At 62.7% G+C, this 57671-nt stretch carries 54 protein-coding genes and 3 pseudogenes (1 of these 57 running past the window's edge); 34 read left to right on the top strand and 23 right to left on the bottom strand.

Annotated elements, in window-relative coordinates; all coding sequences use genetic code 11:
• The 8 genes from A5636_RS06685 to A5636_RS06650 all read left to right on the top strand — a co-directional run.
• Positions 1-107 carry the 3' end of an enoyl-CoA hydratase/isomerase family protein gene (locus A5636_RS06685; protein WP_065157912.1) on the top strand. The gene continues 700 nt to the left of window position 1, outside the view, so 107 of the gene's 807 nt are visible here — the last part of the coding sequence; the start codon falls outside the window, past its left edge; it ends in the stop codon at positions 105-107.
• A gap of 16 nt (positions 108-123) precedes the next feature.
• Positions 124-1371, top strand: a complete 1248-nt coding sequence (locus A5636_RS06680) for an acyl-CoA dehydrogenase family protein (protein ID WP_065157911.1) — start codon at positions 124-126, stop codon at positions 1369-1371.
• Positions 1368-2180, top strand: a complete 813-nt coding sequence (locus A5636_RS06675) for an enoyl-CoA hydratase/isomerase family protein (RefSeq protein ID WP_065157910.1) — start codon at positions 1368-1370, stop codon at positions 2178-2180. Before A5636_RS06680 ends, A5636_RS06675 begins: the two co-directional genes overlap by 4 nt.
• A complete protein-coding gene (locus tag A5636_RS06670; RefSeq protein WP_065157909.1) occupies positions 2177-2977 on the top strand; it encodes an enoyl-CoA hydratase/isomerase family protein in 801 nt (266 codons plus the stop codon). The genes A5636_RS06675 and A5636_RS06670 overlap by 4 nt, the downstream gene beginning before the upstream one ends.
• Positions 2974-4425, top strand: coding sequence for a class I adenylate-forming enzyme family protein (locus A5636_RS06665; protein WP_065157908.1), 1452 nt, complete (start codon positions 2974-2976; stop codon positions 4423-4425). The genes A5636_RS06670 and A5636_RS06665 overlap by 4 nt, the downstream gene beginning before the upstream one ends.
• Positions 4422-4916, top strand: a complete 495-nt coding sequence (locus A5636_RS06660) for an SDR family oxidoreductase (protein WP_081287638.1) — start codon at positions 4422-4424, stop codon at positions 4914-4916. Before A5636_RS06665 ends, A5636_RS06660 begins: the two co-directional genes overlap by 4 nt.
• Complete coding sequence (locus A5636_RS06655; RefSeq protein WP_065157907.1) at positions 4913-5671, top strand: SDR family NAD(P)-dependent oxidoreductase; 759 nt, start codon at positions 4913-4915, stop codon at positions 5669-5671. Before A5636_RS06660 ends, A5636_RS06655 begins: the two co-directional genes overlap by 4 nt.
• A 117-nt stretch (positions 5672-5788) precedes the next feature.
• Entirely contained in the window at positions 5789-6922 is a 1134-nt protein-coding gene (locus A5636_RS06650; protein WP_065157953.1) for an amidohydrolase family protein, read from the top strand.
• 119 nt (positions 6923-7041) lie between these two features.
• On the opposite strand, the gene A5636_RS06645 is transcribed toward A5636_RS06650, so the two are convergent.
• The 4 genes from A5636_RS06645 to A5636_RS06630 are packed head-to-tail and all read right to left on the bottom strand — an operon-like array spanning position 7042 to position 11964.
• Positions 7042-8595, bottom strand: a complete 1554-nt coding sequence (locus A5636_RS06645; RefSeq protein WP_065157906.1) for a class I adenylate-forming enzyme family protein — start codon at positions 8593-8595, stop codon at positions 7042-7044.
• Positions 8596-8601: 6 nt separating this feature from the next.
• Entirely contained in the window at positions 8602-9801 is a 1200-nt protein-coding gene (locus A5636_RS06640) for an acyl-CoA dehydrogenase family protein (protein ID WP_065157905.1), read from the bottom strand.
• Entirely contained in the window at positions 9798-10763 is a 966-nt protein-coding gene (locus tag A5636_RS06635; protein ID WP_065157904.1) for an acyl-CoA dehydrogenase family protein, read from the bottom strand. Before A5636_RS06635 ends, A5636_RS06640 begins: the two co-directional genes overlap by 4 nt.
• A 7-nt stretch (positions 10764-10770) precedes the next feature.
• Positions 10771-11964 carry an amidohydrolase family protein gene (locus A5636_RS06630; protein WP_065157903.1) on the bottom strand — a complete coding sequence of 398 codons (1194 nt, stop codon included), beginning with the start codon at positions 11962-11964 and terminating at the stop codon, positions 10771-10773.
• Positions 11965-12074: 110 nt separating this feature from the next.
• Here A5636_RS06630 and A5636_RS06625 point away from each other — a divergent pair, with 110 nt between their 5' ends.
• Complete coding sequence (locus A5636_RS06625; RefSeq protein ID WP_155763668.1) at positions 12075-13175, top strand: acyl-CoA dehydrogenase family protein; 1101 nt, start codon at positions 12075-12077, stop codon at positions 13173-13175.
• A 10-nt stretch (positions 13176-13185) separates the two neighbouring features.
• Positions 13186-14085: a TIGR03619 family F420-dependent LLM class oxidoreductase gene (locus A5636_RS06620; protein ID WP_065157901.1), complete on the top strand. Its 900-nt coding sequence runs from the start codon at positions 13186-13188 to the stop codon at positions 14083-14085.
• On the opposite strand, the gene A5636_RS06615 is transcribed toward A5636_RS06620, so the two are convergent.
• Complete coding sequence (locus A5636_RS06615) at positions 14075-14512, bottom strand: nuclear transport factor 2 family protein (RefSeq protein WP_065157900.1); 438 nt, start codon at positions 14510-14512, stop codon at positions 14075-14077. The two genes, A5636_RS06620 and A5636_RS06615, sit on opposite strands and share 11 nt — an antisense overlap.
• A gap of 73 nt (positions 14513-14585) precedes the next feature.
• On the opposite strand from A5636_RS06615, the gene A5636_RS06610 reads away from it, so the two are divergent.
• The 3 genes from A5636_RS06610 to A5636_RS06600 all read left to right on the top strand — a co-directional run bounded on the left by A5636_RS06610 (position 14586) and on the right by A5636_RS06600 (position 16971).
• The gene (locus A5636_RS06610) at positions 14586-15230 is read left to right on the top strand and encodes a cysteine hydrolase (protein WP_065157899.1); all 645 of its coding nucleotides are present in this window, start codon (positions 14586-14588) and stop codon (positions 15228-15230) included.
• Between the two features lie 80 nt (positions 15231-15310).
• Positions 15311-16504, top strand: coding sequence for an amidohydrolase family protein (locus A5636_RS06605; RefSeq protein ID WP_065157898.1), 1194 nt, complete (start codon positions 15311-15313; stop codon positions 16502-16504).
• A complete protein-coding gene (locus A5636_RS06600; protein ID WP_065157897.1) occupies positions 16501-16971 on the top strand; it encodes a MaoC family dehydratase in 471 nt (156 codons plus the stop codon). The genes A5636_RS06605 and A5636_RS06600 overlap by 4 nt, the downstream gene beginning before the upstream one ends.
• Before the next feature lie 2 nt (positions 16972-16973).
• Here the strand turns inward: A5636_RS06600 and A5636_RS06595 are convergent, their stop codons facing one another.
• Positions 16974-19337: a CaiB/BaiF CoA transferase family protein gene (locus A5636_RS06595; protein ID WP_065157896.1), complete on the bottom strand. Its 2364-nt coding sequence runs from the start codon at positions 19335-19337 to the stop codon at positions 16974-16976.
• Positions 19334-20791 (bottom strand): aldehyde dehydrogenase family protein, encoded by a 1458-nt coding sequence (locus tag A5636_RS06590; RefSeq protein ID WP_065157895.1) that lies wholly within the window; start codon positions 20789-20791, stop codon positions 19334-19336. Before A5636_RS06590 ends, A5636_RS06595 begins: the two co-directional genes overlap by 4 nt.
• Positions 20792-21068: 277 nt before the next feature.
• On the opposite strand from A5636_RS06590, the gene A5636_RS06585 reads away from it, so the two are divergent.
• Genes A5636_RS06585 through A5636_RS06550 form a run of 8 tightly spaced genes read left to right on the top strand, consistent with a single transcriptional unit; the run spans position 21069 to position 27822 of the window.
• Positions 21069-22241 carry a cytochrome P450 gene (locus A5636_RS06585; RefSeq protein ID WP_065157952.1) on the top strand — a complete coding sequence of 391 codons (1173 nt, stop codon included), beginning with the start codon at positions 21069-21071 and terminating at the stop codon, positions 22239-22241.
• A complete protein-coding gene (locus A5636_RS06580) occupies positions 22241-23422 on the top strand; it encodes an acyl-CoA dehydrogenase family protein (protein WP_065157894.1) in 1182 nt (393 codons plus the stop codon). The genes A5636_RS06585 and A5636_RS06580 overlap by 1 nt, the downstream gene beginning before the upstream one ends.
• A 17-nt stretch (positions 23423-23439) precedes the next feature.
• On the top strand, positions 23440-24015 hold the full coding sequence (locus A5636_RS06575) for an FAS1-like dehydratase domain-containing protein (protein ID WP_065157893.1): 576 nt from the start codon (positions 23440-23442) through the stop codon (positions 24013-24015).
• Entirely contained in the window at positions 24015-24428 is a 414-nt protein-coding gene (locus A5636_RS06570; protein WP_065157892.1) for a Zn-ribbon domain-containing OB-fold protein, read from the top strand. The genes A5636_RS06575 and A5636_RS06570 overlap by 1 nt, the downstream gene beginning before the upstream one ends.
• Before the next feature lie 18 nt (positions 24429-24446).
• Positions 24447-25559: an acyl-CoA dehydrogenase family protein gene (locus A5636_RS06565; RefSeq protein ID WP_065157891.1), complete on the top strand. Its 1113-nt coding sequence runs from the start codon at positions 24447-24449 to the stop codon at positions 25557-25559.
• Positions 25556-26008: a MaoC family dehydratase gene (locus tag A5636_RS06560; RefSeq protein WP_065157890.1), complete on the top strand. Its 453-nt coding sequence runs from the start codon at positions 25556-25558 to the stop codon at positions 26006-26008. Before A5636_RS06565 ends, A5636_RS06560 begins: the two co-directional genes overlap by 4 nt.
• Entirely contained in the window at positions 26005-27174 is a 1170-nt protein-coding gene (locus A5636_RS06555; protein ID WP_065157889.1) for a lipid-transfer protein, read from the top strand. Before A5636_RS06560 ends, A5636_RS06555 begins: the two co-directional genes overlap by 4 nt.
• A gap of 45 nt (positions 27175-27219) precedes the next feature.
• A complete protein-coding gene (locus tag A5636_RS06550) occupies positions 27220-27822 on the top strand; it encodes a TetR/AcrR family transcriptional regulator (RefSeq protein ID WP_065157888.1) in 603 nt (200 codons plus the stop codon).
• A gap of 11 nt (positions 27823-27833) precedes the next feature.
• Here A5636_RS06550 and A5636_RS06545 read toward each other — a convergent pair whose 3' ends face one another.
• The 3 genes from A5636_RS06545 to A5636_RS06535 form a co-directional block, all read right to left on the bottom strand.
• A complete protein-coding gene (locus A5636_RS06545; protein ID WP_253900520.1) occupies positions 27834-29054 on the bottom strand; it encodes a cytochrome P450 in 1221 nt (406 codons plus the stop codon).
• Positions 29051-30271, bottom strand: a complete 1221-nt coding sequence (locus tag A5636_RS06540; RefSeq protein WP_172827170.1) for a CaiB/BaiF CoA transferase family protein — start codon at positions 30269-30271, stop codon at positions 29051-29053. The genes A5636_RS06545 and A5636_RS06540 overlap by 4 nt, the downstream gene beginning before the upstream one ends.
• A gap of 74 nt (positions 30272-30345) precedes the next feature.
• The gene (locus A5636_RS06535; protein ID WP_065157949.1) at positions 30346-30876 is read right to left on the bottom strand and encodes a nuclear transport factor 2 family protein; all 531 of its coding nucleotides are present in this window, start codon (positions 30874-30876) and stop codon (positions 30346-30348) included.
• A 126-nt stretch (positions 30877-31002) separates the two neighbouring features.
• On the opposite strand from A5636_RS06535, the gene A5636_RS06530 reads away from it, so the two are divergent.
• The 4 genes from A5636_RS06530 to A5636_RS06515 all read left to right on the top strand — a co-directional run bounded on the left by A5636_RS06530 (position 31003) and on the right by A5636_RS06515 (position 35539).
• Complete coding sequence (locus A5636_RS06530; RefSeq protein WP_065157887.1) at positions 31003-32616, top strand: class I adenylate-forming enzyme family protein; 1614 nt, start codon at positions 31003-31005, stop codon at positions 32614-32616.
• A gap of 84 nt (positions 32617-32700) precedes the next feature.
• Positions 32701-33477 (top strand): SDR family oxidoreductase, encoded by a 777-nt coding sequence (locus tag A5636_RS06525; protein WP_065157886.1) that lies wholly within the window; start codon positions 32701-32703, stop codon positions 33475-33477.
• A 101-nt stretch (positions 33478-33578) separates the two neighbouring features.
• Positions 33579-34613, top strand: a complete 1035-nt coding sequence (locus A5636_RS06520) for an NAD(P)H-dependent amine dehydrogenase family protein (protein ID WP_081287641.1) — start codon at positions 33579-33581, stop codon at positions 34611-34613.
• Between the two features lie 104 nt (positions 34614-34717).
• Complete coding sequence (locus tag A5636_RS06515) at positions 34718-35539, top strand: mycofactocin-coupled SDR family oxidoreductase (RefSeq protein ID WP_065157884.1); 822 nt, start codon at positions 34718-34720, stop codon at positions 35537-35539.
• On the opposite strand, the gene A5636_RS06510 is transcribed toward A5636_RS06515, so the two are convergent.
• The gene (locus A5636_RS06510; protein ID WP_253900518.1) at positions 35536-36603 is read right to left on the bottom strand and encodes a dihydrodipicolinate reductase; all 1068 of its coding nucleotides are present in this window, start codon (positions 36601-36603) and stop codon (positions 35536-35538) included. The two genes, A5636_RS06515 and A5636_RS06510, sit on opposite strands and share 4 nt — an antisense overlap.
• A 74-nt stretch (positions 36604-36677) precedes the next feature.
• The gene (locus A5636_RS06505; protein WP_253900517.1) at positions 36678-37100 is read right to left on the bottom strand and encodes a hypothetical protein; all 423 of its coding nucleotides are present in this window, start codon (positions 37098-37100) and stop codon (positions 36678-36680) included.
• Between the two features lie 240 nt (positions 37101-37340).
• Between A5636_RS06505 and A5636_RS06500 the strand changes: the two are divergent.
• Positions 37341-37658, top strand: a pseudogene (locus tag A5636_RS06500) (dihydrodipicolinate reductase); the annotation flags it as partial.
• On the opposite strand, the gene A5636_RS06495 reads toward A5636_RS06500, so the two are convergent.
• Together A5636_RS06495 and A5636_RS06490 are read right to left on the bottom strand one after the other, a co-directional pair.
• Positions 37655-38701 carry an NAD(P)H-dependent amine dehydrogenase family protein gene (locus A5636_RS06495; RefSeq protein ID WP_065157883.1) on the bottom strand — a complete coding sequence of 349 codons (1047 nt, stop codon included), beginning with the start codon at positions 38699-38701 and terminating at the stop codon, positions 37655-37657. The pseudogene A5636_RS06500 and the gene A5636_RS06495 sit on opposite strands and share 4 nt — an antisense overlap.
• Before the next feature lie 12 nt (positions 38702-38713).
• A pseudogene (locus tag A5636_RS06490) lies at positions 38714-39951 on the bottom strand (cytochrome P450).
• 126 nt (positions 39952-40077) lie between these two features.
• Between A5636_RS06490 and A5636_RS06485 the strand changes: the two are divergent.
• The gene (locus A5636_RS06485; RefSeq protein WP_065157882.1) at positions 40078-41181 is read left to right on the top strand and encodes an NAD(P)H-dependent amine dehydrogenase family protein; all 1104 of its coding nucleotides are present in this window, start codon (positions 40078-40080) and stop codon (positions 41179-41181) included.
• On the opposite strand, the gene A5636_RS06480 is transcribed toward A5636_RS06485, so the two are convergent.
• Complete coding sequence (locus A5636_RS06480; protein ID WP_065157881.1) at positions 41143-42297, bottom strand: ABC transporter substrate-binding protein; 1155 nt, start codon at positions 42295-42297, stop codon at positions 41143-41145. The two genes, A5636_RS06485 and A5636_RS06480, sit on opposite strands and share 39 nt — an antisense overlap.
• A gap of 235 nt (positions 42298-42532) precedes the next feature.
• Here A5636_RS06480 and A5636_RS06475 point away from each other — a divergent pair, with 235 nt between their 5' ends.
• From A5636_RS06475 to A5636_RS06465, 3 genes are all read left to right on the top strand, one after another.
• Entirely contained in the window at positions 42533-43165 is a 633-nt protein-coding gene (locus A5636_RS06475; protein WP_065157880.1) for a TetR/AcrR family transcriptional regulator, read from the top strand.
• Between the two features lie 119 nt (positions 43166-43284).
• A complete protein-coding gene (locus A5636_RS06470) occupies positions 43285-44073 on the top strand; it encodes an SDR family oxidoreductase (protein ID WP_065157879.1) in 789 nt (262 codons plus the stop codon).
• Between the two features lie 22 nt (positions 44074-44095).
• Positions 44096-45256, top strand: a complete 1161-nt coding sequence (locus tag A5636_RS06465; RefSeq protein WP_065157878.1) for an NDMA-dependent alcohol dehydrogenase — start codon at positions 44096-44098, stop codon at positions 45254-45256.
• 721 nt (positions 45257-45977) lie between these two features.
• Here A5636_RS06465 and A5636_RS06460 read toward each other — a convergent pair.
• Positions 45978-46346 (bottom strand): hypothetical protein, encoded by a 369-nt coding sequence (locus A5636_RS06460; protein WP_065157877.1) that lies wholly within the window; start codon positions 46344-46346, stop codon positions 45978-45980.
• 19 nt (positions 46347-46365) lie between these two features.
• The gene (locus tag A5636_RS06455) at positions 46366-46776 is read right to left on the bottom strand and encodes a hypothetical protein (protein WP_155763667.1); all 411 of its coding nucleotides are present in this window, start codon (positions 46774-46776) and stop codon (positions 46366-46368) included.
• Between the two features lie 218 nt (positions 46777-46994).
• Here A5636_RS06455 and A5636_RS06445 point away from each other — a divergent pair.
• Positions 46995-48158, top strand: a pseudogene (locus A5636_RS06445) (IS3 family transposase).
• 49 nt (positions 48159-48207) lie between these two features.
• Here the strand turns inward: A5636_RS06445 and A5636_RS06440 are convergent.
• The 4 genes from A5636_RS06440 to A5636_RS06425 form a co-directional block, all read right to left on the bottom strand.
• Complete coding sequence (locus A5636_RS06440) at positions 48208-48576, bottom strand: hypothetical protein (RefSeq protein ID WP_065157875.1); 369 nt, start codon at positions 48574-48576, stop codon at positions 48208-48210.
• Between the two features lie 18 nt (positions 48577-48594).
• Positions 48595-48996: a hypothetical protein gene (locus tag A5636_RS06435; protein WP_155763666.1), complete on the bottom strand. Its 402-nt coding sequence runs from the start codon at positions 48994-48996 to the stop codon at positions 48595-48597.
• Between the two features lie 14 nt (positions 48997-49010).
• Positions 49011-50276, bottom strand: a complete 1266-nt coding sequence (locus A5636_RS06430) for an amidase domain-containing protein (protein WP_065157873.1) — start codon at positions 50274-50276, stop codon at positions 49011-49013.
• Between the two features lie 113 nt (positions 50277-50389).
• Positions 50390-50707 (bottom strand): YbaB/EbfC family nucleoid-associated protein, encoded by a 318-nt coding sequence (locus A5636_RS06425; RefSeq protein WP_065157872.1) that lies wholly within the window; start codon positions 50705-50707, stop codon positions 50390-50392.
• A 701-nt stretch (positions 50708-51408) separates the two neighbouring features.
• Between A5636_RS06425 and A5636_RS06415 the strand changes: the two genes are divergently transcribed.
• From A5636_RS06415 to A5636_RS06405, 3 genes are read left to right on the top strand one after another with little or no spacing between them, the layout of a single operon-like run.
• A complete protein-coding gene (locus tag A5636_RS06415; RefSeq protein WP_065157870.1) occupies positions 51409-52056 on the top strand; it encodes an N-6 DNA methylase in 648 nt (215 codons plus the stop codon).
• Positions 52049-53731, top strand: coding sequence for an Eco57I restriction-modification methylase domain-containing protein (locus A5636_RS06410; RefSeq protein WP_065157869.1), 1683 nt, complete (start codon positions 52049-52051; stop codon positions 53729-53731). The genes A5636_RS06415 and A5636_RS06410 overlap by 8 nt, the downstream gene beginning before the upstream one ends.
• A complete protein-coding gene (locus A5636_RS06405; RefSeq protein WP_065157868.1) occupies positions 53724-56264 on the top strand; it encodes a DEAD/DEAH box helicase family protein in 2541 nt (846 codons plus the stop codon). The genes A5636_RS06410 and A5636_RS06405 overlap by 8 nt, the downstream gene beginning before the upstream one ends.
• A 5-nt stretch (positions 56265-56269) precedes the next feature.
• Here A5636_RS06405 and A5636_RS06400 read toward each other — a convergent pair whose 3' ends face one another.
• Positions 56270-56860: a hypothetical protein gene (locus A5636_RS06400; RefSeq protein WP_065157867.1), complete on the bottom strand. Its 591-nt coding sequence runs from the start codon at positions 56858-56860 to the stop codon at positions 56270-56272.
• A 51-nt stretch (positions 56861-56911) separates the two neighbouring features.
• Entirely contained in the window at positions 56912-57196 is a 285-nt protein-coding gene (locus A5636_RS06395) for a hypothetical protein (protein ID WP_155763665.1), read from the bottom strand.
• Between the last annotated feature and the right edge of the window lie 475 nt (positions 57197-57671).

Here is a 57671-nt window from a genome sequence, read left to right as displayed (position 1 = left end):
TCCAGAACGAAGCCATGGCGCTGGAGTTATCAAGCCGCAGCGACGATTTCAAGGAGGGCCTGGCGGCCTTCCGTGACAAACGGGACGCAAAGTTCCAGGGCCGCTGAAAACAATGACGCGCTCATGACTCGCTTGCCGATCACCCCTGACACCTCCGCGGCCGATGCCGTCGACGCGGTGCGGCAATGGATTGTCGAGGAGGTCCCGGCGGCGTGGCGCTCGGCCGCCGCCGAAGGACCCGCGGCCCTGCGGGCCGTCCGAAGCGCGGCCGATTACCGTGATTGGTATCCGACATTCGCCGATTCGGGACTGGTCGCACCGACTTGGCTTCCGGAGCACGGTGGCCTCGGCGTTGGCAACGACATTGCACGTGCGATGGAGAGGGTCCTCGCTTCGCTCCGCCTCACCCGGTTGAATCCGTTGGGTCTCAATAACGCGGCGGCGGCATTGTTCAGTCACGGCACCGATGAACAACGGCTGCGCTTCCTTCCGCCCATAGTCCGCAACGAAGAGAAGTGGTGCCAGCTTTTCAGCGAACCCGGCGCGGGCTCCGATCTTGCGTCGTTGGCGACCCGCGCCGTACGCGACGGTGATCAATGGCTGATCTCCGGGCAGAAGGTGTGGACCACATGGGCCGACGAGGCGGACTTCGCGATCCTGCTGGCGCGCACCGATCCGAACCAGCCCAAACACCAGGGCATCACGTACTTCCTGCTCGACATGCACCAACCGGGTGTCGACGTGCGACCGTTGCGCCAGGTCACCGGCGACGCGGAGTTCAACGAAGTCTTCCTCGACAGCGCACGGGTGCCCGACGAGCATCGGGTCGGGGAGATCAACGACGGCTGGCGGGTCAGCACGTCGACCCTGTCCAGTGAGCGGCAGATGGTTTCCGGATCGGGATCGGGCGGTATGGGCCGTCTCGGCGGTTCCGGAGCTCAGCGCTTGATCACCTTGGCCCACGAAACCGGGCGTTGGGACGACCCCGTGGTGCGAAGCAAAATCATGCGGCTGTGGGCACAGGAGCAGATCCGCGGCTGGACCAATGCGCGAGTGCGCGCGGCACTTTCAGCCGATGAGTCGCCCGGTGCGGCGTCCTCCATCGGAAAGGTGCATCAAGCCACGCTCAATCAACAGATCCAAGATTTGATGGTCGATTTGCTGGGCACTGCTGCGGTCGCCTGGCCGGCGGTCGGCGATCCTGACGCGTTGCCCCGAGAGGTGCACGGCATGTTGCGCAGCCTGGCCAACGCCACCGAGGGCGGCACGACCGACATCAACAAAAACATCCTCGGCGAACGCGTGCTCGGTCTGGCAAAGGAGCCAGATCCGTGGAAGGGTAAGCCCTGGAAGGAAATTCCACGCTCGTGACCAGCTACGAGCGGTTGACCGTCGAGAAATCCGACGGCGTCGGCTGGCTGATCCTGAACCGGCCGGACGCCGGGAACGCGTTCGATGCGCTGATGCTCGACGAACTCGAGGCCGCGTGGGCTGAGTTGGATGCCGACCGCGACGTGCATGTGATCGTCAATGCCGCTAACGGCAAAGCGTTCTGCTCCGGTATGGACGTCGTGCAGGTGGCTCGCGACAAGGAGGCCATGCGGCGACACTCGCGCCGCACTAGGGACGCCGAACTGAAGATTTCGTCGTGGCACTGCGAGGTATGGAAACCGGTGATCGCAGCGGTCAATGGGGTGTGTGCGGGCGGGGGTCTGCACTTGGTTGCCGATGCCGACATCGTCATCGCCGCCGAGGAGGCTTCGTTCGTCGACCCGCATGTCTCGGTGGGGCAAGCGGTCGCATACGAGGCAATCACCCTGCTGCGTAAGTCGCCGATGGAGGCGATCACCCGAATGACGTTGAGCGGTAAGGGCGAGCGTATTTTGGCGCAACGGGCATACGAATTGGGCATCGTCTCCGATGTCGTGCCAACCGATCAGCTTCGAGCGACGGCCGGCAGGCTGGCTGCCGCTGTCGCAACCAACTCCCCCACCGCTATGCGCGCCACCAAGAAGGCGTTATGGCACTCCCTGGAAGTTGGGTTGTCCGCAGCCAAACACGCTGCCGGCGAGGAAATCTGGCGGCTTCGCAGTCACCCCGACCATGCCGAGGGCGTACGTGCCTGGCGCGACAAGAGACCCGCGCGGTGGCAGCCGCTCGACCCCGCGGAGGTGCCATGAGCTATCGAAGGTTGATCGTCGAGCGGCACGGCCCGGTCGGGTGGATCATCAACAACCGGCCCGACCGACTGAACGCGTACGACGCGACGATGCGCGCGGAGTTCCCAAGAGCGTGGGCGGAATTGGACGCCGACCCCGGTGTGCGGGTCATCGTGCACACCGGCAATGGACGGGCGTTTCAGGTCGGCGCCGACGTCGAGGACCTCGACGGCGAGGCGGTGCAGCAGTTCCAGGAGTCGATGCGCACGCTGGACCTCAAGTTGACGGGCTGGCATTGCAATGTGGGAAAGCCCATCATTACGGCCGTCAACGGCGTGTGCGCGGGTGGCGGACTGCACTGGGTCGCCGACGCCGATATCGTCATAGCGTCGTGCGACGCTACCTTCGTCGACCCGCACGTCTCCATCGGGCAGGTCAGCGCTTTGGAGACAATTGCACTGATGCGCAAGATGCCCGCCGAGGCGGTGTTGAGGATGGCGCTCGTCGGCAGCCACGAACGTCTGACTGCCCAACGCGCGTACGAACTCGGGATGATCAGCCAAATCGTCGATCCACCCGACAAGTTGCGCCGTGTCGCGCAGGAACTCGCGGAGAAGATCGCGCTGAACTCACCCGCCGCAATGCGGGCGACCAAGCGCGCGTTGTGGGGTGCGCTCGAATACGGCTTGACGGATGCGTGCCGGGCGGGCGCCAAGCACTTGACGTCGATGTGGGGCCATCCAGACCAGGACGAGGGACCGCGAGCGTTCGCCGACAAACGCCCGCCCGTCTGGCAATCGCTGGAGCCGGACGCATGAGTCTCGGCGAGCTGCTGGCCGACCTGCCCGACACGGCCGTGCACACGTTGACCGTCGATGTCTCGCGCGACAGCCTGATCGCGAGCGCTGACCGCCTGGCCGCGATACTCGCCGAAGCCGGTTTGGTGTCCGGACAAGTCGTCGCGGCGATGCTGCCCAACAATCCCGGGACGGTGGCAGCGTTGTTCGGGACGTGGCGTGCAGGCGGGGTTTACACTCCGCTCAACCCCCGGGCCGCCGACGGGGAGTTGGCCACCCAGCTCGCCACCTTGCGGCCAGTCGCCGTAATCACCACACGTGATCTGGCCCAACGATTCTCGGATTTGAAGTTGCCCGTGGTTGCCGGCTCCCAGTTGGTCTGGTCACTCTCGCCATCGTCCGTACGGCCGTCCGATCCGCGGCAATACGACCCGGATGTGGCTCTGCTGCAATTCACGTCGGGAACTACCGGCCCGCCGAAGCCGGTGCCGCTCCGTCATGCAACCGTGCTCGACCTGATCGACCGGCTGTTGGTCAAGCTCCGCGGCACGAAACCGGCGGCGGTCCGAGCTAACCGGACACCAATGCCGAACCTCGTTCCGCTCTCACTGTCCTTGTGGGCCGGTATCTACCAGGTGCTGTTCGCCTTTCGGGCCGGGTCGGGGGTCGTGCTGATGGAAAAATTCTCGACTGCCGAGTTCGCCGCACTGGTCAAACGGCACCGGTTGCGCTCTACCGTTTTGCCCCCCGCTGCGTTGACAATGGTCCTGCATGACGAGGCGGTCACCGACCTGTCGCCACTGAAGATCGTGCGATCGATCACCGCTCCCCTCTCCCCCGTGCAGGCCGGTCGGTTCCGGGACAAGTTCGGCGTGATCGTGCTCAATTCCTACGGCCAAACCGAACTCGGCGGCGAAGTCGTCGGATGGTCGGCCGCTGACGCGAGGGAATTCGGCGAGACCAAGCTCGGCTCGGTTGGACGTCCGCTGCCCGGCATCGATGTCACGATCGCCGACGACGAGGTGCTGGTGCGCACGCCGACGACCGCGGCCCGCAAGATCGATCCGGCATTTCTCGACAGACTCACTGATGACGGCTGGTTCCACACCGGTGACCTCGGGTGGTTCGACGAGGACGGATTCCTCTGGCTGGACGGGCGGGTGTCGGACATGATCAACCGTGGTGGGCTGAAGGTCTTTCCGGGCACCGTGGAGGACGTGCTACTGGCCGCCGAGGGGGTACGTGAAGCGGCGGTGGTGGGGATTGCCGATGAGCGCCTGGGCGAGGTGCCCTGGGCGTTCGTCGCGTGTCACGGCCACGAACTTTCCGAAGACGACTTGATCGCCTGGTGCCGTGAGCGCCTGACGCCGTACCGCGTACCCGTACGTGTCGTGTTCGTCGAGCATTTACCACGCAACGATGTCGGAAAGGTCGTCAGACGCGAACTCGCCGCTTTGGCCGACGCGTGACCGCGGTCGTCCTTGGCCCCGCCGAGATCCTCTCGAGGGCGTTGGTCGACGGGGTTGGTGACGTGATCGTCGTTGACACCAACACGACTGCTGACGAGACGATGTGGCAAACCCTTATCGCGCTCCAAGGGGCGCACACGAGCATGGTTGCGGATGGCGGGCGAATCGTCGTGATACTGCCGACCATCGGAATGTCGGGCGCACCGAGGCTGGTGAACTACACCGCCGCGATCGAAGGCGTCCGGTCGATGGCGAAATCAGCTGCGCGGCAATGGGGATCGGAGGGCATCGCGGTCAACATCGTCGCCGCGCCCGTGACCCTCTTCCGCTCGGACGTCGACGAGTCGCACCTGCCTTCTTCCGCCGTGCCTGGTGGCGGCATGCTGATTCACTCCGTTGTGGAGACGGCCAAGTTTCTGCTGCGCCGTGACATCGACCATCTCACTGGGCAGACAATCATTGTTGACGGCGGATCAGTGATGTTGCCGTGAAGCTCGAAGGACGCACGGTTTTGGTGACTGGTTCGGGCGGCGGTGTCGGGCGCGGCATAGCGGTGGCCCTGGCCGCTCAGGGGGCGCACACGATCGTCGCAACCCGCTCCGACACTGGACAGTCGGTCGCCGACGAGATCACGTCGCGTGGGCATCGCGCCGCGTGGACCCGTTGTGACGTCACTGATCAAGCGGCGGTCGCGGACACGGTGGCCCTCGCGCTCAGGCTCACCGGCCGTCTCGATGCCGTCGTGCACAACGCGACGAGCAACTCCTCGAGCAAGCCGCACCAACTGGCCGATGTGGATCGCGCACTCTGGCAGGACCACTTCTCCGTCTCCCTGGGCGGCGCCCAACACTGTGCCACCGCCGCGTTTCAGGCGCTCAAGCAACGCGGTGGCACGTTCGTGGTGATGACGTCGCCGGCTGGTATGGAGGGCAGCGCGACACTGCCCTTGTACGCGACGATGAAGGGCGCGCTTCGCGGCTTCGCCAAGAGCTTGGCCCGCGAATGGGCTCCGCACGGCATAACGGTGAACGTCGTTTCACCACTCGCGTATTCGCCTGCCATGACCACCGCAATCGAAGCGGATCCCGCGATGGAGGAGAGATTGGCTCGCAGGGTTCCGCTGGGACGCATCGGCGACCCGGAGCATGACATCGGGCCGGCCGTAGCATTTCTGATCGGTCCCGATGCCCGCTACATCACCGGGCAGACCCTGGGAGTCGATGGTGGCCATTTCATGAATCTCTAAGGTCGGCGGGAAGCCGGATACAGCCGTTTGCTATCTTGAGAATCAACATTCTCGAAGCAGGTGGAGGCGCTGGTGACCGGTGAAAAAGCATTCGAGGTATGGGATGCCGACAACCACATGTACGAGACCATCGATGCCTACACCCGGTACCTGCCGGAGAAATACTCCGAGGCGCTCAAATACGTCGACGTGAACGGCCGCACGAAGCTGCAGATCCTGGGCACTGTTACCGAGTGCATCCCCAACCCGACCTACGAGGTGATCCCGACGCCGGGTGCATGGGCCGACTACTACCGCGGTATCAATCCCGAGGGCAAGTCCCTGCGTGAACTTGCCAATCCGATCCGCTGCCCCGACGCATTCCGGCAGCCGGACTTGCGGCTGGAGCTGATGGACTCCCAAGGCGTCGACGGCGCGGTGATGTTCCCTACCACGGCAGGCATGCTCGAAGAACGGACCAAGTCCGACACCGAGCTGACCCATGCGGTGACGCATGCTTTCAACCGCTGGCTGCTCGACGACTGGACCTTCAACTATCAGAACCGCATCTTCGCGGTACCCGCGATCTCGCTCAATGATCCGGCCGCAGGGGTCAGGGAACTCGAGTGGTGCCTGGCAAACGGCGCCAGAACCGTGCTGATCCGGCCAGCCCCGGTACCGCGGGAAGACGGCACTTCTCGCTCACCCGCGCTGCCCGAGTTCGACGACTTCTGGCGACTCGTCGAGTCGTCGGGTATTTCGGTGCAGATGCACAATTCGGACTCCGGCTACGACCGTTACGTCGACGACTGGGAAGGCGGCGACGAGTTCCAGGGGTTCCAGCTCACCAAGCTTCGCGGGTTCATCTACGAAGAAAGTCGCCATATCTTCGACACGCTGGCGGCATTCATCGCTCATGGCGTGTTCGAACGCTTCCCGGGCCTACGCATCGGTGTGGTCGAGAACGGCGGCTCATGGGCTGAGCGACTGATGGAGGTGTTCGATCGGGTCTATCGCAAGAAACCGAAGGACTTCGACGAGCACCCCTGTGACGTATTCCGCAGGCACGTGTGGGTCAACCCGTTCCATGAGGAGGACATGTCGCACCTCATCGACATCCTGGGTGCCGACCGGGTGATGTTCGGTTCGGACTTTCCGCATCCGGAGGGACTCGCCGAGCCGGCGAAATTCGTCATGGAACTCCAGAACCTCCCCGCGGAGACCACCGCACAGGTCATGGGCGGCAACTTGAAGCAGCTCATCGGCATCTAGCCGATAGCAGCGCCTGCCGGCGGCGCGCCCCTGCTCGGCACGCTGCTGCGCACCCGCACCGGCGGGCCGTCGCTCCGTGAGATCGCTTCGGCCCAGCGACGACAGCCGGGTATAGCGGATCAGCCGCCGAACCGGGCACGCAATTCGTTCTTCAGTACCTTTCCAGTGAGATTGCGCGGTAGCGCCTCCACCAATTCGAGTCGCTCCGGCGATTTGTGCCGACTCAAGCCTCGAGCCTGACAGTGGCCCGCCAGCCCGGCGAGCGTGACATCAGCTCCGGGTTGAGAAACCACGACAGCGCAAACCCGTTCGCCCGTAAGCGGATCCGGAACCCCGATGACCGCGACGTCAGCGACTGCGGGATGCGTGGCCAGCACGTCCTCGATTTCCAGTGCCGAGATGTTCTCGGCGTTGCGAATGATTGCATCCTTGATGCGTCCGGTGATTGTGACGTTGCCCTCGCCGTCGATGCGCCCCCGGTCTCCAGTGCGGAACCAACGATCGGCGTCGAATGCATCGGCGTCGAGCGAACCGTCGACATATCCCAGGAAGCACTGCGGTCCCTTGAGTCGGAGTTCACCCTCTTCGCCGACACCGACCTCACGCCCGCCGTCGTCGACTACCCGCACCGACACTCCCGCGACCGGGCGTCCCACAGTGCGGTCGAGGAGATCCGGCGCGGCCTCCGGTCGCTGCGACGTCGCAACCGGAAACTCGGTCAGCCCCCAGGAATTGGCGACGCCGTTCACCGAAAAGGTCTCCCGTACCTGCCGTCCCAGCTCAGCGGTGATCGGGGCCCCGCCACCCACGCAACCACGCAGATCGGGATAGAGCGGTTGAGTTCCGTGTGCGCGCTGCGCGGCCATGAACGCAACAAGGAACGGCGTCGCGGTGCCCAGCAACGTCGGCCGGTGCAAGGCGATCGCTTGCGGTGAGGTGGCGGGATCGAATGAGTCGAACAGCACCAAACGCATACCGGTGCGCAAGCTAGCCGCCAGCATGGCCGCACCGCCGATATGCGATACCGGAAAGGCGATCGGGTTGACATCCCTGCTTGATGCCCCCACGATGCCGACCACCCCCGCGGAGCCCGCGATCACCGAACGGTCGCAATGCCGAGCACCTTTCGGCGCCGCAGTGGTACCCGACGAGTAGTAGATCCAGCGCGGGTCCTCCGCGGAAGCCGGCGGCTCCGCCAGCACGTCCGGATCGCCGACGGGCAGGCGGAGCGCGCCGGTGATCGGCGCGTCGTGATCGATCACCAGGACGGACATGGACCGTTGCGCCGCCAGTTCGCGGGCAAGCCCGGTGTGGTCGAAACCTCGCCAATGGCCGGGTACCACTAGTACCTCGGTCGCCAGTTGCTCGGTAGCGAAGCGAAGTTCGCGTTCGCGCCAAATCGGCAGAATCGGATTCTGCACGGCGCCCAATCGCGTGAGCGCCACCATCACCACCATCGTTTCCAAGGTGGTCGGCAATTGCCACGACACGACGGTGCCCTCGCCCACCCCGGCACTGGACAGCGCCGCTGCCGTCCGCAATGCCTCGTCGCGAAGCTGTGCGCAGGTGAGGCTACGGCCGAAGTCGTCGGCGAGTACCACGCGGTGCGGATGTTCCTGCGCCACCGCGTCGACGAGACCCCAGTACGTCTGGTCGGCCACTGGTGTCCTCACCCGTCCTCACCGGCTCGGCAACAGAAGCCGACGTTTGGCGAGAATGTTACGCATGATCTCTGAGCTTCCGCCGGAGACCGTGTAGGCGCGCGACCACAGCCAGCATTCTCGCAGACGTTGTTTGGCCTGCTCGACACTCGGATCGGCGGTCACCGTGCACACCGTCGCAGCGAGTTCGGCGCCGTATGCCGAAACCCGGTGGTATGTCTCGCCGAAACTCAGTTTGGCGATCGAGCCGTCGCCCGGTCGCTCGTCCCCAGCGACGAGGCGTTCGACATGATCGTCGATGAAGGACTTCGCCACCTCGACTTCGACGCCCAACTCCGCGACTGCCTGCCGGATGTCATCATGTTCGAGCGCTCCGGTGCCGTCGAGGATGCCGTTGCGCGCCACCAACACCAGATCGTCGATCAGCAGCTCAAGCAAGACGACGTTGCCGCCGATCCCGAAACGTTCGAAATCCAGGCCCGCCATGATGATCGACCATCCCTGGCCGGCTTCGCCGATCAGGTTTCTTGCGGGCACCGTTACGCCGTCGAGAAAAATTTCGTTCACCTCGATCGCCTCGTTGATCGTCCGGATCGGACGAACCTCGACGCCGGCCGTCGACAACGGCACCGCGAAAACCGAAAGTCCGTGGTGGCGCGAGGAAGTCGGGTCGGTGCGGATGAGCGCCAGCCCCATGTCGGCCCAGTGCCCGTCGGTGATCCAGGTCTTCTGACCGTCGATCACCCATGATCCGTCGCGTTGCTGTGCAGCCCTGCTCCGGACGGCGGCGATGTCGCTGCCGGCGTCAGGCTCGCTGAATAACTGACACCACACGTGCTCGCTGCGACGCATCGGCGGCAGCAGTGCGGCCTTCTGGTCGGCCGATCCGAAGTGCAGCAGCACGTGGGCCGCTAGGTTGACCTGATCGACGGGCCGCGGGGCGCGGGCGCGCAGGATCTCCTCGCTGAGTATGCGGTCGTGCAGAGGATGATGATCGGCGCGTCCGCCGTGCTCGACGGGCCAGTCTGCACCGACGAAACCCGCATCGAACAACGTGGCGAACCATTTGCGCAAATGCGCTTCCTGCTCGGCGTTTTCCGGCGCCCGCCGTCCTTCCCGCGCGGCGAAGGGAGGTGCGTGTTCGGCGATGTGCGCTCGGACGCGATGCCTGAACTCGGTCAACTGCGCGTCGCTTGGTCGGGTTGCTACCGCGCTCACCAGCCCGACCTCTCCGCAACGAGACTACGGCTGGAGCGAGCCGTGCCGAGTAGATAGCCGTTCGTGAACACTCGGCGCAGTTCGTGATGCAACGGGTACTCCCAGGTGAATCCGATGCCGCCCGACAACTGCATGCACTCGTCCACGGCAGCCGTTGCCTTCGCGGCGACAAACGCGTGCGCCGCGGCGGACAAGGCGATCACGTGGTCCGAGATATCACCCGCCGCCAGTGCGCGGGCAGCTTTCACAATGACCGCGCGCGCCTTTGCCTCGAAGACCAGCAAGTCCACCAGCCGATGTTGCACCGCTTGAAAACTCGCGATCGGCACACCGAAGGCGATCCGCTCCTTCAGGTAACCGACCAGCCGCTCGAACGTGCTCGAAAAGGCGCCCAGCGAATCCGCGCTGAGCAAGACTCTCGCCACGGCCAGCAGCTGATCCGCTCGTTGCGGGCTACCGATCAACAAGCTGTCCGCCCCACCGACCTCGATGCGCCATGCGGCGCGGTCGACATCCAACAGCTCGCCATCACGGCTTCGCGGGATTGCTTCGGCCAATTCGAACAGATGAATTCCGTTGTGCCCCAGTGTGACCAGAATGTCAATCGCCTCTCCACGCGCAACCCGGACGGTGTCGCCGGACTGTGCGCAGCCCGCCATCGCGGTTCCGTCGAGCATCGCGGGCAACCATCGGTCGCGCACCTCGCCAGGTGCCGAAGCCAACGCGGCAGCGGATAGCACACACCCAAACCAGGTCGACGAGTTCTGCGCGCGGCCGAGTTCCTCGGCGATGACCGTCGTCTCCACAGGACGCCACCCGCTGCCACCGAGATTCTCCTCGACGAGCAGCCCCGTCCAGTCCATGGTCGCTAGTTCTTTGACCGAGTCTTGAGCGCCGCGGCCGGTCAGGAAATCGCGCGCCGCTGCGCGCAGCAGATCGAGATCGAGGTCATCATCCGCCATACAGCGTCTAGCTCCGCCCGATAAGATGCTCAGCGTTGTCACGCATGATCCGCTTCTTGGTGGCATCGTCGAGCGGGTCGAGCAACTTGACAAAATCAGCAGGCTCGGCGAGTCCTTCCGCATGCGGGTAGTCGGAGCCCATCACCAGACAGTCGTCATAGCCCAGGCTGGCGACGATGGCGGGCGTATCGTCCTCGGGATACGGCACCACCCGGACGTGCTGTCGGAAGATGGCAGACGGCTTTTCGGTCAGTTTCCCGCCGATCCATGGACCATTTCGACCCATGCCCCGGCTCTTGTCCATGTGTTTGGTGAAGAAGGGCACCCACTCTGCACCGTGTTCGGCGACAAGCACGTTCAACCCGGGAAAGCGGCCGAATAGGTTGTCGAATATCAGCGCTGAGAGGGTGTCCTCGATCGGGCGTTGGCCGTAGATGTTCATCCACTGCCAGGCCGACATGTGCCACGAGGCAGGATCTGCGCAGTGCCCCCAGGCAGGTGAGATCGCATCGAAGTACCAGAACGGCATGATGTGGAACACCAGGACGCAGCCCGCTTCCTGCAGCCGGGCGTAGATCGGGTCAAAGTGGGGGTCGCCGGGAGATCTGCCGTATGCCGGGCCCGTCGGCAGCATGACAAACTTCGCACCCTGCGCGATCAACGCATCGGTTTCGCTGACGGCCGAGTCGAGGTCGCGAAGCGAAAGCAGCCCGGTCGCGTATATGCGGTCCTGGTAGTTGAACCCCCATTCCTCGTCGAACCATCGATTGAAGGACCGGAGATTTGCGTATAGCGCTGCGGTGTCATCGACGTAGTGCTCGGCCGCCAGGGCCATGCCGCTCGGATAGATGACCATCCGCTCGACGTTCTGCTTTTCCATCACCGCGAGCCGTGCTGAACGCTCGATGTACTCGGGTTGCATGGGCTGCGGCTCGTAGGACTCCTCTGGGTTGCCGGATCCCATCTGTCTGAGCATCTCTTTCAGCGATCCGGGACGGTATGCGACGTCCAGACCCAGTCCCCCTTCACTGTTGAAGGTTGCGACACGATGGCCGGCGAGGATTACCTCGACCCCGTCCGCTCCGCGAACGGTGGTGATCGCGCGATTCTGGAACTCTCTGGGCAGGTATCGAGTAAACGCGTCACGCGTCTCATAGCAATGCGTGTCGCAGTCGATGATCCCGTAGTCGAGTTTCGTCACCGCGCGGCTCCTCCATGCGAGAATGGTGATTCTCCTATTTCAGAAAAGATACTATCCTTTCCCGGCAATGCCTATCCCGGGTCGGGGCCGGCCAGACAAACACCGAAGGAATCAGGATGAGTGAAGCCGACGAACTCCGACACACGGTGCGGCAGTTCCTGGCGGCCGCTTCGCCGTCCGGACAGGTACGCGATCTCATGTCCACCGTGGAGGGATATGACGCATTGGTGTGGCATCAGATGGCCCACGACCTGGGGTTGCACGGCATTGCCGTTCCTGAGGAATTCGGCGGTGCGGGTGCCAGCTTCGCCGAACTCGCGATCGTGTTCGAGGAGATGGGCGCCGCCCTGTTATGTGCACCGTTCTTCTCCACCGTCGCACTCGCCACGCAAGCGATCCTCTGTAGCGGCGACACCGTCGCGATGGGCGACTACCTACCGCGTTTTGTCGACGGATCCATGACCGCGACGGTGATCCTCAACAGCAGTCTCGAGGCGTGGGACCCGCAAGCCGTCACACTGACGGCACGAGCCGACGGCAACGGTCATCGGATTCACGGCGATGCAAATCTCGTCCTCGACGGCCATACCGCCGATGTCGTTCTCGTCGCGGCGAATACGAGCGCAGGCACATCACTGTTCGCGGTCGCCGCGGACGCCGACGGGCTGACGCGTGAACCGCTGGCCACGCTCGACCGCACGCGGAAGGTCGCATGCCTGAGGTTCCACGACGCCCCCGCCCGGTTGATCGGAACCGATGGAGACGCTGACGCGGGCCTGGCCCGCACGTGCGACCTCGCAATCGCCGCGCTGGCCGCCGAGCAGGTTGGCGGCGCCCAACGTTGCCTCGATATGGCCGTGGGATACGCCAAGGAGCGAGTGCAGTTCGGGCGCACCATCGGCAGCTTTCAGGCTGTCAAGCACCGGTGCGCGGACATGCTGGTGCTCGTCGAGGGTGCCCGCTCTGCGGCCATCCACGCTGCGGAATCGGCTGACGGAAGCGACCTGCCGATCGCTGCGTCGGTAGCAAAGATGGCCTGCTCGGAAGCCTTTCTGCAAGTCGCTTTGGACAACATGAGAATCCACGGCGGAATCGGGTTCACCTGGGAACACGACGCACACCTCTACGTTCGGCGCGCCAAGGCGACCGAGCTGATCTTCGGCAGCCCCGACCACCATGCCCAACGCTTGGCAGCCTTGGCCGCACCATGAAAGGACGAATGTGACCATCTCTTACTCCCTCGAACTGCCCACCCAGCGGGTGGACGCCGTGACTGAATTCGTCACCGCCGACGCGATTTCCGAAGTCGCCCGCGTCGGTGAAACGAGCGGCTTCTCCGCCGTGCACGTCACCGATCACCCCGCCCCCGACGCGAAATGGCTCGACCACGGCGGTCACCACGCCCTGGACCCGTTCGTCGCGTTGTCGTTCGCGGCAGCCGCCACCACGGAGGTAAAGCTGCTCACCAACGTTTACATCGCCGCCTACCGCAATCCTTTCCTGGGCGCGAAGTCGATCCAGAGTCTTGACGTCCTTTCCGGCGGCCGGCTGATACTCGGCACCGCCGCGGGTTATCTCAAACCCGAATTCAGAGCGCTAGGAATAGATTTCGACAATCGTGGGGCGTTGCTCGACGAGGCGCTGGACGTCCTGGGCAAGGTGCTCACCGGCGCTGATGTCGCGTACGAGGGCACCTCGTTCGCAGCTCGAGGGGTGCGACTGTATCCGGTACCTCAAACCCCGCCACCGATTTGGGTCGGTGGCAACAGCAAGCCTGCCGCCCGCCGTGCGGTTGCACGAGCGCAGGGGTGGGCGCCGTTCAACACATTCGGCTACGCAACCGCGTCACGTACCGCAGAAATCTCGACGCTTGAGGAATTAGCGTCGGCCATCGCCTGGACAAAGAAATACGCGGCCGAGATCGGGCGTACCGAACCGCTGGATATCTGTTTCTCGGCCGGCAACCTACTCGACGACACCAGGTCGACCGACGAACGGCATGCCACGATCGCCCAGTTGGAAGCGATGGGCGTGACTTGGCTGACCATCGCCCCCCAGGGAGCCAACCGGGCCGAGTTCATCGACAACGCGCGCGCATTCGCCGAGAAGTTCATCTCATGAGGCTCTCGGCTGCAAAGGCGTCCACGCTGATACGCCGATGCGCGAACAGCCACCGCCCATCCAGCGGGACAAGGACGTCGCGATAGCGTCCCCAATGGTCCAGGCCGATGTCGGTGTGGACGGCGAAATAACTACTGACCTCAACACGGTCCCTGGCAAGGCAACCAAACCGAACGCTTGAAACATGATGGCGCACACGAGTTGGCAGCGGTCGCGCCGGGTCATGATTCTCAGATATAGCAGCACCGAGCCCCGCCTCGATCGCCGCGGGACCGGTGAGCGGTTGCGCTGCGCCGGTGAACTCGAGGACGCCGTCCGGTGTGAAGCAGACGGCGACACCGCGCAGATCGAACCGGTCGGTCGCGGCGGTGTAGTCGGCGAGCGTCTGGCGTACCGACTCACGGATCCCGAGCTCCCACACCTCCATCTACCCTCCCTATCTCCCCTCCCAAGAAATCTGACTGGAAGTCGCATTCTCGCACACGATAACGTGTGTTCTCATGCCACAACCCACGCTGTTGGATTTGTTGACCCCCGCCACCACCGCCCTGGTCACCCAGGAATGCCAGGGAGGTGTGATCGGGCCTCAGGCCGGTCTGCCCCTATTGGCAGAGGAAGCCAGGCGGGAAGCGATCCCGAACATCGCCAAGCTGCTCCTCGCGGCTCGCGCGGCCGGCGTTTCGGTCGTGCACTGCGTCATGCAAAAGCGCCCAGACAACCGCGGGTCCAATACGAATGCCAGGCTGTTCATGGCGGGGAAGTCGTTCGCAGCCGAACTGACTCCGGGCAGCCCGGGCGCTTCGGTACTGCCTGAGTTCGGCCCGGATCCAAGCGATCTGGTCCTTACCCGTACGCACGGTGTCGGGCCCATGACGGGTACCGACCTCGACCCGGTGCTACGCAACCTCGGAATCAAGACCATTGTGGGAGTGGGTGTCTCGGTCAACATCGCGATTCAGAACTTTGTGATGGACGCGGTCAATCGCAGCTATCAGTTCGTACTTCCGCGCGATGCGGTATGCGGTTACCCACGCGAATACGCGGAATCGATCATCGACAACACGTTGGCCCTGCTGAGCACGGTGACCACTACCGAGGCGGTCGTGACAGCGTGGAACGAGCTCTCCGGACCTGGCCCCGGATAGATGTTGCCGGACGTTGGTGATAACGTCATTTTCACTCAGCGTAAACGTTCATATCCGCTGCTTTGGAGGGGATCAGTCACATGTCTATCCGGTCCTTGCCCTATCCGGTCTTCGACATCGACAACCACATGTACGAGACGACGGACGCGCTCACCAAGTACCTGCCCAGAGAGCACCGCGGTAAGGTCGGCTACGTCGAGGTCAACGGACGGCCAAAGCTGGTCGTCAAGGACCACATCAGCCACATGATTCCCAACCCGACATTCGCGCGGGTGGCCAGGCCGGGCAGCGCCGAGGACTACTTTTTGGGCAACAATCCAGAGGGCCTGAATTTCCGTGAGTTCATCGGCGACGCAATGGATGTCATCCCGGCCTACCAGTCTCCGGCTCCCAGGTTGGAGCTGATGGATGAACTCGGCATCGATCAGTGCGTCATGTACCCGACCCTCGCCAGCCTCATCGAGGAGCGCACCACCGACGACGTCATTCTGACCCACGCAATCATCCATGCACTCAACGAGTGGATGCACGAACACTGGACGTTCAACTACCACGACCGCATCTTCGCGACGCCCGTCGTTTGCCTCCCACTTGTCGACGAGGCCATCAAGGAGCTGCACTGGTGCCTCGAACGAGGAATGAAAACGTTCTTGGTTCGCCCAGCCCCGGTGCCCAGCCGCTTCGGCGGCTCGCGCTCGATGGGGCTGCCCGAGTTCGACCCGTTCTGGGAAGAAGTTGTCAAGGCCGACATTCCGGTGACGATGCACGCGTCGGACAGCGGGTACCAGAAGCACCTCATGGAATGGGAGGGCGGCGACGAGTACCTCTCGTTCAAACCCAGCGCACTGCGCGAGGTGGTCATGGGGCACCGCGCGATCGAGGACACCTTAGCCGCAATGATCTGTCATGGCGCGCTGTCTCGATTCCCCGACCTGAGAATCTTTTGCGTCGAGAATGGCAGCGGTTGGGTGCGCAATCTTCTCGAACAGCTCAACACCGCGTACAAGATCATGCCCAAGGAGTTCGACGAGCATCCTGTCGAGGTGTTCAAACGCAACATCTACATCCACCCGTTCCTCGAGGACGACGTCAAGGGGATCGTCGACATCATGGGTGAGGATCACGTGATGTTCGGCTCCGACTTTCCCCACCCTGAAGGCATCGGCGACCCGTTGAGCTTTGTCGACCGGCTTGACGGCATCTCCGATGCCGCGAAGGCGAAGATTATGGGCGGCAACGCCATTGAGCAGTTGAGGCTCAAGGTCTCGGTATGACCCAGGCCTCCCCCACGGTCTACGAGGGCATCTCCGGTTTCGAATCGCACGTCGGGCAACACCTCGGCTACAGCGGGTGGCACGAGGTCACACAGAAGGAAATCGATTTGTTCGCCGAGGCGACCGGTGACCATCAATGGATTCATGTCGACGCGCAGCGTGCGGCCAACGGCCCGTACGGTAGGACGATCGCGCACGGATATTTAACGCTGTCACTGGTTCCCATTCTCGTACAACAGATTTACCGGGTAACGGGACTGTCGATGCAAGTCAATTATGGTTCTGACAAGCTTCGCTTCCCTGCCCCGGTACCGGTCGACTCGCGCATCCGCGCCGGCGCCGAGCTCATCAAGGTGGACCGCAACGACACGGGCGGCCGGGCCACCGTGCGAGTCACCGTCGAAGTTGAGGGGTCCGACCGGCCGGCATGCGTAGTCGACACCATCGCGGCCATGGTCGATGCCTGAACCTAAGCGTTCAGCAGCCGTTCGCCGATAACCTCATCGCTACGCAGCTTCGTCAGCTCGTCATCGGAAAGACCGAGAGCGCCCAGCACCTCGTCATTGTGTTGACCGAGCGTCGGCGATGGTGCACGGTGATGCCGCCGGGGTCCCGGCGTGATCCGAAATGGCCAGCCCGGGAACCGATGTCGACCAGAGAGTGGATGCTCGAGTTCCTGGTAAAAGCCGCGCACCCGGAGCTGGTCGACGTCGTACATGCGGTCCGGAGTGAGTATCCGCTCCGCCGGTACTCCGCCCCGGCGCAGACAGTCGGCGGCCTCGTCTGATGTCCGGGCCGCAGTCCACCGGCTGAGCACTTCGTCGAACGCGTCGTGGTTGTGCAGCCGCGCCTCCGGTGAGGCCAACCGCGGATCTTCGTTCAGTTCAGGACGACCGACCACGTCGACGACGGCGGCCCAGTCGGCATCATCACGCACCGAAACGGCGACCCACTCGTCATCGCCACTGGCCGGATAGACACCCTGTGCGTAACAGCGGTGTCGATTCCCTTCTCGTTGGCGCAACTGGTGGGTCAGTGAGTATTCGATGACGGGCTCGGCCGTCACCGCCGCGCCGACCTCGATCTGCGCGACCTCGATCAGTTGACCTTCACCGGTTCTGCGTTTGTGTTCGAGCGCGGCCAGCAGTGCGACCGTGGCGTGTACACCCACGATCGGATCGGCGGGCCCTTGCAGGTTGCACGGTGGACCGTCGGGGTACCCGGTGGCCGCTGACATTCCGGATATCTGCTCAAAGTTCAGTGCCCACCCGACGTAATCGCGCCATGGGCCTTCGAGGCCGAGGCCCGGCATGCGGACCATGATGACGTCCGGATTCACCTTCACCAGCGCGGCATAGTCGAGGCCGAACTGCTCGACCACGCGCGGCGAGAAGTTCTCCACCACGACGTCTGCCTCGGCGGCAAGCTTCAGGGCCAGTTCCCGGCCGGCTTTGGTGCTGAGATTCAAGGTGATATCGCGCTTGTTGAGGTTGGTTCCCTGCCACATCGGCCCTATTTCGTACCAGTCATCGGTGCTGCGCAGCAGCGAGCCCGAATATCGATGGGCGTCCGGACGTTGGATCGACTCGACCTTCACCACATCGGCGCCGAATGCGCCCAGATAGCAGGTGAGGTAGGCCCCTGACCAGAATGTGCTCAGGTCGAAAACCTTGAGATCGGCGAATGGCATTGTCACATCGTCGACTTTGGATGCCGCTGGTTTCGTCCGGCGATCGTGCGATGAGGCGGCCGCTCTATCGCCCAGCCGCGGCGCCGGTTTCGGTGGTTGAGCCGGCGTGCGGTCCAACCGGAACGGTGCGCCCGGTCGGAGGAAGCGTTGGCCTTCCGATCCGCTTTCGACGAAGAATCCGCGCTCGCGGTACTGGGGACAGTCCAGAATGGATGCTCCGTCGTTGACCGGCGCCGCCGGGATTCGCATTGCCTGGCTCAACTCGACCAGATCGGCCACGGTCATCGAATCAAGCCACGGCTGCGCCTTCGCGAAGAACTCGTCGCGTTCGGGACCGCCCAGCATGATGGCTATTTGGTGATCGCCGAATTCCGGCAGTCCTATCATCGCGCAGACGTCCAGCCAGTGCTGTCCCGTCAAACAGTTGATCCCGATCCAGCCGTCGGCGGCGCGCACTATGCCGAGCATCGGACCCGCCTTCGAATTGGACGGAAGACCAAGACTTTTCAAGCGTTCAGCCATCAACATCGGATACGCCAGAGTGGACAGGAGCGACTCGAACGCCGAGACATCGACCTCGATCACCCGCTCCAGACCCGCATCCGCGACCCGCAGGGCCGTCAGCGCCGCAAGCGTGGCGTAGCTACCCGCGATGTACTCAGGGATGCGTACACCGGCCTGTACCGGCGTTCGGCCGAGTTCGCGAGTGTTGATCCAGCCCGACGCGGCCTGCAGGGTCAGCGATGTCGACTGGCGAGTCCGCCGCGGCCCCTCCTGACCGTAGTCGGAGATCCGGACGACCACGAGATTCGGATTGAGGCGTTGGAGAGCGTCACGGTCGAGTCCCCAGTTGAACCTATCGGCGGATCCGGCCGGCAGATCCTCGACGACCACGTCTGCTTGAGCAATCAACTCGGTGAGGGCATCGGGATGCGCTTCGAGATCGATTGTCACGCCGTGCTTTCCAGCGTTCAAATACTCGAACAGTCCGCTCGACGGGCCCCACCTTCGCAGCGGATCCCCCGCCGGCGACTCGACCTTGTATACGTCGGCGCCCAGATCGACGAGCAATTTCGTGCAATACGGCGCCGAGATTTCGGTTCCCACCTCGAGCACCCGCAGTCCCGACAGGGACCCGGTCACGCGGGCACTCCGATCGCCTTGGGTTCCATGTATGCGCGCAGCCCGATCACGCCGCCTTCGCGCCCAATCCCGCTCTGCTTGAACCCGCCGAAGGGTGCGTCGCCAGGTATCGTTCCGTTGATCGAGACCTGACCGGTCCTGATCCGTCGCGCAAGTCCGATCGCGCGCTCGATGTCGGTGCCCCAGACCGCACCACCGAGCCCGTAAGCCGAATCGTTTGCGATGCCGACCGCTTCGTCGTCGCCGCGGTATCGCAGCACCGTCAATACCGGTCCGAACACCTCCTCCTGCGCGATAAACGACTCCGCGGTGGCATCCGTCAACACCGTGGGCTCGAAATAGAAACCGCGGTCGAGCCCGGCCGGCCGCCTGCCGCCGGCGACAATCTTGGCCCCGTCGCTTTCCGCGCGCCTGACGAAACCCTCGACCCTGTCCAGATGTTGGCGACTGATCAGCGGACCCATGCCGGTGGCATCGTCGGTCGGGTCTCCCACGGTGACGTTGCGAGCCAGCTCGGCCAGCCGATCGACGACATCGTCGTGCAACTTGTCTGGGACCACCAGACGACTGTTCAAGATGCACGCCTGACCTGCGTGCATCGTGCACCCTTCGAAGAGCAGCCGCTCGAACAATTCGTCGGTCAAGTTGACATCGTCAAGCAGGATGGTCGCCGATTTGCCGCCGCACTCAAGCAGGATCCGTTTCATTGAGGTTGCGGCCCCGGCCATTACATCGCGACCGACCGCCGAACTTCCGGTGAAGGTCACCATGTCGACGCGGGGATCGACGGTCAAGATCCTGCTGGCCTCCACACTGCTCGGAGTGACAACGTTGACCACGCCGGGTGGAATGTCCGTCTGTTCGTCGATCAGCCGCGCCAGTGCGAGGCCTGCCAGCGGTGTCAACGGCGAGGGCTTGAGGACAAGCGTGTTGCCCGCGGCCAGCGCGGCACCCAGCTTCATCACATTCAACGTGTGCGGGAAGTTCCACGGCGTCATCGCCGCGACCACCCCGAGCGGTTCGTAGCGCAACAGGGTGGTGCCCGCCGCGCCCCACGCGTCCATCGGCGCCTCAGCCGGCTCGAGCGCAAGTTCCGCGGCACGGCCGACCATGAATGCGGGGCCCTCCACATGTATCAGCCGCTCGTTTGCTGTGCAGCCCCACTCGGCCTGCGCCAGCGCATAGATCTCGTCGCCCCGGGCGAGCAGCGCGTCGCTGAGCTGTTGGAGGCAGCGAGACCGCTCGGCTGGATCCGCCACGGCCCAGGGCCCGGAATCGAAGGCGGCCCGCGCCCCACTGATGGCCTGCTTGACCTGCGCCACCCCGGCATCGGGCGCCGAGGCAAGCACTAATTCTGTCGCCGGGTTGACGACGTCATATCGCCCGGTGTCTGGTTCGACCCAATTTCCGTCGATATAGACGCCATACTCGCCGATCAGGCTCGATTCGGCCATCACATCACTGGACCTTCCGGTTGATCGCCGAACTGTGCGGTGTCGTCTGAGCTCGATGCGACAGGTCCGACAATTCCTAAAATATGTACACCCGACGGTGCGCCAACGTCAATGTTCTCGGCCTTCAACGGGGATAATAACGATTGACACCGGCAACGCTTGTGCTGTAGACACAGCACTATCGGACATATCTGAAATAACTGTCTGATACCCCGTCTGTCGAGGAAGGCCCGCAGTGCCCATTGACTCCACCTCCAGACCGACGTCCACATTGCCGCTGCACTCTCCGGACTACTACGCCGGCAATCCGTACCCGGGCTATCGGGAATTGCGCAACAGCACACCGGTGGTGTGGAACGACGTCACGAACTTCTGGGCCCTGACGAAGTACGAAGACATCCGCTACGTTTCCGGCCATCCTCTGAAGTTCTCGTCGACCAAGGGCATCACGATCCCGGATCCGGCTACCCCCAGTCCGGTACAAGAGGGCAACCTGATCTTCACCGATCCGCCCCGGCACCGGCAGCTGCGCAAGCTGATCAACTCTGGCTTTACCCGGCGACGGGTCAGTTTGCTAGAACCCAAGGTGCGGGAGATCGTCAAGGGCATTCTCGACGACGTCGACCCCTCACAGGAGTATGAGTTCGCGGAGCAGATCGCCGCGCCGCTGCCGACCCGGATGATTGCGGAGATGCTCGGCGCACCACCCGAGGACTGGGAGCGGTTCCGCACCTGGTCGGACGCGGCGGTGGGTACCGCCGACCCCGATATCGAGATGGACAACATGGTGGCACTCGGCGAGTTGTACGAGTACTTCACCAAACTGATTGATGCGCGACGCTCTGGCGAGGTCACCGGGCAGGACGACCTGCTGTCCATTTTGGCCGCGGCCGAGGTGGACGGCGAACGCCTCACCGATGCGGACCTACTCAACTTCGCCTTCCTGCTGCTGGTTGCGGGCAACGAGACAACTCGCAACCTCATCGCGCTGGGCACACTGGCGCTGGTCGACCATCCCGATCAGTTCGCTCTACTTCGATCGAAGCCCGAGCTTCTGCCGCTGGCGGTCGAAGAGATGCTGCGGTTCACCAGCCCGGTGACCCACATGGCACGCGAAGCCACCGAGGACGTCGAGATCCGCGGCCAACAGATCAAGGCGGGTGAAACGGTGGTCATGCTCTACGGCGCTGCCAACCGCGACGAGGAAATCTTCGGCCCAACCAGCGAAGAGTTCGATATCACCCGGAACCCCAACCCCCACATAGCATTCGGCGCTGGCGAACACGCGTGCCTCGGCGCGCAACTGGCACGGCTGGAGGCAAGGGTGATGTTCGAGGTACTGCTGGGCGCCTATCCGAGCATCGAACTGACCGGCGATGTGACGCGGCTGCGCGCCACGATGGTGCCGGGCGTCAAGCGCATGCCGGTACGGATGGGAGTCGGCGTCTGATGGATTTCGACTTCACCCCCGAACAGGAACAGCTCCGAAAGGACTTTCGTCAGCGGCTGGAAGCCGTGATGACCCCCGAACGGCGCAAGGCGGTAGCAGGGCTGATGGAGGGCGGCGCGGCGGTGGCCGACTGCCGGCGTGCGCTCGGCGAGGCCGGCCTGCTCGGTGTCGCGTGGCCGGTCGAGTATGGCGGCAGCGGCCTCACTCCCCTCGAGCAGTACATCTTTGGCGAGGAAGCACGCCGAGTCCATGCACCACTACCGATGATCACGCTGAACACGGTCGGCCCCACGCTCATTCAGTACGGGACCGAGGAGCAGAAGCAAAAGTTCCTTCCCGCGATCCTGCAAGGCAAGGTCGACTTCGCGATCGGCTACTCCGAGCCCGGCGCCGGTAGTGATCTCGCATCACTACGGACCAGTGCGGTGCGCGACGGCGACGAGTTCGTGATCAACGGCGCCAAGATGTTCACCAGCGGTGCGGAATTCGCCGACTACATCTGGCTGGCCGCCCGGACTGATCCGGAAGTCAAGAAGCACAAGGGCATCACGGTATTCATCGTGCCCACCGACGCACCGGGCTTCTCTTGGAAACCACTGCGCACGATGCCCGGTGTCTCGACCTACTACACCTTCTACGACGATGTGCGGGTCCCCGAGAGCGCCATCGTCCTCGGCGAGAACCAGGGCTGGAAGTTGGTCACCAATCAGCTGAATCTCGAGCGCGCAGCACTGGGCAATCTCGGTGCGCTCGAGCCACTATTCGACAAGACGCTGACGTGGGCCAAGACCACTGAGCTCGATGACGGATTCGTCATCGACCAACCGTGGGTGCAACAGGCCTTGGCACGCGTAGAGGCGCAGGTCGCGGCCTACCGTCTGCTCAACCTGCGGGTAAACACCAACATGAGTTCCGGTGCGCTGGGCATGGGTGAGGCATCGGCCGCAAAGGTTTTCGGCACCGAACTCACCCAACAGGTCGCCCGCGAGCTGCTCGACGTGGTCGGCCAGGCGGGCCTACGAAAGGATCAGTCAGGCCCGCTCAAGGGCGAACTGGAGAGCGCCTACCGGCTAGCCGTCATCAACACATTCGGCGGCGGAGCCAACGAACTGCAACGCGACATCATCGCCATGGCGGGTCTGGGAATGCCGCGCGCACCCCGCGACATGCGAGCCTCCTGAAAGGAGTGTCGACACCTATGACCGAATCGACCAAAGACGAACTGCGCCAGCACCTGGACGCGCTGGTCGGCACGCCCACCGACGGGGTCGGCAGACCGTCCCACGCACCGGATCCGGTGAACGCCGCGATGATCCGACATTGGGCTTACGCATTGGACGACATGAACCCGGCCTACCTCGACGAGGACTTCGCCCGGAGCTCTCGGCACGGGGGGCTGGTCTCGCCGCCGGTGATGCTGCAGACCTGGACCATGCCCCCACCGAAGCTGGCGGGCATTCACGAGCGCGGCGGTGTGCCAATCGAAATCAAGAGCAACCCGCTGCAGTTCCTGTCCGACGCCGGTTATACCGGCATCATCGCGACGAACTCCGAGTTCGAGATCGAACGCTATCCCCGGGTAGGGGACCAGATCACCGCCGAGACGGTCTTCGACTCGATCTCCGACGAGAAGAAAACGGCGATGGGCGACGGCTACTTCGTCACCTGGGTGACCACTTACCGCGATCAGAATGACGAGGTGATCGGCCGCCAATGGTTCCGCACACTGCGATTCAAGACGGGCGGGGCCCCCGCCGGAACGGCTGGGGACTGATGGCCAGCAGACTCGCTCCCTCGATCAGTCCCGACACCGAGTTCTTCTGGTCGGGCTTGAAAGACAACGAACTTCGCATTCAGCGCTGCGCAAACTGCCAAACGTTACGTGTCCCGCCGCGGCCGATGTGCGGCAGGTGCCAGTCGCTCAAATGGGACTACGTCCTGGCCTCAGGGCGCGGCACGGTGTACAGCTTCGTGATGCCGCAGTACCCCCCGCTGCCGTTTCTTCAGTACCCATACGTCGTTGCGCTGATCGAGCTCGAAGAGGGTGTGCGCATCGTGTCGAACCTCTGTGACATTGAACCCGCAGCCGTCGAGGTCGGCATGCCCGTCGAGGTCTTCTACGAGACATTTGAAGCCCTTCCGAGTGGCGACGAGTTGGTGCTGCATCAATTCCGGCCGGCCGGCTGACCGAAGGCGATTGAACTCATGGATTTCACTTTCACCGAGGAACAAGAGACCGTCGGTAAAGTGGCGCGCCAGTTGTTCGAGCACCGCGCCACACCCGAGCATCTGACCGAACTGGAGTCCGGCGACGTGCGCTACGACGCCGAGTTGTGGAACGAACTCGCGTCCGCCGACCTGCTCGGCGTCGCACTACCCGAATCCGTGGGCGGCAGCGACGGCGGATTTCTCGAATTGGGCGTGCTGCTAAGCGAGGTCGGCTTCAGTGTCGCACCGGTCCCCGTCTACGCCACGCTCGTTCTGGGCGCGGACACCATTGCGCGGCACGGTGATTACGTCTTGCAACAACGGTATCTGCCCGGCGTGGTCGACGGCAGCACAATCCTCACCGCCGGGCTCGTCGAACCGGGCAACTCCTCCCCGACCGCTCCGCGTACCACCGCACGACTCGACGGCGACACATGGCGACTAGAAGGCAAGAAGGAGTTGGTGCCCGCGGCGCAACTTGCATCGGCCGTAATCGTGTCGGCGCAGACCGAGGACGGTCCCGGCCTGTTCATCGTCGACACCGACACCGACGGCGTGGCCATCACACCGGTGCCCACCACCAACGGTGAACCGCATGCCGACGTGGACTTGACCGACGCGATCGGCCAGCCACTCACCGAACATGGCGGCGGGGCCAGCGTCGACTTGCTCTATACCCGGGCCCTGGTCGGCCTGTGTGCGATCCAAATCGGGGTTGTGGAAAGGGCTTTGAAACTGGCCGCCTCATACACCAGCGAGCGTGAACAGTTCGGCCGTCCCATCGGGTCATTCCAGGCCGTCCAGCAACGCCTCGCCGACGCATTCATTGACGTCGAAGCTATCCGGTGGACCACGTGGCACGCGGCATGGTTGATTGCCCAAGAACGACCGGCTGATCGCGAGGCCGCCATCGCCAAGTTCTGGGCGGCCGAGGCAGGTGCCCGCGTAGCGGCCTCGGCCCAACAGGTGCACGGTGGCATGGGAATCGACATCACCTACCCCCTGTCCCGTTATTTCTTGTGGGCTAAGCAGAACGAACTTGCGCTCGGCTCGACGTCGCAGCAACTGGCCCGCCTGGGCAACGCATATGCGGAAGGAAGCGGCAAATGACCTCCACCCTCAAGCGCACCACAACCCTGGCGTGGAACACCATCAATGTGGGTGACGAGATCACACCGATGGACGTGCCCGTGACCACCACGCTGATCGTCGCGGGCGCCATCGCCTCGCGCGACTACATGCCAGTGCACCACGACCGTGACTTCGCCAATTCCCAAGGCTCCAAAGATATTTTCCTCAATATCCTGACCAGCAACGGGCTCTGTGTGAAATTTCTGCACGACTGGGCCGGACCCGAGGCGATAATCAAGAAGCTTTCCGTCCGCCTCGGTGTTCCCGCCTACCCAAACGATCCCCTGCGCTTCGAAGGCAGCGTCACCGACAAGTCGTCAGCCGACGGCGAAGGCTTGGTCGAGGTCAACTTCAAAGGCACCAACAGCCTCGGTGCCCACGTCTCCGGCACCGCGGTGCTCAGCCTGCTCGACGGGGTCGATGCGTGAGCGCCGGCATCGGCGGGAAAGCGGCCCTCGCCGGCATCGGTCAGACTGAATTCTCCAAGGAGTCGGGGCGCACCGAAATGCAGCTGGCCTGCGAGGCAGTCAAGGCGGCCATCCACGATGCCGGCATGCGTCCCAGCGATATCGACGGCATGGTGACGTTCACCGTGGACGAGAACGAGGAGATCGAGGTTGCTCGAAACGTCGGCATCCGAAACCTATCGTTTTTCACCAGGGTTCCGCACGGCGGCGGAGCGGCCGCAGGAACCGTGATGCAAGCCGCGATGGCTGTCGCGACCGGTGCCGCCGAGGCGGTGGTGTGCTACCGAGCATTCAACGAGCGCTCCGGCTTTCGGTTCGGCGGCGCTGGACGCCAACCCGGCGTGACGCCGTTGTGGATGGCTCCCTACGCGCCATTCGCGTTGATGACCCCGGCCGCGTGGGTCGCCTTGCACGCTCAGCGGTACATGTCGACCTATGGGGTCACCAACGCCGATTTCGGCAAGATCTCGGTCATCGACCGCAAACATGCCGCCAATAACCCGGACGCCTGGTTCTACGGCAAGCCCATATCCCTTGAGCAGCATCAGGAGTCGCGCTGGATCGTCGAACCGGTGCTGCGCCTGCTGGATTGCTGCCAGGAAAGTGACGGCGGCGTCGCGATGGTGGTGACCAGTGTCGAGCGGGCGCGGGATCTGCCCAAGCCGCCCGCCGTCATCACCGCGGCCGCCCAAGGAGCGGCCTACGACGGCGAAGTGATGACGAGTTACTACCGCCAAGAGATCACCGGGCTACCCGAAATGGGCGTGGTCGGCAACAAGCTGTGGCACGACTCCGGACTGAAACCGAATGACATATCGACGGCTTTCCTTTACGACCACTTCACTCCGTTCGTATTCACCCAACTCGAGGAACTCGGATTTTGCGGGCGGGGCGAGGCCAAGGATTTCGTATCGATCGACGAGCTGTCATTGGGCGGGCGGATGCCGATCAACACCAACGGTGGCCTGCTCGGTGAGGCTTACATCCACGGGATGAACGGCATCACGGAGGGAGTGCGGCAGGTGCGCGGTACGTCTCACAACCAGGTCGACCACGTCGAACACGTGCTGGTCACCTCGGGCACCGGCGTCCCGACCAGTGGACTGATCCTCGCGCCCGATAGGTGAGGCGCAGCACCGCTAGTCTCATCGGCAGCTAGAAAGGGGTTCTCCATGACGCAGGCAACCGCGACCGACACCCGCGCTGCCATCATCGCGGCGGCCTTCGCCTGCTTTCGGACCCAGAGCTTGGCCAAGACGACTATCGTCGACATCGCGCGGACCGCCGACGTGTCCCGCAGCACGTTCTACGAATACTTCCGGGACAAAGAGACAATCGTCGAAGCCTGCGCCGAGGCGGCCTCGCAGCGGTTCTACCGCAACATGGCCAAGGCGATCGACCGCCGCGGCGGTAGCACCCTCGAGGGCCGGCTCGTCGAGGCCGCTGTCTTCGTCACCCAGGCACGCAGGGTCGTCGAACCGGAGGCCTACTTCGACGAGGCGGAAGTCAGCCTGATGATGACGAAGAACGCGGCCATGCTGCTGAAGGACTGCACCGAATTCCTGGCGCCCTACGTATCTGCCGCCAGGCTCACCGGGGAGGTCCGAAGTGATCTCGACATCCCCACTGCGACCGAATGGTTTGCGCGAATCTTGTTCTCGCTGTTCACGACTCCGTCGCCAACGGTCGATATGCGTGACGACGAGGCGGTCACCGAATTCGTAAGGGCCTATGTCGTCAACGGGTTCGTCGACGGCCACGGGCGGCGCCGCTAAAACGTCTGGCCTCAGCCAACCACGCCAACCCTGCGCACCGGAACGTTTGACCAGCCGCACACATTCGCCATTGCTACCCTTTGCAACCCGTCGCGGTCGACTTCGTACTCGGGAAGTAGATCCAAAAGCGCGCCGAGCGCGATGCGACTCTCCATGCGGGCCAGTGCCGCACCGAGGCAACTGTGTATGCCGTATCCGAACGCGAGGTTGAAGCCCATCCTGCGCTCTCGATCGATGTCCAACCGGTCGGGATCATCGAACATTCGCTCGTCACGTGTCGCCGAACCGGTGACCAGTATCACCGCACCGCCGGCCGGGATGGTTATCCCGTGATAGGTCACGTCGCGTGTGGCGGTCCGAACCTGGTACTGCGATGGAGCCTCGTAGCGCAGCAGTTCCTCCACCGCGGCGGGTATTTTGCTTCGGTCGTCACGTAGCTTGCTCCACTGGTCGGGAAAGTCGGCGAATGCGACCATCGCGTTGCCGACTAGCTTGGTGACCGTTTCGGCGCCCGCCCCGCCGAGCATTGTTGCGAACCCAGTGATGTCGACGTCGGTCAGCTTCTCCACCACACCGTCACGTTCGATCTCCGTCTCGATCAAACGGCTGATCATGTCGTCTTCGGGGTGGGTCCGCCGCTGCCGCACCAGGTCGTAGTAATAGAGGCCCGTGTTCACCGACGCCTCGTATCCCCGCTTGGTGGTGGCGATCTCGCCCGGATGGCGCTCTAGGAGCAAATCCAGCCAAACGCGGATTTGATCGCGGTCCTGCTTCGGCACACCGAGCATCGTCGTGATGACCTCGTTGGGGAACAGGGCCGAGAAGTCGGCGACGACGTCGAAGGATGCGGGATTCAGCGCTTCTATGCGCTCGTAAACCTTGTCGCGCACCATATCTTCCAGCGCGGCAATCGCCCGCGGGGTGAACACATTGCTGACTAGCCTGCGCATCTTCTGATGCTCGGGCGGATCCATCGAGATGATCACCTTGGGCACCGGGATGGCGTCGTCGTGGGCCTTGACCATGTCCAGGGTCGCGCCCTTGGCCGATGAGAAGGTTTCGTGGTCTTTTGTCGCGGGTGCTACATCCTCATACCGGGTGAGCGCCCAGAAATCCCACTTCTCGCTGTAGTAGACGGGCGCCTCATCGCGAAGCCGTCGATAGGTGCCATAGGCCCCATTGAAGAATTCGGTTGAGAACGGGTCGAATTCCACGGGGATCGTTGAGTTCACACGATCGCCCCGGATTCCTTGTACTTCGTGATCAGGTCCCAGTCGATGCCCGCATCCATCAGCACTTCCTCCGTGTGCTGGCCGTGCTCGGGTGCGCCGGGCGGGATGACCGCCTGCTCGTCGAACTGAACGGGGTTGACAGGCAGCGAGAATGGCACGCCGTTGACGGTTTGGGTGTGCGCGACGTAGCCATTCGCGACGACGGCGGGGTCCTGACACAGCTCGGCCGGCGTCTGCACAATTCCCCATGCGCCGGATAGCACCGCCAGCGTTTCGCGCCATTCGGCCAACGTGCGCTTGGCGAACGCCGCGTCGAGCAACGCGATGAGAACGACTCGATTCTCGAACCGCGATGCGGGTTCGGCGAACCGCGGATCGTCCACCAACTCGGGAAGACCGATCACCCGCATCGCCTCGGCGTAGAACTTGTCGAGTTGCAGCATCATCAGCTGCACGTAACGATCGTCTTTCGTGCGATAGGTGGCCACCAGCGGGTTAGGTGAATCGGCGTGCCCGTACTTGGGAATGGAGCTGCCACCGTGGATTTGGCTCACCGCGACGTCGGGGCTGAGGTTCCATGCGGCCAACCCGAGAAGGGAAACGTCGACCACCGAACCCTTCCCAGTCATTGCCTTCTTGTAAAGCGCGGCGGCGATCCCTCCCGCGATCGCCATCCCTCCGAGCAGGTCACCGAACGCGGGCCGTGAGCGCACCAACTCATCGGCGTCCTCAGTGAGGACAGTGGCGATTCCCCCCCGCGCCCAGTAGGACACACCGTCGTAGCCAGGCTTGTCGGCATCTGGCCCCTTGGGCCCGTGCCCCGAGCCGCGCACGTAAACGATGCTCGGGTTGGCTGCTCGGATGTCCTCGACGTCGATACCGAGCTTCGCGCGGCGCTCCGGCAGGTAACTGGTCAGGAACACATCGCTGGTTTTGGCCAGTTCGCGCACCACTTCCTGGCCGCCGGGCGTGCTCAGATCCACTCCGATGGATTTCTTTCCCCGGTTCGGGATTTCGATCATGTAGTTGACCGACCCGCCACCCGAGTCGACGATCCCCATTGTGACCAGGCCGCGTTGCGGATCACCGCCGTTACGCGGCTCGACCTTGATGACTTCTGCGCCCCACTCGGCAAGTACCGCACCGGCCGAGGGCACGAACGTCCACGCGGCGACCTCTAATACACGAACTCCGCTGAGTACCTTATCGTCGGAAATGACGCCCTCCCGGCTCCCGGTAACGCTAATTATCGCAAATGAGAATTTTGTTTTCGCTTGGCATTGTAAACGGATTACGGCCGCCGCGAGAGACGCCCGGGTTGCTCGGGATCCCCGTTCCGCCAGAACGCTTGCCAACTCGGCATCCGCTGCGGCATGGGCTTGCGAAGCGGTACGTCCGCCGGCCACCGGATGAACTCTGGCCCAGGCCGTTCGGTCACGTCCACGGAGTACCACGGATGCTCACGCCGCGTGACAAAGTACCACCGACCGTCACGTCGTTCGTACACGTCTTCGTAGCGCATCGTGATCACGTACCACCCGTCGCCTTCTTCGTGCTCGGCGCGGCAGTAGACCGAACCCGTCGCATGATCAGCGTCGATGAAGTCGAACTCGTGCCCGCAGATCAGGTGGATACTGCGGTAAAACCGTCGTAAGGCGCGGTCATACCACCGCTGCAACGCATTCCGGCCGCGACCATGCGCGCCCGCGTCGACATCGTCGACGAATAGCGCCACCAATGCGTCCACGTCGCGGGCGTCCAGCGCCATGGCATAGCGGCTCGGCAGCTGACTGATCGCCAAACTGGACTCGATCAGATCCAGACGGTCCGGCACCATGGTTCGCAGTGTAGTTCGATAATGGCAATCCCGAGAACCAGTATTCTCGTTTGATGAAAAGGGAACTATCCTGTTGAGGCCCAATGAACGTCCTACGAGGATCCCAACCGCATGCCCTTCCCGACGATCATCCCCACGATCCCACGACTGTTGAGATCGTGCGCGGCGAGTTTCGGCGAAAAGCCGTTCCTCATCGCCAACGGGCAGACGCTGACGTACGCCGAGCTCGATGTGCGCTCGTCGCGGTTGGCGCTGACGCTGCTCGGAGAGGGCATCGCAAAGGGCGACCATGTCGGGATTCTTATGCCCAACAGCGTGGAATGGGCGCTCGCCTGGTTCGCGGTCACCCGCATCGGCGCCGTCGCTGTTCCACTCAACACGTTCTACAAGGCGTCCGAATTAGCCTGGACTGCCCGTCACGCCGACCTGAAAGCGGTCTTAGCGTGGTCCGCGTTCCGCAACCACGATTTCGTCGAGCGTCTCGAGGAGGCGTTACCGGGTCTCGCCCAACAGGGTGAACCCGGCCGACTCGTTCTGCGCAACACGCCGTTTCTGCGCACGATCGGGGTGTGGGGACCGTGTGATCGGTCCTGGGCGACGGCATTCGAGGCTAAGGAAGCACCGGCGGGCATCGATGCTGATTTGCTTCTCGATGTCGAGTCCTGCGTGACCCCGGCCGACGAGGCGATGATCATATACACCTCGGGTAGCACCGGTGACCCGAAAGCCCCTGTGCACACACAGGGAACCTTGGTCCGCCACACCTACAACCTTTCCTTTCAGTACGGCCTCAGACCCGACAGTGTGTTGTTCACCGCCATGCCGTTCTTTTGGGTGGGGGGGCTGATCACCGGATTGCACGCCGTGATTCACCACGGCGCCACGCTCGTCACCCAGCCCGCGTTCGATGCGGCGGACGCATTGGCATTGATGGAGCGCCACCAGGTGACGATCGCGCTCGGTTGGCCACAGCAGGGCAAGTCTTTGTCGGAGCACCCCGATTTCGCTGGGCGGAAGCTCACTTCGGTGCAGCGCTCCAGCATGCCGGCGATGGTGCCGCCGGACCGGCGACCCAAGGGGCCGAGTGCCCTTGGAATGACCGAACTGTGCGGCAACCACATCGGCGTGGACCCTTATCCGCCACAGCCGCCGGATCGAGCTGAGACCGGCGGGTTTCCGGTCGAGGGTCTCAGCCACATCCTCGTCGAACCCGCGACCGGCGTACCGGTCCCGGTCGGGACCAGCGGTGAAATCTGGGTTCGCGGCTACTCGTTGATGCAGCGCCTCTATAAGCGTGAGCGCGAGGACGTGTTCACCGCCGACGGGTACTACCGGACCGGTGATTGCGGAGTCGAGTATGACGACGGCTGGATCAAATTCACCGGCCGGTTGGGCGATCTGATCAAGACTGCTGGTGGAACCAACGTCACACCGAGCGAAGTGGAACTGGCCCTGGCCGATTGCGACGGCGTGCTCGAAGCGTACGTGGTCGGCGTCGAGAGCCCCGAAGACGGAACGGTGGTCGCGGCGGCGGTGGTGCCGCGGGGTGATTCGACACTCGACGGCTCGTCGTTGCAAGTGCAACTGCGGAGCCGGCTTTCGGCGTACAAGGTGCCGAAGTTCATCTGGGTCACCTCAAAGCAAGAACTTCCTTTCACCGCGACCGGAAAGATCAAGAGGACGGAGCTGGCGCAGCAGCTCAGCGGGCTGCTGGTGCGCCGCTGAACGTCGATTGGCTGCAACCACCCCACAGAGAATATTCATTCTCACACGCGAGAATTGCCTCGACCACGTACAGAGGGAGCGATCATGAGCAACCGGCACGCCAGCATTGCAGGGGCACGGATGCTGATCATCGGTGCATCCTCGGGCATCGGACAGGCTTTGGCCGTTGCCGCCAATTCCCGGGGCGCCAACGTGGCGCTCGCGGCCCGGCGACTGGACCGCCTTGAGGAACTGGCCGATCAACTGCACGGATCGGCACACGAACTCGACGTGTCCGACCCCCGCGCCATCGAATCCGTCGTCGATGACGTCGTGGCCAATTTCGGCAAGCTCGATGCGGTGGTGTTTACCAGCGCCGTGGTGCCGTTCGCCCTGATCGAAGAGACCGATGTGGAGACATGGCTGCATGCGTACGCCGTCAACGCCGTCGGCGCCTCCCACGTACTGCGTGCGGCGCTGCCGCATTTGGCCGACGACGCCGTAGTCATCGTGGCGTCGAGCCACGACGTCGGTCGGGCTCGCGCGGGTGTGGCTGCCTACCAAGCGAGTAAGGCGGCGCTGGACGAGATCCTGCGAGCGTGGCGCGCCGAGCATCCCGATCTCGCCGTCATCCGGGTCAGCGTCGGCCCCACTTGTGACACCGAGATCCTGCGCGGAGCCGATCGCGAATTGCTGGCTCACCTATACCGGGCCTGGGCGCACGAAGGTCAGATTCCCGACGAGATGTCCACGGTCGAAGACGTGGCCAATGCCATGCTTTCCCTCATCGCCATTTCACGCGCCTACCCCACGGTGATCAGCGAGATAGTGCACCTCGCCCCCCGAATCATCAAGCGCCAGCCGGCTCGGACCGACAGCTGATCGGGATTGGAGCACGAATGTACATCTGTGATCGAGCGCGATTAGGAGCAATTGCCATGACCACCAAGCCGTTACGCGTTGCCGTCATCTCCACCGGCTGGATCAGCAGCCTGGCGATACGCGCGATCGTGCGGCGTCGGCACCTCGAACTGGTCGGGGTGTGGGTACACACCGCGGAAAAGACCGGTCGCGACGTCGGGGAGATCGTCGCATTGGGTCAGATCGGTATTACCACCACCAACAGTCTCGACGACATCATCGCGTTGAGGCCCGACTGCGTCGTCTACGGGGCAGCCAGCGCCGAGATGGATGCGGCCGCGGTTCGCGACTATGTGCGTCTGCTCGGCGCGGGGCTCAACGTGGTCACGACCAATACGCCCGGAATGATGTTTCCCAACAGATGGATTCCCGAGCTCGCCGGCCAGGTGCGCGAGGCGGCCTTATCGGGCGGGGTGACCATCTACACGTCGGGTATCGAGCCTGGCTTTGCCGGTGACCAGTTCGCGGTGCTGCTGACAACGTTGTCCGACACGATCCGGTCTATTCGCGCACAGGAGATCTTCGACTACTCGGCCTATCCGAATAAGGATCTGATGGTCACCGCAATGGGATTCGGCAAGCCGATCGAATTCACGCCGCTGCTTGAACTCGAGGGTGCCCAGCAGTTCGCCTGGGGGCCGCCCATCGGATTGGTCGCCAAGGCGCTCGGGGTCGAGCTAGACAAGGTCACCGAATCCTACGAGCGCGTGATCACCCCGCGTGATCTCCACGTAGCGTGCGGGATCATTCCGGCCGGGACGGTTGGCGCCGTCCGCGCTGAAACCACCGGCGTGGTCAACGGTCAGCCGGTGATCACCATCGAACACATCAACCGCATGGCCCCCGACCTGGCGCCACAGTGGGCGACAGCACCCAACGGCACATACCGCCTCATCATCGAGGGCCAACCTCATATGCAGTGCGAACTTAGGCTCGGCACCGAGGACACGCCTGAGTCGGCCAACGACAACGCAATGCAGGCGACCGCCATGCGCGTCGTCAACGCCATTCCCTACGTCGTCGATGCCGCGCCCGGAATCGCGACGTCGCTGGATCTGCCGATCACCGCACCGCTCAACGCCATCGACGTCGGGTAGACGGTGATCATGGGCCCAACCCGCGGACTGGACGCTACCACCGATCGCAACGTTGATTCTCGAGGAGTGTCAACGCTGATTCTCGTCTGCTGTAGCGTGTCAGTGTGGCCGAGTTGACCGACCGGGTCGCCCTCATCACGGGCGCGGCGCGCGGCCAGGGGCGCGCCCACGCGCAACGGCTCAGCGCGGATGGCGCCGATGTGATCCTCACCGACGTAGCGGGTCCCCTTCCGCCATGCGTCCCCTACGATTCGGCAACCCCAGCGGACCTGGCGGCGACTGCGGAGTTGGTCAAAGCCAACGGCCGACGCGCCATCACCGCAGTCGTTGATACCCGCGACCACGAAGGTATGTGCACGGCTGTTGCGGAAGCTGTGGCAGAGCTAGGACGACTCGACGTCATCGTCGCCAACGCAGGCATCTGCGTGCCCGCACCATGGGATCAGGTGAAGGCACGCGACTTTCAAGATGTCGTTGACGTGAATCTGGTCGGGACGTGGAACACAGTCATGGCGGGTGCAAGGCACATTGTCAACGGCGGCCGGGGCGGGTCGATCATTCTCATCGGTTCTGCTGCAGGCTTGACGATGGAGCCATTCATGATCGCCTACACCGCCAGCAAGCACGCAATCGTCGGGCTTGCGCGCGCATTCGCAGCAGAACTCGGTAAGCACAATATCCGGGTAAACAGTCTTCACCCAGGATCGGTCGCCACCCCGATGGGCACCGGTCGAATGCTGGAGGCGATGGCCGACGCGGCGAGCTCGAACCCCGCTCTGCACAACGGCTTTTCCCGACAGCTACTCCCCAACGCGGTCACCATGCCGGAAGATGTTGCCGGCGCAGTGGCCTGGCTGGCATCCGACGAATCGCGGTATGTCACGGCCGCCGCCATTCCCGTCGACGTCGGTGTGACCGGGACCTAGGTGCGCGACTGCCGACTCACGATCGAAGGTCCCGACAGCGGTTGGGCGATCACGCCGGGCAGGGCGTCCACGACGTCCGGAATTGCGTTGACAGCCGCCATCGCCGTGACCGCGACACCTGGGTTCACCCGGGTAATTGCCGACTGCTCGAAGTGCAACTCCAGGCTCATACTCGGACTGCCCTGGATGCGGAACACCATCCCGCCTTCGCCCTCACGTGCGGGCTTCGGCCAGCGGTCCGGCCACGGTGTGCTGCTGACGGTCGCGAAGTACTGCACGGCGACAACCGGTCGCGCGCCGATCATGCCGGCAAGTTGCCAGCGGTGGGCACATATCGTCCCCTCGGGGATGACACCTAGCGCGGTGTCGAGATCCGTAGGCGCAAGCAACCTCTCCCAGTCCAGATCGATCCGGTCGAGCACGAATCCGAGGATGTCAGCGATATAGCGCACCACGGTTTCCCAGTCCTTGTTCACCTTTCCCGAGGCAATGCGAACCGGCACGTGACCGTCGGGTTTCCCGAAGCCCATCGACTCGTGCAATACGTCCCAGATCGGATACGCCTTGTCCAGATCGAGTGCGTACTCGTCCATCCGATACGAGTCGACCCGCCCTGCCCCGGCGAGTAGAGCGGTCGGAATGTTCAGGCTGATGAATCCCGGCTCACTGCCGGTTGCGTAGAAGGTTGAATTCCCCTTCCGGGCAGCATCTTCCAAAGCATCGCGCCACCCGGCGGGCGCCGCGGCCGGGTAGACCAGCGGGATGGTCGAGAAGGTCACCACGTTGATGCCTTCCTCGAGGTAGGTGACGATGTCTGCGATGGCTTCCTCTTCGCGCCGGACCGCCGTCGCGCAGTATGCGACACAGTCCGGAGCCAGCGCCAATACCTTTGAGATGTCGCCGGTCGCACTTACCCCGACATCCGCCGTCCCGCAGAGTTGGCCCGCATCCACCCCGACTTTCTCCGGTGCCGACACCTTGACGCCGACCAGTTCCAGCACAGGATCGTCGATGATTGCCCGCAACGCCTCGCGACCGGTCAATCCGGTACCGACGTGGACCACGCGGTAATGTCTCTTAGCATCATTCGCCAATGTTTCACTGCCCCTTCTTAGTTCGGTGCTAGGCCGGGCCCGGATCACCTGTAGAACGGCCCTGGCTTGCCCGCATTCTGCAGGTGCCCGCACGGGTCGTAGACCTTCACATTCGGATAAGGGTTCCGGTCGTAGGCGGGTTCGGACAAGCCCGCCGCCCGCAGGCCCGCGAGCACGGCCAGGGGCACTGCGAAAGTGACGAGGCCCGCCGCCACCGATATCAGCAACTGTCGGGTCAACGTCAGCTTCGGACGTCCTCGGCGTCCAGGCAGCCAACGCGCGATGCTGCTGATCAGTACCAATTCGTCATCCTCATCGCGAACGCACATCACCGCGACCATCGCGAAGATGAACGAGTCGTACACCGCCATGATCAGCGGGAAATAGACATGCCCAACGCGCAGCACGGGGCCGACGGCTTCCGTGTAGAAGAAGATGCCGCACCTCATCCAGGTGAACTGAACCACCCTGTCTCCACCCGGGAGGCGGGTCGTCGTCGATCTCGAAGTCGAGTGGGTCGCAGTACGGGTCAACCTTCACCCTGCATGTCACAGGATGAGAATAGGCGTAATCGGCTGTTGGAACGAGATATTGCGGTAGAACATCAGAACTGCCGATACATTGGAGATCCGCGATGGGACGGGAAGGGAGTCGATACTTGGACCACCAGCAATCGTCCGCTACGTGTCATCCAGTGGGCCGAACGGGAGATGCTGGTCGAGTTCGAGACACTGTGGACGGTCGGCGGCAAGTACCCCGAACAGTGGCCCAAACCTCTCGACGGGTGGACGCTGACCATCGAGGGTGATCCGTCCATGCGCACGCACTTCTTTCCCCTGGCCAGCTTTTCGCGCGATGCTTCGATCCAGGAGCATGTCAGGGCTGGACTGATCACCGTCGCCATGCAGGTCGTCAACGCCATTCCGGCCGTCTGCGCGGCGCCGGCCGGGTTCGCGACGATGGCCGATCTCCCACTGATCCGCAGCTACACCGGTTTCGGCAATCGACGTCCAAGTGCGCTCTAGCGGTTGGTCCAGTGCGCGACAAATGGGGCGATCGTGGAGATGTCGTAGAGGCCCGGGTCGGCCGCCATCACCGTCGGTATCGCGTTGATCGCATGCATGGCGGTGGCCAAGCAGCCTTGTTTGGCGTGATCCTGGTCGTGTGAGCCGATCACGAGGTGGCACTTCAGGTTCGGCTCGCCATCGAAGCTCAGCTCGTATCCGATCTCCGTCGGCCAGTCCGGCGCAAGGTCGTCGGCCATGCGTGTGAGGTGCTCGACGGCCAATATGGCGGCGCCGCAGTCGACCTCGACGCCGAAGCGCATGGCGGCGACCGTGCCTGCAGGGATCTCGCCGGCGGCCACCGTCAAAGCCCGCGGCGTGGTCTGAACCTCGCGGAAACCCTGCACGGACCTGATCTCCAACCCCAGCGACTGGGCGAGCACGGTGGCACTGCCGATCCAGGCGCTCGCCGCGTAGTCAGGGTTGGTCAGCAGCGGCGTCGTATCGTCGGGCGCATGTCCGAAACCCATGGCATTGAAGATCAGGTCATGGCTGGCGTAGCTCGAGTAGTTCAGGACTTCACGCACACTGATCCGCCTGGTACGAGCGGTGAGCCGCGACAGGACAGGCGCAAGGGATTCGCCGAAGAATCCCGGGTATAGGCCGACGCCGAGGAACGAGGATTGTCCGGTGCGGCAGGCGTTTTCGATACCATCTGCCAACGAGGCATGCAGCGAACGAGGATGGATGAAACGGCTCCCGGTGGCTACGACGTTCTTGCCCGAAGCGAGAAGATCGCAGACATCGGCAAAACAACCCGGCGTGTCGGTCTCGACTTTGCCCATGTAGAGCACAACGTCGGCCTCGGTGCTGATGATCTCGTCGCGGTTGGCGGTGGTGTGAAGTCCGACTTCGCCGCCACCACACAGGGTGCCAGCGTCCACTCCCGCCTTCGCCGGGTCGTAGACGCGCACCCCGACCAGGTCCAGATCCGCTCGTTCAATGACGTGGCGAAGCGACGTCATCCCGGTCACGCCAGTGGCCCACTGGATCGCCCGTGTCATCGCATACCTCTCTCAATCCCACACGACGTCGAGGCGGGGCGGGGAACGGAACATCGTGCCGGTGATGTACGGCGGGGGTGCGTCGGGATCAAGCCGTAGGTTGGTGAGTTCGTCGAAGAGCGCGTTGAAAATCTTGGTGGTCTCAAGCCGGGCCAAGTGCATACCAAGGCATACATGTGCGCCGTGGGCAAAGCCGATGTGCGGCTTCCGTTCCCGGAAGATGTCAAATTTTTCTGGTTCTTCCCAACGTGTCTCGTCGTGATTCGCACTTCCTAAACTGAGCATCATGGTTGCGCCCTTGGGAAGTTGCACTCCACCGATTTCGGTATTGCAGGTGACCTCACGCATGAAGTTGAGCAACGGGGTTTCCCAGCGGATCCCTTCCTCTATGGCCTGAGGCAACAAGCTGCGATCGTCGCGGACGGCGTCGAGTTGGTCAGGATGCGTCAATAGCGCCAGGGCAAGACTTGCCGTTGACCGCGAAGTCGTCTCCGCGCCGGCCGGCAGCAGGTTGCGCATGAAACCGTAGATCTGTTCGTCTGACATCTTCACGCCATTGACTTCGGCACCGGCCAGGATCGAAACCATGTCGTCCTTAGGGGCTTTGCGCTTGTCGGCAAGTATCCCGACGAAGTACTCCTTCATCTCGGCCGATGCGCGCAAAGCGGTTTCCATGTCGCCGCGGAAACCGAGCAGGTCGATGGCGAGTCGGTGGAACTGCAGCACATCGGCATCCGGAAGTCCCAACAGAGCCGCGATCACCCGCACCGGGATCGGCATGAACACCGCATCGACGAGGTCGGCACGCTTGGCGTCCTTGAATTTCGCGATGGTTCTCTCCACCAAGGGACCAACGAGTTCGGCGTCCCAGCGCTTCATCGAAGAGCGGGCGAAGGCGACTCATGCAGTTTGCGGTAGACCGCGTGTTCAGGTTCCTGCATCTCCAGGATCGTCGGGCCCTGGAGCGGCCGGACCACATCTTCATAGCACCGCGTACTGAAGGTGATGTTGTCCGTGAAGATGGCCTTGACAATGTCAAACGTGTAGGCGGTGAAGGTTGGTGGGCCGTCACCCGAATTGCCGACCATCCCCATCTCCGGCCATCCGGCGTGCACCGGGCTCTGCGCGCGGAGCTTCTGAAGTAACGGGTATGGCGATGCGTCGCCGTCGGCACCCATGCCTTGGTTGAATCTGTCCTGTGCGTCTCGAATGCTCTGTTCGAGCTCCGCCACAGTCGCCGGCTCAGCCATCTGACGACTCCTCACTCGTGCATCGGCTCGCACAACATACACCTTGCTGGTTGAGAACCTACATGATGTAGGTTGAGTGGAGCCAGTTACCGCGTAGATACCGAAACAGCAACCAGGAGCGTTCGATTGGCAACTCGAGTCGCGCAATGGGCTACCGGCGCCGTGGGCCGTGCCGCGCTGCAGGAACTGATTGAGAATCCTGATTACCAGTTGGTCGGTGTGCTGGTGTACGACCCCGCCAAGGTCGGGCAGGACGCCGGAACCTTGTGTGGGCTGCCACCCATCACCGGAGTGCTCGCCACCTCGGACAAGGAGGAGATCTTCGCGCTGGGCGCCGACGTCGTCATCCACGCCGCCAGCAAGGCGCATGCCGTCGAAACCAACGCCGAAGATATTTGCCGGCTGCTCGCCTCGGGAACCAATGTCATCACGACCACCTCATACAACCATCTGCCCACATACGGGGCCGAGACCGAACGCGCCTTTGTCGCAGCCTGTCGCACAGGCGGGTCCCGCTTCCATGCGGCGGGCGAGAATCCGGGCTTCATGTTCGAGCGTTTGGTCGCCACGATCACGGCGTTGTCCAAGACCATCGACCGGATCGACCTCTACGAGGCCACCGACGTATCGGCGGTCGACAGCAAGCCGATGCTCGTTGACCTGATGGGCATGGGCAGACCGCCCGAAGATGTGAGCGTCAGTTCCCCGATCGTGAAAAAGCTCGACCTGGCCTATCGGCAGGCGCTCAACGCCACCGCCGACGTCCTTGGGATTAGGCTGTCACATGTCGACGTGTCGGTCGACGCCACGACACTCCCCCGCGACCTCGAAATCCGCGCCGGCACCATCGAAGCAGGAACTGTTGTCGGACAACGGTTCTCGTGGGTTGGCCACTGGTCTGGCCGCCCGCTGCTCGCCATCCACGAGGAGTGGGTCCTTACCCGCGACCTCCCGCAGTGGGGCCTAAAGCCCCTTACTCCCGGCGAAAAGGCACCGCTGATCCGGGCCGTCATCAAGGGAAACCCGAGTTTTGAGCTGCAGCTGGATGTCGGATGGGACGACGAGCCGCCCACCGGAACGCACGCCGAGCCGGGCCATCTCATGATCGCGATGGGGGCGGTGCGCGCGATTCCCGACGTGCTGGCTGCGCCACCGGGCGTCGTAACCGCCCCGGTGTTCGGTGCGATTCAGCTAGCGGGGACCAGTGCAGGCCGGACCGACCGCGCGTGAGATGTGATCACTGGGCGCAGCGTGGAAGACGTGCGCCGAACCGTCCGGCAGCACCCGGCGAGCGATCAGATAGTCCGTGCCCATCCAGCCCTGCCGGATGCAGCGGCCGAATCGCAAGAAAGTCCCCGGTGCCCCACTGGCCGATGGGACGAGCTTGACCTGCTCGATGCCCTGCTTGACGCCGTCCCCGGTCAAAGGGCGCGCCGCGGCGAGCCCCCGCGCGATCACTGTCGCCACATCGTGCGTCAGACCGGGCATCGAATGCGCCGGCCGGCGGCCAAACCGGGCCTCGAAACGATCCAGGAAAGCCTGCCCAACGGTATTGCGCTCGTCGTAGCTATCCAGCCCGACCCATCCCGACAGCTGTCGCATCCACTCAGCGTTGATGTGAGCCATCTCAAATGCGGTGGTGGTGTACCGCGGCGGATCCCATCCCGCCGCCAGCAGCGCATCGGTGAAGCCCCACAGCCCGTGGCCGAACCCGACATGCACCACGGCATCCGGCTCGGCATCCCGCAACTCGCTGACGACCTTGGCTTTGTCGGCTTCCACTTGCGGTATTGCGACCGTGGTCACGACTTTCAATCCGGCAGCGGCGTAAGCTTTTTCGGCGAACGCCAGGTACTCCTTGCCGATCAAAGATGCTTCGTAGGCGATGGCTATCCGCGATCGGCCGTCCCCGAGCATCACGGCGGCCAGCATCACCGGCTCTTCGGGCATTGATCCGTTGTTGAGCGCAAACGTCCACTCGCCGAGAGCCCCTTCGGAGCCCGACAAGATGATGTTGGGAACCTTGGCCACGCGATCGGCGTGCGCGGCCAATGGCACCGCGTTGTCGGAGACATACGGACCGTAGATCGCAAGACACCCCTGGGCAACCAGCTCGTCGTAGGCGGTCTCCACGGCGTGGTACGTGCCGTTGGGCAGGCCGACCACTTGACGTTCTATCAGTTCTATCGGCCGGTCGAGCAGGCCTGAGGCGACCGCCTCGTCGAAGACCAACCGCAGTGTGTCGACAGTGTCGTTATCGGTGCTGGTTTGGGTCGGATAATCGTTGAGCAAACCGACTTTCAACGGCGCAACCGATCCGTACCCGCGAACCGCTTCGTCTGCCATTAAGGCAACATACAATACGAAGGTTGTCCGGCACCCCGCGGAAATGGCCGTTTTCGAAGTCGGATAAGGGATTACTTCCCAACCCCACTGCAGGATCGTGATCGAGGGCGCCCGGCCACCGAATCGGTCCTGGGCGGTGATGAGAAGCCCGTGCAACCCTCGGCCTGATGCCCGTGATCGGTCTCGTTCGCAAAGGCAGCACAACATACATGATGAATGTTGCTACGATGCTGGAATGGCCAAGCGCGGTGGCACCGACGTCGAGCGCAGGACGCGGGGGGATCGCACTCGGAGCGAGTTAGTCGACGCCGGTCGCGCGCTGTTTGTCGAGAAAGGATATTTCGAGACGAGTATTTCGGACCTGGTCACGAGGTCTGGGGCAGGCACTCGCGGTGCTTTCTACCATCACTTCAAGGACAAGGCCGAACTCTTTCGCGCGGTCTTCGAAGAGGTCGAACGCGACCTGACGCTGCGATCACTCGCCTCACCGCCACAAGGCGCCGACGCATGGGAGAAGTTGTCTGTCGGGATGCGCGGATTCCTCGAGTCCGCTCTCGAACCCGAAGTGCAGCGCATCATGCTCATCGATGGACCGGTGGTGCTGGGTTGGCAGACGCTTCGGTCCATCCAGGAGAGCAACAGCATTGCCCTGATCAACGAGATGGTGGACGAAGCGATCGCCGAGGGCATCATCGACGACCACCCGGTCGGCGAACTGACCCATCTGCTCGTCGCGGCAGTCGAGGAGGCGGCCCTCCTGGTAGCGCACGCCGACCGCCCAGCCAAAGCCCGGGTTAGGGCGGCCAAGGTTCTCGATCGGCTCCTGCTGAGCTTTGCTGTCGAGCCTCGAAAAGTACTGCGCCGATAGTTTTCTGCCCGGACGGCGGAGCGTTCGCGAGTAGATGCGGAAATGAGTGTTTTCGATGAACGAATATGATTCCTCTACCGAAATGATAATGTTCCTCTCGACTTCTTCTAGGAGAGCCGATGCCTGAGACACCGCCGCTGCGAGTCGCCGTGGTCGGAGCGTCTGCGGGCCTGGGCCGGTGCATCGGTATGGGCCTGGCCGACAAGGGCAGCCGAGTCGCATTCCTCGCACGGCGTCGTGACCGCCTGGAGAACGCTGCCAGAGAGGCAGGCAATGGCGCGGTCGCGGTCACCTGTGATGTCACCGATGGTGCGGCGTGCGGGCAGGCGATCGGCGAAGTCGTCGATACTTTCGGCGGCCTGGACGCGCTGGTGTACACCACAGGCGTCGGCGTGCTCGCACCGCTCACTGATGTCAGCACCGAGCAGTGGGGAAAGTTGTTCGCCACCAACGTGACCGGCGCTTCTCTCGTCACCGCGGCCGCGGCGCCGCACCTGGCCGTCTCGGCCGGATCCGCGGTCTACCTCTCGTCCTTGAGTGCGTCCTATTCCGCGCCGTGGCCGCTGCTTGGCGCGTACGCGGTGTCCAAAGCCGCGCTCGACAAATTGGTCGAGGCGTGGCGCATCGAACACCCGAACATCGGTTTCACCCGGCTTGCGGTAGGAGACTGCTTCGGCGGTCAGGGCGACTCACAGACCGAGTTCAATAAGGCCTGGGACCCCCAAGCGCTGGAGACTGCCATCCACTACTGGATGGACCACGGCTATATGCAGGGCGGCCTTGTGGAAGCCGAACACCTTGTCGACGTAGTCCACTCCGTACTCCGTTGCGGTAACAGCAGTTTCATCCCCTATCTGACCCTGGCGCCTCGGCCATCCGGCGCCGTGGCCGAACTTCGACAGTGGTGACGGACATCTGAAGGAAATCGCGATGAAATCAAGAGCGGCCGTGTTGCGGGGTATAGGTGTGGACTGGGAAGTCACCGAGGTCGAACTTGATCCGCCACACGCCGGCGAGGTCCTGGTCAAGATGGCCTACGCCGGCATCTGTCATTCCGACGAGCACTTCTACACCGGCGACAGCGTGCCCACTACGGAGATGGAGGAGTTGATGCGGGCGTCGGGACTCCCGGTGCCCGAGTGGTTTCCCATGCTCGGTGGACACGAGGGTTCCGGTGTCGTGGAAGCGGTTGGGCCCGGGGTGACGACCTTGAAACCTGGTGACCACGTGGCCATCTCGTTTCTCCCGGCCTGCGGCAGCTGCCGATGGTGTGTGACCGGCTACACATACCTGTGTGACGTGGGCGCCAATATCTACGACAAGGCGATGACCACCGACGGCACCCGACGTCGCCACCTGGGGGGCGAGGACCTCATGGCGATGATGCAGGTCGGCACCTTCTCGGAGTACGTGGTGGCATCCGAGCGCTCGCTGGTGAAAGTACATGATTGGATTCCGCTCGAGGCCGCATCCCTGGTCTCCTGCGGTGTGACAACCGGATTCGGGTCAGGCTCGGTGGCGGCGGGTACTCAACCAGGTGACACGGTCGTCGTAGTCGGTGTCGGCGGAATAGGCATGAACGCCGTGCAAGGCGCGAAAGTCGCGGGAGCCAAGCACATCGTCGCCGTGGACCCAAACGAGTTCAAACGCCAGATTGCGCCGACGTTCGGCGCCACCCACACTGCTGTCGACACCGGCGTCGCGCTAGAAGTGGTCAAAGAGATCACCTGGGGCGTGATGGCCGACCGAGTCATTCTCACGCCCGGGGTGGTGCCTACGGACATGGTGATGATGGGAATGATGTTGTTACGCAAGGGCGGAACGTGCGTGCTGACGGCGATGCCCAAGATAACCGACCTCATGGTGCCGATGGTCCTTACTGACATGATCAGCTCGTGCAAGACATTCAAGGGAGTGCTTTACGGCGAGATGAACCCGCGGGAAGCGATGCCGAAACTACTGTCGATGTACGAGGCGGGTCTGATCAAGCTCGACGAGCTGGTCACCCAGACATACAAGCTCGATGACATCAACGAGGCGATGAAAGACCTTCGCGCCGGCGAGAATATCCGCGGAGTCATCGCCTTCTGACCTCCGGTAAGCCGACTTGCCTGAAATTTTGCGGGCGAGAGACCAACGCCGGCTATGCAGCACACCTGCTCGTTCTGGCCAAACCCCGCATCGTTGCCGAAACGACCACGTCCAGATGTGCGATGCGGTGAAGCTCCAATAACGAAAACTTCTTTTCTTGGCCCGGAACAAGGCAGGTGCCCACGCATTGGAATTGAAGTTGCGCGCCAGAACTCCACCAACGGTCGTCATGGGCCGGTGATTGACGACAGCAGGATGGCGAAGTCCTCGTGGCTGAGTGGCTCTGAGTGGCTGAGGATTTAGCCGCGATGTCGTTGGCGATATAGCGGCGGCAGCCAGTTCGTGTTGCGTCATTGACCCCGGTCGAGGGCTCGACATGATGGGTGCACCAAGTGGCCACCGTGCGATTGGCACCAGGCGTCTGGGCTGCCCATACTTCGAGGCCTGGCGTAGCCGAAATTGTTCGCCAGCTCCTCGAACCTGACGGCGCCGGTGTGGTCATTAAGAGACGTAGTGAGGCGCCGCTCGGCGCTCATCAGCAGCCGCCGAGCGCTCAGCGGAGATGTTGACTGTCTCACCGTTTTCGCAACTGTACGGCCTGGCGTTCTTACTCGGGCTGACCTATCGTCAGCTCGAAAACCCGTGGTCATCGGCGAAGGTCGAATGCATGCCCGCCGCCCAAGCAAGCCGTAACGGAATGCACGGTCGAAATTTGAAGTACCTACTGCGGCGGTGGTTTCCCGAGCCCGTTGAGTGCAGTAGCAACACGGCTTAGGCCGGTCGCGTTGTCGTCGTCGATGTCCATGCCGTGGGTGTTGTCGGCGTTGTACATGGCTTGAGCCGAAGAGACTATGGCGCTGCCAGTTCCGGCCAACCTGGTGATCGTGGACTCCATCTCGCGCTTCAGCGAGTCCGCCAAAGCCACCAACTTCGGCCCGGTGACGAAGCCAGGATTCCCGCTGGCCGCAGGCTGCGCCGAGTCGAATAGCGGGACAAGCGCGGCGTGCGCGGCGGCTGCCTCGATCTCGATGGTGCTCCCAGCGTTCTTGACTTCGGTGGGCGCAATTTGAACGAAGTCACCACCGCTCATTTCCGAATCCTCTCGCCAATCAACCGACCAGCCACTGGCACGGCAACCGCTCCCCGGTCGAGTCCGGTGAATCCTTTACGAAGATAAGCAGCACTACAAGCCATAGTGCTAATACGAAGACGACTGCCAAAATCACTGCGGCACTGGCTTTGGTCCACCATCGGTGACGACCGACCACTACGAGTACTAGGCCGATGAGTAGGAAAAGCATCGCGACGACAATAAGGCTGAAGCCTGCCTGGCCAAGGAAGTCCGTGTCGGGGTGCGGCGGCAGCGGCGGCGTGCAGTCTCGTCGCAGAACCTCGCGTTCCCACACGTGGTTGCGCCACGAACCGATACCCAAGGGCACTGCAGCGACGGTGAACAAGATCGCCGATACGACAAACCACCACCGAGAATTTCGGACCCATAGCGCGCCGACGGTATTCACCGAGGCCCCTGGGGGCGAACTATTGTCACACTCTGGTCTCCCTGGTCCTGCAGCCGCATCGGCATTCGGTCCTGAAGACTGTAGTCAACAGCGCCGGGTGTGTGCTGGCTATAAAGCACGTCACCATTAGGCAATACAGCGGACACTCGGGTCTGCTGCACGAATAGGTGACACCTGAGATCGCTTGCCCAGGGTGGGCGGGCTGGAAGGATGTCACTGTGGCAAGACCCTATCCCCGTGAGTTCCGCGATGACGTCGTGCGGTTGCGCGCAACCGTGAGGACGGTGTGACGATCGAGCAGATCGCCGCTGACTTCGGGGTGCACCCGATAACGCTGTCGAAGTGGATGCGCCAGGCGGCCGTCGATGACGGCGCTAAGCCAGGCAGAACTACCAGCGAATCGGCGGAGCTGCGTGAAGCGCGGAAGCGAATCCGGTTGTTGGAGCAGGAAAACGAAGTCTTGCGCCGCGCGGCGGCCTACCTGTCGCAGTCCAACCTGCCGGGAAAAGGCTCTACCCGCCCGTGACAGAGCTCGCCGCCGACGGGATTCCCGTCGCGGTGACGTGCCGGGTACTCAAGCTCGCCCGCCAGCCCTACTACCGCTGGCTAGCCAGTCCGGTCACCGATGCCGAATACGCCGAGGCGTATCGGGCCAACGCCCTCTTCGATGCTCACCGCGATGATCCGGAGTTCGGCTACCGCTTCCTGGTCGCCGAGGCCGGCGATGCCGGCCACCCGATGGCCGAGCGCACCGCCTGGCGGATCTGTGCGAGCAACGGTTGGTGGAGTGTGTTCGGCAAGCGTAAACGCGGCAAGAACGGCAAAGTCGGTCCACCCGTTCACGACGATCTGGTGGGCCGCGATTTCACCGCGGATGCGCCAAACCAATTGTGGCTGGCCGACATTACCGAACACCACACCGGCGAAGGCAAGCTCTACCTGTGCGCGATCAAGGACGTGTTCTCCACCCGGATCGTCGGCTACTGCATCGACTCCCGGATGAAATCCCGACTGGCCACCCAGGCCCTCCACAGTGCGGTGGCACGGCGCGGTGATGTCGCCGGCTGCGTGCTGCACAGCGACCGCGGGTCGCAATTTCGCAGCCGAAAATTCGTGCGGGCACTCGGCCGTCACGGCATGGTCGGGTCCATGGGCCGTGTCGGGGCGGCCGGTGACAACGCGGCCATGGAGTCCTTCTTCAGCCTGCTGCAAAAGAACGTCTTGGACCGCCGCCGCTGGGACACCCGCGAGCAGTTACGGCTCGCGATCGTCACTGGATTGAACGCACCTACCACCGCCGCCGACGACAGGCCGGTCTGTGCCGGTTGACCCCCGTCGAATTCGAAGCAATCATGACCGCACCGGCCCACCAGGCCGCGTAACCGAAACTGTCACCTATCCCTGCAGCAGACCCGTCGAAATTTGAAGTACCTACTGCGGCGGTGGTTTCCCGAGCCCGTTGAGTGCAGTAGCAACACGGCTTAGGCCGGTCGCGTTGTCGGCATCGATGTCCATGCCGTGGGTGTTGTCGACGTTGTACATGGCTTGAGCCGAAGAGACTATGGCGCTGCCAGTTCCGGCCAACCTTGTGATTGTGGACTCCATCTCGCGCTTCAGCGAGTCCGCCAGAGCCACCAACTTCGGCCCGGTGACGAAGCCAGGATTCCCGCTGGCCGCAGGTTGAGCCGAGTCGAATAGCGGGACGAGCGCGGCGCGTGCCGTGGCTGCCTCGGTCTCGATGGTGCTCCCAGCGTTCTTGACTTCGGTGGGTGCAATTTGAACGAAGTCACCACCGCTCATTTGATCTCCCCTCAGCGGTTATCCTGAAGCCGGACACAACGGCCCCCCGTCGCTGCCACTCACCGTGTAGCGATCAACACCGGAGGTCGCGTCGCTGTACCCGACGAGCAGGACAAACAACGTCACCAGCAGAACACCCAATACACCAAGCGTCGCAAGAATTTTCAGCCACCAGCGGTGCTTTCCGATCAGGACTAGCACTGCAGCTGCCACCAGGCAGAGCATGGTCGGGATAACAAGTCCTACGGTCGCCCACCCAGGTGCGGTGAGGTTTGGCGCAGCCGGCCAGGGCGTCGCGCAGTGATTGCTCTCCAGCTGGTGTACCCACGCGTCAACTCGCCATGCACCCACGTACAGCGCCACCAACGAACCGGCAAGCAGTATCGCGGCAGCGACGAACCACCATCGAGCCTGTTTCACAACACTGAGACTGCTCATTGCACTCCCCCCGGGCGAATGACGACCACGGTTTGAGGGTCTTGTTCCTGAAGCCTTATTGGGAGCCGGTCTTGGAAGCTGTAATTGACCGCGCCCGGCGTGTGCTGGGTGTAGAGCACTTCGCCGTTAGGAAGGACGCTCGACACGATTGCTGCGTGGTGGCTGACTTCACCGTTGTGCGCGGCGGGATCGCTCCAGTTGAAATAGATGACATCGCCCGGACGGGCCTGCGAGACAGGAACCGGAGCGGCTCCGCTATTCACTAGGAAGCTCCGTTGCTCGTCGGCGTTGTACCAAGACTTGGTATATCGGTACTGGTCCGCATCGAAATTTCGATCCGTGAAGGGGATATGAACACTAGGCATGTTAGGTATTAAGTTTGCCCAATCCTCTTTGCTCCAACGGCCTTCCACCTCTGACAGACCACCTGCCCGCAGCGATTCGGACACGAATAGTGCGCAGTAGTTGGGGAATCGGTTGAGACCCTCGTTGGAGGCGTTCGCGTACGCCCACCTGACCGCCTCGATGGGGTTGTATCCGTTGCCGTTGTTGATCAGCTGAGCTTTGACGTCGGCGGGTATGCCGGGCAGGTCGTACAACTCCACGGGAGCAGCAAGACGAAGTTGCTGCTGTTGTTGCGGAGTCAAAGCCGCCCACCACTTACCGACTTCTTCGGGCGGCAGGCCATCTGGGAGCTGATCGCGGATCTCTTCAACAGCTTTGCGCACTGCCGCGCTCTGCGCGTTCTGCGCTTGCTCAACGGTGACGTCGTCGGGGTTGAGGCTCACCGCGCTCAAGGCATCGGCACACAGCCGGTCGGCCTGAGTGGCGGCCTGCACCGCATCGGCAATCCGTTGCTGATATCTCAACGCAGTCATCAAGTCGCCGACGGGGTCAACGCTGGCCGTCGGCAGACTCACCCTTCCGTCGTCACCGACCGAGAAGCCCTTAGCCGTCGCCTCGGATACACCAGCCGCCAGTTCCCGCTGGGCGATCTCCACCGCGTCCTGCAACGTATCCAAAGGTGTGGTGGCGCCGCGTGCCAGGACGCCTGTATTGACCATTCGGTTCGCAGTTTGAACCAGCACGTTGCGAGCTAGGGTGCCGGTGTGATCCGGCCAGTGCTCTTCCAGCTTCTTCGCCCCGTTGGCGTGAATATTGCCCGCCGTCCGCTCAGATTGTTTGGCCACCGCCAGGAGGTCATCGGCGGCCGTTTGCCATAGCGCGGGCTGAGCGTCGCGCAACTGCGCGAAGGTGACCACAACCCCTCCCCATGACAATCAATCCGGCGGCAACCCTCATACCGTATGTCGGGCGGCGGTCTGTCCGTGCTGCCTTGCGGGACTCGATGCGCGGTGAGTTTACCGACCGCCGACTATCGCAACCGGTCGACAGCGGCGTGCAGATGATCAAGCACACCGTTAGCAAGACCATGTGTGCGGTCGTAGTCAGAGATCACCTCGGCCAGGCGGTCAAGCCGGTCGTTGAACGCCGCACCGCATACCTCTGCAATTGCCTCGGCGAGTTGATCCGCGGGGACACGAGACACGCGGTCGTCGAGCCACACGTCGGTGACCCGGCCTCGGCTGTCGACCTTGACTTCCACCAGGCCGCCCTCTGACCGGGCCTCACCAGCGACTCTGTCGAGCAAATTAGCCAGGCCGACGAGGTCAGCAGAGTCGTCGTCAGTCATTCGCACGGGCGGCGACCTTACGGGCACTCGTGTCGACGTCGGTGCAGACGTTGGCAGTCAGTTTCCCACTCGCATGACTGAGGTGGTGACTCACCGTCATCAGCGGAAACCCGGCGGCGATCAACCAGGATGGGCAGGCGTGCAGCAAATGGCGCGCCGTGGGCGGAGGGTCCAGTTTGGCCTTGCCCACCGCTCGGTCCCAGATTGTGCGAAACGCCGGGTACCGCACCGGCCACCCACCGCGTTGCGGAACACCCGAGCGTCCTCTTCGGCGTAGTCCAACTGGTGGGCCGGTCATGTAGCCCGCCTCGGATTTTACGATGCTTGCAGGTCAGAGGGTGGAGCTAAGGGGACTCGGACCCCTGACCCCCACACTGCCAGTGTGAAACAGGGTGTGCTGGCTTGTGTACGGGCGTCTAGTGCGTGTCGAAACGTCCACGTCGGCATGGGGTTTCCGTACCGATACGTCTAATGCGTGTTAGCGGGTGATCGAGAGTCTTAGGACACTGCTAGGACACGGCGAACGGGTGTTCGGGCAGCGATTCCATCATTGCTTGTTGCCAGAAGCTCAAGAGCCGACTCACCCGGCAGCCCTATCCAGCGACTTCGCCCGCGCTTGGGCGTCGCGGCGCTCGACGGGGCTCGACGGCCTCGCCGCCAGCTTCGCCTTCGGATGGTGTCCGAACTTATAGGCTCGCACTGTGGACATTGTGAGGTCGAGGGAGCGTGTAGCCGAACACGGCGAGGTCTTCACGCCTTCTTGGATGGTCGAGTCGATGCTTGATCTAGTAAAGGGGGAATCGGAGCGGATCGATTCCCGGTTCCTCGAGCCAGCGTGCGGTTCGGGATTCTTCCTGGTCCCAGTTCTAAGGCGGAAATTAGCGACAGTCCACGCCCGGTACGGCAGGAGCGACTTCGAGAGGCGATACGAAGCTCTTCTGGCTCTCATGTCGATCTATGGCATCGAACTTTTGCAGGACAACGTCGCCGAATGTCGGCAGAACTTGCTGGATGTCATCGCCAAGTATCTCGCCGTCGGTCCGGCCAGCGAGTGGTACAGCGCTGCCGCGCAGGTGCTGGAAGCCAACATTGTGCACGGAGATGCACTGTCGATGACGACGCGAGAAATCCGCCCCCGGCCCATCACTTTTCCAGAGTGGTCGTATATCGGTAAGGGGAAGTACCACCGTCGCGACTTCCGCTTCGACACGCTGACAAGAGTGTCGTCCTTCGGCGCCGACGACACACTTTTCGCTGATCTTGGTAAGCATGAGATTTTCACCCCCGCCAGGGACCACGGCTTTCTATCTGTAAGGGACATCGCGGCGGGAAGGAGCCTCGATGAGTGAACAAGCAGCCCTCAAGTTGCGTAACCGCAACCCCGATGTACTGACGTGCATCGCGAACCTGTCGAATGACGAGGTATTTACCCCGCCGGAAATCGCCAACCAAATGCTCGACCTGCTCGCGGAGGCATGGGCAGCCGAGAACGATGGAGCAAACATCTGGGCGAACAAATCACTGACCTACTTAGATCCATTCACAAAATCCGGCGTTTTCCTCCGCGAGATCACGTCACGCCTGACCGACGGACTAAAGGACGAGATCAGTGACCTCAAGGAACGCGTCGATCACATCCTGACCAGACAAGTCTTCGGCATCGGTATTACGAACCTCACCAGCCTGATCGCCCGCCGGAGCGTCTACTGCTCGAAGTGGGCAAATGGAAAGCACTCCATCGCCGCGTCCTTCGACATCGAGGACGGCAACATCTGGTTTGAGCCAGGCCAACACGAGTGGGTCGGCGCCACCGAATTCATCGAGACAGCCGATGAGCAAGGCAACCCGGTCACCAAAGGAACCAACGGTAGGTGCAAATACTGCGGTGCCAGTCAGAAGGCACTCGACCGTGAGCAGGGCCTAGAGACGCACGCTTACACGTTCATACACACCGACGACATCAAAGCTCGGATCGCCGAGCTGTTCGGAGATGACATGCAATTTGACGTAATCGTGGGCAATCCACCGTTTCAGCTCGGCGACGGCGGCGGCGGCGGTGGTGCCTCCGCGACACCGATATACAACCTCTTCGTTGAGCGAGCGCTTTCGCTCGAACCACGGTATGCCGTGATGATTACGCCATCGCGCTGGTTCTCAGGCGGGAAGGGCCTCGACAGCTTCCGTGATCGCATGCTTGGCGACCGCCACTTCGTGAAGCTCGTCGATTACCCGCAGCTATACGACGTGTTTCCTGGTGTGAAGATTCGGGGAGGTGTCTCGTATTGGCTGTGGAGTCGCGACCACAATGGCGATTGCGAGGTGGTGACCAAGGTCGGAAGCGAGGTCATCGGAGAACCTGCACTGCGCAGCCTCGACGCGTACGACGTCCTGGTGCGGCGTAACGAGGCTGTGCGCATCCTCGACCGTGTCTCGAGTTTTCGCGTTGGCGAGCAGCCCGAGGCGAGTCTCGGCGACCAAGTTTCGGCTAGGAAACCTTTCGGTCTTACGAATCAGCGCGGAAAACCGACGGCGGCGGGCATTAAAGACCCTGTACTCGTCTACGGAAACCAAGTCACCTCCTATATGGAGCGATCTGCCATCACCAATAACCAGAGCTGGATCGACCAGTGGAAAGTTCTGTTAGTCAAGGCGCATGGGACTAGCGGGCGAGATGACGTGACAATTCTTGGGGAGCCCGTTGTGGCTGCGCCGGGGACGGCATGTACCGAGACATACCTCGTAATCGGTGTATGCAAGTCCGAGACCGAAGCGCGAAACCTCGCCGCCTATATGCGCACGCGCTTCGTACGTTTCCTGGTGTCTCTGCGCAAGATTACTCAGAACATCACGCGTGATTCATACCGATTCGTTCCGGTTCTCCCAATGGATCGTGTCTGGACAGATGAAGACCTCTACGAGCGCTACGGCATCAAGGCGGATGAGATCCAGTTCATAGAGTCGCTGATCGCAGAACGTCCGAGTGACGACGACGGTCCGACAGAGGTAGTCGAGGACGATGAGTAAGCGAATCGAGGACCTTCTTCCAGAGAAGCCTGACGCGCGCCTTCGCATCTACGCGTACTCAATCGAGGACGATGCCCATGCCGGCCTCCTAAAGATCGGCCAAACCACGCTCGATGTGAAAGCCCGCGTGGATCAACAACTCAAGACCGCAGCGATCAAGAACTACACCATTCATCTCGATGAGTCGGCTGAGCGCGAAGACGGATCAATCTTCACCGACCATCAGGTGCGAGCCCGCCTCAAGGCGAAGGGTTTCACCAACGCCGAGTTGGAGTGGATGGAGTGCACGCTCGCCGACGTTCAGACAGTAATCACCGAACTTCGCACCGGCCAAGTGCTCACAGGTACTCACCATGAGACATTCGCGATGCGCCCTGAGCAGGCAGCGGCTGTTGCGAAGGCACATGACTACTTCAACTCTATTTGGAATGAGGACTCGCACGCCGTACCGCGCTTCTTATGGAACGCGAAGATGCGGTTCGGCAAGACATTCGCTGCCTATCATCTGGCCAAGAAGCTGAGCGCCGCCAAGGTACTCGTAGTGACTTTCAAACCGGCTGTGGAAGACGCTTGGCAGAAAGATCTCGAGTCGCACGCCGACTTCGATGGATGGCAGTACCTCTCCAAGGCCACAGGCAAGGACCCCACCACAGCCGAGAAGGACAAGCCGCTCGTGTATTTCGGCTCCTTCCAAGATCTGCTAGGCAAGGACAAGTCCGGGAATATCAAAGCCAAGAACGCATGGCTGCACGAGACCAACTGGGATCTAGTGATCTTCGACGAGTACCACTTCGGTGCATGGCGTGATCGCGCCAAGGAACTGTTCGAAGGAGAGGACGAGTCGGAGGCCAAGAAAGAAGCAGCCGCCGAGTACAACCCGGAGTTGGATGTCTTCAACGAGGAGCTGGACGAGTTAGGCGACAACGAAACCGAGTTCTTACCCATCACCACTAAGGCCTACCTCTACCTGTCGGGAACACCGTTTAAGGCGCTGGCGACCGGCGAGTTTATCGAGGAACAGATCTTCAACTGGACCTACACGGACGAGCAGCGCGCGAAAGAGCGGTGGGCGGAGGAGCATCCGGACGAATGGAATCCTTATGGCGCCCTGCCCGAGATGCGGCTCCTCACCTACCAGATGCCCGACGAACTTCTGGCAGTCGCGAAGCAGGGAGAGTTCGACGAATTCGATCTCAGCGAGTTCTTCGCGGCTACAGGAACGGGGTCCGCAGCACAATTCGAGCACAAGAACGACGTTCAGAAGTGGCTAGACATCATCCGCGGCGCCTACGCCGCCACCCAGATCGACTCGCTCAAGCTCGGGGCGAAAAAGCCGCCGTTCCCTTACTCCGACGTGCGCCTGCTCCCCTACCTGAACCACTCCTTCTGGTTTCTGCCATCAGTGTCGGCATGTCATGCCATGGCTAATTTGTTGGCAGAGAAGCAAAACGTCTTCTTCCACGACTACCACGTTCTTACAGTGGCGGGCGCTGGCGCCGGAATCGGGTTGGCAGCTTTACCCCCCGTACGCAACGCAATCGGTCGAGGGCACGACTCCAAGACCATCACACTCTCCTGCGGCAAGCTCACCACCGGCGTCACGGTTCCGCAATGGTCGTCGATGCTGATGCTGCGAAACCTCAATTCACCCGAGACCTACTTCCAGGCTGCCTTCCGCGTTCAGTCACCCTGGTCAATTCGGAACCCCAATGGCGATGATCCGAACGAGGAAGAGAATCTCAAACCAGTCTGTTTTGTTTTCGACTTCGCGCCCACGCGCGCGCTTCGCCAGCTCGCTGAGTACGGCGCAGGGCTCTCACCCGAGGCACCTAACCCTGAGGACGCCGTGAAGGAACTGGTGAGCTTCCTCCCGGTGCTTGCCTACGACGGCTCTCACATGACGCAGGTGGACGCGGGCGCCATTCTCGACATCGCCATGGCCGGTACGTCCGCGACGCTGCTCGCCCGCAAATGGGAGTCGGCATTGCTGGTCAATGTCGATAACGACACCCTGCGCAAGATACTTGATAACCCAGATGCGCTTGAAGCGGTGATGAAAATCGAAGGATTCCGAGCGCTCGGAAGTGATGTCTTCGAAACCGTCATCAACAAGAGTGAAAAGGTCAAGCAAACCAAGAAGGACAAGGGCGAGGACATCACTTCCACCGAGAAGAAGGAACTGTCCGAGGAGGAGAAGGAGTACAAGTCGAAGCGCAAGCAGATCCAAGAAAAACTGATCAAGTTCGCTACCCGCATCCCGGCTTTCATGTACCTCACTGACTTCCGCGAGAACACGCTTAAGGACGTCATCACAAAGCTCGAACCCGACTTATTCCGCGCGGTTACTGGTCTAACGGTGGATGACTTCAACTTGCTTGTCTCGCTCAATGTCTTCAACAGCGTGCATATGAACCAGGCCGTGTTCGCCTTCCGGCGCTACGAAGATTCATCGCTGTCGTACACCGGTATCGAAAGCCACGAAGGACTAAGCCATTTCGGCCTGTACGACACGGTTGTTGCCCGCGAGGCGTAGACGTCTCAGATGTTCGACCACGGCTCGAATTCGTCGTCTACGTGGATTTCGGAACTGTTTGGCCCGCTTCCGCGATAGAGCCTGTGGCCGGGGCTATTAGGCTCGGGCACCGCCGTTCCACTGCGAGCGTCGATCACCGCCTGCCCGGCACCGTTCGGCAGCGACCGCAGCAGGTCATCGATTCCGCCGAGCGAGGCTATCGACTCGATCAGGCGCGCGGCCTCGTTGGCGAACTCGGTCTCGCTGATTGTCGGGCCGACCGCGACTCGGGTGGCCGCGTCGAGGCCGTAGAGCTTGGCGAGGCTGTCGAGGGTGCGCAGGACGATCCTGGCCGCGTCGGTGTCGCGGCCCTGTGCGGCAGGCCAGAACGCGAGCAGGACCGACTCAAGCCGAGCCGAGTGCACCGCCCGCAGTTCGTCAATCGACTCGGCCTCGCGCCGGTCGAGGTTGCGCTGCACGGCGTGCCGAGCGCCGGACTCGTCGGCGTAACCGAGCTGCGCGGCGATATGCGCGTAGGTGTGCCCCTGTACCCGCAGCTCTACCGCTGCGAGCGCACGCTTGCGCTCGTCGGGCTGGCGCACGGCGTTATTGGTCATCGGTGTTTCTCCGTTCGGTTCGGACGGCCATTGATCGGACAGCAGGGTTAGTCACAGCACGAGCGGCGCGCGGGCACGGTTGGCCGCAGCCAGGCGCATGTCGTCGGCGTCACCGAGGCCGACGTAGTTGCGACCGGCGATCTTGATCAGGTACACGCGGCCCGCGTGCCACAGCGCGATCAGCCGCTCGCCCTTGCGGTCGTGCGAGCCGGGCACCCGCCGCCTGATCGCAGCCCAGAGGTGCAGGTCGTCGCAGCCCGCGTCGGTGAGCGCAGTGAGGATCGCGGCGTCGATCCGGTCGTCGGTCGGTTCGGTGGTTTCGGTGTAGGTCGTCATCTCGGTCGCCTCGATTGGTTGGCCCGGCATGGGTCGCCGTCTGGTGAGCTGTGGGTCGGTGACGCTGTTCACCGCCGAGGCTCGGCGGCGGCGTCAGGGTCGTCTACGACATCGCCGCACCGCCTCGCTTAGAGGTTGGGCACCCTTGGCACCGGGGGTTGGCACCCAATAACGACAGGTGAGCCTGGGCTTGGCACCGTTGGCACCCTTGGCACCCTGTCGCACTCCCCCGCAGCCTCTCAACTGTCGTCAGACAGTTAGCTAGAGAAGTGAATCGGGCGACTTCGTACAGCACTCTCAGGTAGCGAGTTTTCGCGCCAGGGGTGCCAAGGGGTGCCAACGGTGCCAAGCCCCCTGCGAGCTGGGCAAACGTCAGCACCGGCGGTGTCAACCCTGGCGCCAAGGGTGCCAACCCCTCACCCACGGTCAGGCGCCTTTATCCGGTACTCGATAACGTTTTGAGCAGCGCGTTCGA

It is taken from the genome of Mycobacterium asiaticum (assembly GCF_001673315.1).
In the GTDB taxonomy this organism is placed as follows: domain Bacteria; phylum Actinomycetota; class Actinomycetes; order Mycobacteriales; family Mycobacteriaceae; genus Mycobacterium; species Mycobacterium asiaticum_B.
This window is presented reverse-complemented; position numbering and strand designations above follow the sequence as displayed.

What these genes read in the sequence shown, in the direction of transcription:
- A5636_RS06680 (WP_065157911.1), top strand. Translation starts at nt 124, where the DNA reads ATGACTCGCTTGCCGATCACCCCTGACACCTCCGCGGCCGATGCCGTC.
- A5636_RS06670 (WP_065157909.1), top strand. Translation starts at nt 2,177, where the DNA reads ATGAGCTATCGAAGGTTGATCGTCGAGCGGCACGGCCCGGTCGGGTGG.
- A5636_RS06665 (WP_065157908.1), top strand. Translation starts at nt 2,974, where the DNA reads ATGAGTCTCGGCGAGCTGCTGGCCGACCTGCCCGACACGGCCGTGCAC.
- A5636_RS06650 (WP_065157953.1), top strand. Translation starts at nt 5,789, where the DNA reads ATGTACGAGACCATCGATGCCTACACCCGGTACCTGCCGGAGAAATAC.
- A5636_RS06635 (WP_065157904.1), bottom strand. Translation starts at nt 10,763, where the DNA reads ATGGCGGATGATGACCTCGATCTCGATCTGCTGCGCGCAGCGGCGCGC.
- A5636_RS06615 (WP_065157900.1), bottom strand. Translation starts at nt 14,512, where the DNA reads ATGGAGGTGTGGGAGCTCGGGATCCGTGAGTCGGTACGCCAGACGCTC.
- A5636_RS06610 (WP_065157899.1), top strand. Translation starts at nt 14,586, where the DNA reads ATGCCACAACCCACGCTGTTGGATTTGTTGACCCCCGCCACCACCGCC.
- A5636_RS06605 (WP_065157898.1), top strand. Translation starts at nt 15,311, where the DNA reads ATGTCTATCCGGTCCTTGCCCTATCCGGTCTTCGACATCGACAACCAC.
- A5636_RS06600 (WP_065157897.1), top strand. Translation starts at nt 16,501, where the DNA reads ATGACCCAGGCCTCCCCCACGGTCTACGAGGGCATCTCCGGTTTCGAA.
- A5636_RS06590 (WP_065157895.1), bottom strand. Translation starts at nt 20,791, where the DNA reads ATGGCCGAATCGAGCCTGATCGGCGAGTATGGCGTCTATATCGACGGA.
- A5636_RS06580 (WP_065157894.1), top strand. Translation starts at nt 22,241, where the DNA reads ATGGATTTCGACTTCACCCCCGAACAGGAACAGCTCCGAAAGGACTTT.
- A5636_RS06575 (WP_065157893.1), top strand. Translation starts at nt 23,440, where the DNA reads ATGACCGAATCGACCAAAGACGAACTGCGCCAGCACCTGGACGCGCTG.
- A5636_RS06570 (WP_065157892.1), top strand. Translation starts at nt 24,015, where the DNA reads ATGGCCAGCAGACTCGCTCCCTCGATCAGTCCCGACACCGAGTTCTTC.
- A5636_RS06565 (WP_065157891.1), top strand. Translation starts at nt 24,447, where the DNA reads ATGGATTTCACTTTCACCGAGGAACAAGAGACCGTCGGTAAAGTGGCG.
- A5636_RS06560 (WP_065157890.1), top strand. Translation starts at nt 25,556, where the DNA reads ATGACCTCCACCCTCAAGCGCACCACAACCCTGGCGTGGAACACCATC.
- A5636_RS06550 (WP_065157888.1), top strand. Translation starts at nt 27,220, where the DNA reads ATGACGCAGGCAACCGCGACCGACACCCGCGCTGCCATCATCGCGGCG.
- A5636_RS06530 (WP_065157887.1), top strand. Translation starts at nt 31,003, where the DNA reads ATGCCCTTCCCGACGATCATCCCCACGATCCCACGACTGTTGAGATCG.
- A5636_RS06525 (WP_065157886.1), top strand. Translation starts at nt 32,701, where the DNA reads ATGAGCAACCGGCACGCCAGCATTGCAGGGGCACGGATGCTGATCATC.
- A5636_RS06495 (WP_065157883.1), bottom strand. Translation starts at nt 38,701, where the DNA reads ATGACACGGGCGATCCAGTGGGCCACTGGCGTGACCGGGATGACGTCG.
- A5636_RS06480 (WP_065157881.1), bottom strand. Translation starts at nt 42,297, where the DNA reads ATGGCAGACGAAGCGGTTCGCGGGTACGGATCGGTTGCGCCGTTGAAA.
- A5636_RS06475 (WP_065157880.1), top strand. Translation starts at nt 42,533, where the DNA reads ATGGCCAAGCGCGGTGGCACCGACGTCGAGCGCAGGACGCGGGGGGAT.
- A5636_RS06470 (WP_065157879.1), top strand. Translation starts at nt 43,285, where the DNA reads ATGCCTGAGACACCGCCGCTGCGAGTCGCCGTGGTCGGAGCGTCTGCG.
- A5636_RS06465 (WP_065157878.1), top strand. Translation starts at nt 44,096, where the DNA reads ATGAAATCAAGAGCGGCCGTGTTGCGGGGTATAGGTGTGGACTGGGAA.
- A5636_RS06460 (WP_065157877.1), bottom strand. Translation starts at nt 46,346, where the DNA reads ATGAGCGGTGGTGACTTCGTTCAAATTGCGCCCACCGAAGTCAAGAAC.
- A5636_RS06440 (WP_065157875.1), bottom strand. Translation starts at nt 48,576, where the DNA reads ATGAGCGGTGGTGACTTCGTTCAAATTGCACCCACCGAAGTCAAGAAC.
- A5636_RS06425 (WP_065157872.1), bottom strand. Translation starts at nt 50,707, where the DNA reads ATGACTGACGACGACTCTGCTGACCTCGTCGGCCTGGCTAATTTGCTC.
- A5636_RS06410 (WP_065157869.1), top strand. Translation starts at nt 52,049, where the DNA reads ATGAGTGAACAAGCAGCCCTCAAGTTGCGTAACCGCAACCCCGATGTA.
- A5636_RS06405 (WP_065157868.1), top strand. Translation starts at nt 53,724, where the DNA reads ATGAGTAAGCGAATCGAGGACCTTCTTCCAGAGAAGCCTGACGCGCGC.
- A5636_RS06400 (WP_065157867.1), bottom strand. Translation starts at nt 56,860, where the DNA reads ATGACCAATAACGCCGTGCGCCAGCCCGACGAGCGCAAGCGTGCGCTC.
- A5636_RS06395 (WP_155763665.1), bottom strand. Translation starts at nt 57,196, where the DNA reads ATGACGACCTACACCGAAACCACCGAACCGACCGACGACCGGATCGAC.